At 37.5% G+C, this 57,671-nt stretch carries 56 protein-coding genes and 1 tRNA gene (1 of these 57 running past the window's edge); 41 read left to right on the top strand and 16 right to left on the bottom strand.

Annotation, left to right across the window (positions count from 1 at the left end; all coding sequences use genetic code 11):
- Positions 1-359 carry the 5' end (the start) of a 16S rRNA (adenine(1518)-N(6)/adenine(1519)-N(6))-dimethyltransferase RsmA gene (rsmA, locus tag PHY84_RS07355; RefSeq protein ID WP_299858731.1) on the bottom strand. The gene continues 448 nt to the left of window position 1, outside the view, so only the first 359 of its 807 coding nucleotides appear in the window; its start codon is at positions 357-359; its stop codon lies beyond the left edge, outside the window.
- Between the two features lie 186 nt (positions 360-545).
- Here rsmA and hisF point away from each other — a divergent pair, with 186 nt between their 5' ends.
- The 3 genes from hisF to rlmN are packed head-to-tail and all read left to right on the top strand — an operon-like array spanning position 546 to position 2,913.
- Complete coding sequence (gene hisF, locus PHY84_RS07350) at positions 546-1,307, top strand: imidazole glycerol phosphate synthase subunit HisF (RefSeq protein ID WP_299858730.1); 762 nt, start codon at positions 546-548, stop codon at positions 1,305-1,307.
- Positions 1,304-1,846, top strand: coding sequence for a purine-nucleoside phosphorylase (locus tag PHY84_RS07345; protein ID WP_299858729.1), 543 nt, complete (start codon positions 1,304-1,306; stop codon positions 1,844-1,846). The genes hisF and PHY84_RS07345 overlap by 4 nt, the downstream gene beginning before the upstream one ends.
- Positions 1,843-2,913 (top strand): 23S rRNA (adenine(2503)-C(2))-methyltransferase RlmN, encoded by a 1,071-nt coding sequence (gene rlmN / locus PHY84_RS07340; protein ID WP_299858728.1) that lies wholly within the window; start codon positions 1,843-1,845, stop codon positions 2,911-2,913. Before PHY84_RS07345 ends, rlmN begins: the two co-directional genes overlap by 4 nt.
- 506 nt (positions 2,914-3,419) lie before the next feature.
- On the opposite strand, the gene PHY84_RS07335 is transcribed toward rlmN, so the two are convergent.
- Positions 3,420-4,322: an RluA family pseudouridine synthase gene (locus PHY84_RS07335; protein ID WP_299858727.1), complete on the bottom strand. Its 903-nt coding sequence runs from the start codon at positions 4,320-4,322 to the stop codon at positions 3,420-3,422.
- Between the two features lie 93 nt (positions 4,323-4,415).
- Between PHY84_RS07335 and purB the strand changes: the two genes are divergently transcribed.
- From purB to trxC, 5 genes are all read left to right on the top strand, one after another.
- Positions 4,416-5,744, top strand: coding sequence for an adenylosuccinate lyase (gene purB, locus PHY84_RS07330; protein WP_299858725.1), 1,329 nt, complete (start codon positions 4,416-4,418; stop codon positions 5,742-5,744).
- 61 nt (positions 5,745-5,805) lie between these two features.
- Positions 5,806-8,172, top strand: coding sequence for a ribonucleoside-diphosphate reductase subunit alpha (locus PHY84_RS07325; protein ID WP_299858724.1), 2,367 nt, complete (start codon positions 5,806-5,808; stop codon positions 8,170-8,172).
- Entirely contained in the window at positions 8,173-8,538 is a 366-nt protein-coding gene (locus PHY84_RS07320) for a hypothetical protein (protein WP_299858723.1), read from the top strand. It abuts the gene before it with no gap.
- Positions 8,539-8,672: 134 nt separating this feature from the next.
- A complete protein-coding gene (locus PHY84_RS07315) occupies positions 8,673-10,058 on the top strand; it encodes a Do family serine endopeptidase (RefSeq protein WP_299858722.1) in 1,386 nt (461 codons plus the stop codon).
- An 18-nt stretch (positions 10,059-10,076) separates the two neighbouring features.
- Entirely contained in the window at positions 10,077-10,499 is a 423-nt protein-coding gene (gene trxC / locus PHY84_RS07310) for a thioredoxin TrxC (RefSeq protein WP_299858721.1), read from the top strand.
- Here trxC and PHY84_RS07305 read toward each other — a convergent pair whose 3' ends face one another.
- From PHY84_RS07305 to ruvC, 4 genes are all read right to left on the bottom strand, one after another.
- Positions 10,500-10,811 (bottom strand): pyrimidine/purine nucleoside phosphorylase, encoded by a 312-nt coding sequence (locus tag PHY84_RS07305; protein WP_299858720.1) that lies wholly within the window; start codon positions 10,809-10,811, stop codon positions 10,500-10,502.
- Positions 10,812-10,955: 144 nt separating this feature from the next.
- Positions 10,956-11,921, bottom strand: a complete 966-nt coding sequence (locus tag PHY84_RS07300; RefSeq protein ID WP_299858719.1) for a PAS domain-containing protein — start codon at positions 11,919-11,921, stop codon at positions 10,956-10,958.
- An 88-nt stretch (positions 11,922-12,009) separates the two neighbouring features.
- Positions 12,010-13,332, bottom strand: coding sequence for an ATP-binding protein (locus PHY84_RS07295; protein ID WP_299858718.1), 1,323 nt, complete (start codon positions 13,330-13,332; stop codon positions 12,010-12,012).
- Between the two features lie 146 nt (positions 13,333-13,478).
- Complete coding sequence (gene ruvC / locus PHY84_RS07290; RefSeq protein ID WP_299858717.1) at positions 13,479-13,958, bottom strand: crossover junction endodeoxyribonuclease RuvC; 480 nt, start codon at positions 13,956-13,958, stop codon at positions 13,479-13,481.
- A gap of 100 nt (positions 13,959-14,058) precedes the next feature.
- Here ruvC and dnaA point away from each other — a divergent pair, with 100 nt between their 5' ends.
- The 5 genes from dnaA to queF all read left to right on the top strand — a co-directional run bounded on the left by dnaA (position 14,059) and on the right by queF (position 20,920).
- On the top strand, positions 14,059-15,369 hold the full coding sequence (gene dnaA, locus PHY84_RS07285; protein ID WP_299858716.1) for a chromosomal replication initiator protein DnaA: 1,311 nt from the start codon (positions 14,059-14,061) through the stop codon (positions 15,367-15,369).
- Positions 15,370-15,535: 166 nt separating this feature from the next.
- On the top strand, positions 15,536-16,603 hold the full coding sequence (gene dnaN / locus PHY84_RS07280) for a DNA polymerase III subunit beta (RefSeq protein WP_299858714.1): 1,068 nt from the start codon (positions 15,536-15,538) through the stop codon (positions 16,601-16,603).
- Positions 16,604-16,814: 211 nt separating this feature from the next.
- On the top strand, positions 16,815-19,124 hold the full coding sequence (gene gyrB / locus PHY84_RS07275; protein ID WP_299858713.1) for a DNA topoisomerase (ATP-hydrolyzing) subunit B: 2,310 nt from the start codon (positions 16,815-16,817) through the stop codon (positions 19,122-19,124).
- Between the two features lie 63 nt (positions 19,125-19,187).
- A complete protein-coding gene (locus PHY84_RS07270) occupies positions 19,188-20,540 on the top strand; it encodes a GGDEF domain-containing protein (protein ID WP_299858712.1) in 1,353 nt (450 codons plus the stop codon).
- A gap of 2 nt (positions 20,541-20,542) precedes the next feature.
- Complete coding sequence (gene queF / locus PHY84_RS07265) at positions 20,543-20,920, top strand: preQ(1) synthase (RefSeq protein ID WP_299858710.1); 378 nt, start codon at positions 20,543-20,545, stop codon at positions 20,918-20,920.
- Here queF and PHY84_RS07260 read toward each other — a convergent pair.
- On the bottom strand, positions 20,909-22,138 hold the full coding sequence (locus PHY84_RS07260; protein ID WP_299858709.1) for a CCA tRNA nucleotidyltransferase: 1,230 nt from the start codon (positions 22,136-22,138) through the stop codon (positions 20,909-20,911). The two genes, queF and PHY84_RS07260, sit on opposite strands and share 12 nt — an antisense overlap.
- Before the next feature lie 124 nt (positions 22,139-22,262).
- Between PHY84_RS07260 and typA the strand changes: the two genes are divergently transcribed.
- Both typA and PHY84_RS07250 read left to right on the top strand, forming a co-directional pair.
- Positions 22,263-24,062, top strand: a complete 1,800-nt coding sequence (typA, locus tag PHY84_RS07255) for a translational GTPase TypA (protein WP_299858708.1) — start codon at positions 22,263-22,265, stop codon at positions 24,060-24,062.
- Positions 24,063-24,174: 112 nt separating this feature from the next.
- Positions 24,175-24,414, top strand: coding sequence for a hypothetical protein (locus tag PHY84_RS07250; RefSeq protein ID WP_299858707.1), 240 nt, complete (start codon positions 24,175-24,177; stop codon positions 24,412-24,414).
- 13 nt (positions 24,415-24,427) lie between these two features.
- Here PHY84_RS07250 and PHY84_RS07245 read toward each other — a convergent pair whose 3' ends face one another.
- Positions 24,428-25,318, bottom strand: a complete 891-nt coding sequence (locus PHY84_RS07245) for a bifunctional methionine sulfoxide reductase B/A protein (RefSeq protein WP_299858775.1) — start codon at positions 25,316-25,318, stop codon at positions 24,428-24,430.
- Positions 25,319-25,505: 187 nt separating this feature from the next.
- On the opposite strand from PHY84_RS07245, the gene PHY84_RS07240 reads away from it, so the two are divergent.
- Genes PHY84_RS07240 through PHY84_RS07230 form a run of 3 tightly spaced genes read left to right on the top strand, consistent with a single transcriptional unit; the run spans position 25,506 to position 27,886 of the window.
- Positions 25,506-26,528, top strand: coding sequence for a ribonucleotide-diphosphate reductase subunit beta (locus PHY84_RS07240; RefSeq protein ID WP_299858706.1), 1,023 nt, complete (start codon positions 25,506-25,508; stop codon positions 26,526-26,528).
- Positions 26,515-27,255: a carbon-nitrogen hydrolase family protein gene (locus PHY84_RS07235; protein WP_299858705.1), complete on the top strand. Its 741-nt coding sequence runs from the start codon at positions 26,515-26,517 to the stop codon at positions 27,253-27,255. The genes PHY84_RS07240 and PHY84_RS07235 overlap by 14 nt, the downstream gene beginning before the upstream one ends.
- Complete coding sequence (locus PHY84_RS07230; protein WP_299858704.1) at positions 27,239-27,886, top strand: protein-L-isoaspartate(D-aspartate) O-methyltransferase; 648 nt, start codon at positions 27,239-27,241, stop codon at positions 27,884-27,886. The genes PHY84_RS07235 and PHY84_RS07230 overlap by 17 nt, the downstream gene beginning before the upstream one ends.
- Positions 27,887-27,888: 2 nt before the next feature.
- Here PHY84_RS07230 and PHY84_RS07225 read toward each other — a convergent pair whose 3' ends face one another.
- Positions 27,889-28,560 (bottom strand): hypothetical protein, encoded by a 672-nt coding sequence (locus PHY84_RS07225; RefSeq protein WP_299858703.1) that lies wholly within the window; start codon positions 28,558-28,560, stop codon positions 27,889-27,891.
- Between the two features lie 122 nt (positions 28,561-28,682).
- Between PHY84_RS07225 and PHY84_RS07220 the strand changes: the two genes are divergently transcribed.
- From PHY84_RS07220 to PHY84_RS07205, 4 genes are read left to right on the top strand one after another with little or no spacing between them, the layout of a single operon-like run.
- On the top strand, positions 28,683-29,516 hold the full coding sequence (locus PHY84_RS07220) for an FAD-dependent thymidylate synthase (protein WP_299858702.1): 834 nt from the start codon (positions 28,683-28,685) through the stop codon (positions 29,514-29,516).
- Positions 29,517-29,519: 3 nt separating this feature from the next.
- A complete protein-coding gene (locus tag PHY84_RS07215) occupies positions 29,520-29,747 on the top strand; it encodes a hypothetical protein (protein ID WP_299858701.1) in 228 nt (75 codons plus the stop codon).
- Positions 29,744-30,298: an alkylphosphonate utilization protein gene (locus PHY84_RS07210; protein ID WP_299858700.1), complete on the top strand. Its 555-nt coding sequence runs from the start codon at positions 29,744-29,746 to the stop codon at positions 30,296-30,298. Before PHY84_RS07215 ends, PHY84_RS07210 begins: the two co-directional genes overlap by 4 nt.
- Positions 30,298-31,392, top strand: a complete 1,095-nt coding sequence (locus PHY84_RS07205; protein ID WP_299858699.1) for a deoxyguanosinetriphosphate triphosphohydrolase — start codon at positions 30,298-30,300, stop codon at positions 31,390-31,392. The genes PHY84_RS07210 and PHY84_RS07205 overlap by 1 nt, the downstream gene beginning before the upstream one ends.
- Before the next feature lie 34 nt (positions 31,393-31,426).
- Here the strand turns inward: PHY84_RS07205 and rpsU are convergent, their stop codons facing one another.
- A complete protein-coding gene (gene rpsU / locus PHY84_RS07200; protein ID WP_299858698.1) occupies positions 31,427-31,639 on the bottom strand; it encodes a 30S ribosomal protein S21 in 213 nt (70 codons plus the stop codon).
- A gap of 423 nt (positions 31,640-32,062) precedes the next feature.
- On the opposite strand from rpsU, the gene dnaG reads away from it, so the two are divergent.
- Positions 32,063-33,715, top strand: a complete 1,653-nt coding sequence (gene dnaG / locus PHY84_RS07195) for a DNA primase (RefSeq protein ID WP_299858697.1) — start codon at positions 32,063-32,065, stop codon at positions 33,713-33,715.
- Here the strand turns inward: dnaG and PHY84_RS07190 are convergent.
- The gene (locus PHY84_RS07190; RefSeq protein ID WP_299858696.1) at positions 33,705-34,574 is read right to left on the bottom strand and encodes a hypothetical protein; all 870 of its coding nucleotides are present in this window, start codon (positions 34,572-34,574) and stop codon (positions 33,705-33,707) included. The two genes, dnaG and PHY84_RS07190, sit on opposite strands and share 11 nt — an antisense overlap.
- 167 nt (positions 34,575-34,741) lie before the next feature.
- Between PHY84_RS07190 and PHY84_RS07185 the strand changes: the two genes are divergently transcribed.
- The 4 genes from PHY84_RS07185 to PHY84_RS07170 are packed head-to-tail and all read left to right on the top strand — an operon-like array spanning position 34,742 to position 37,840.
- Complete coding sequence (locus tag PHY84_RS07185; protein ID WP_299858695.1) at positions 34,742-35,995, top strand: HipA domain-containing protein; 1,254 nt, start codon at positions 34,742-34,744, stop codon at positions 35,993-35,995.
- Positions 35,995-36,381, top strand: coding sequence for a helix-turn-helix transcriptional regulator (locus tag PHY84_RS07180; protein WP_299858694.1), 387 nt, complete (start codon positions 35,995-35,997; stop codon positions 36,379-36,381). The genes PHY84_RS07185 and PHY84_RS07180 overlap by 1 nt, the downstream gene beginning before the upstream one ends.
- 45 nt (positions 36,382-36,426) lie before the next feature.
- Entirely contained in the window at positions 36,427-37,407 is a 981-nt protein-coding gene (locus tag PHY84_RS07175; protein ID WP_299858693.1) for an argininosuccinate synthase domain-containing protein, read from the top strand.
- Between the two features lie 16 nt (positions 37,408-37,423).
- Complete coding sequence (locus PHY84_RS07170; RefSeq protein ID WP_299858692.1) at positions 37,424-37,840, top strand: hypothetical protein; 417 nt, start codon at positions 37,424-37,426, stop codon at positions 37,838-37,840.
- Here PHY84_RS07170 and PHY84_RS07165 read toward each other — a convergent pair.
- On the bottom strand, positions 37,827-38,066 hold the full coding sequence (locus PHY84_RS07165; protein ID WP_299858691.1) for a hypothetical protein: 240 nt from the start codon (positions 38,064-38,066) through the stop codon (positions 37,827-37,829). The two genes, PHY84_RS07170 and PHY84_RS07165, sit on opposite strands and share 14 nt — an antisense overlap.
- A 69-nt stretch (positions 38,067-38,135) precedes the next feature.
- Here PHY84_RS07165 and PHY84_RS07160 point away from each other — a divergent pair, with 69 nt between their 5' ends.
- The 14 genes from PHY84_RS07160 (at position 38,136) to PHY84_RS07095 (ending at position 54,901) form a co-directional block, all read left to right on the top strand.
- Complete coding sequence (locus PHY84_RS07160; protein ID WP_299858690.1) at positions 38,136-39,752, top strand: flagellar hook-length control protein FliK; 1,617 nt, start codon at positions 38,136-38,138, stop codon at positions 39,750-39,752.
- Between the two features lie 10 nt (positions 39,753-39,762).
- The gene (locus PHY84_RS07155; protein ID WP_299858689.1) at positions 39,763-40,428 is read left to right on the top strand and encodes a FlgD immunoglobulin-like domain containing protein; all 666 of its coding nucleotides are present in this window, start codon (positions 39,763-39,765) and stop codon (positions 40,426-40,428) included.
- Position 40,429: 1 nt separating this feature from the next.
- On the top strand, positions 40,430-41,725 hold the full coding sequence (locus tag PHY84_RS07150; protein ID WP_299858688.1) for a flagellar hook-basal body complex protein: 1,296 nt from the start codon (positions 40,430-40,432) through the stop codon (positions 41,723-41,725).
- A gap of 53 nt (positions 41,726-41,778) precedes the next feature.
- The gene (locus PHY84_RS07145; protein ID WP_299858687.1) at positions 41,779-44,583 is read left to right on the top strand and encodes a flagellar hook-basal body complex protein; all 2,805 of its coding nucleotides are present in this window, start codon (positions 41,779-41,781) and stop codon (positions 44,581-44,583) included.
- Between the two features lie 50 nt (positions 44,584-44,633).
- Positions 44,634-45,797, top strand: a complete 1,164-nt coding sequence (gene purT, locus PHY84_RS07140; RefSeq protein WP_299858686.1) for a formate-dependent phosphoribosylglycinamide formyltransferase — start codon at positions 44,634-44,636, stop codon at positions 45,795-45,797.
- Positions 45,798-46,742 (top strand): D-2-hydroxyacid dehydrogenase, encoded by a 945-nt coding sequence (locus tag PHY84_RS07135; RefSeq protein WP_299858685.1) that lies wholly within the window; start codon positions 45,798-45,800, stop codon positions 46,740-46,742.
- A gap of 62 nt (positions 46,743-46,804) precedes the next feature.
- Positions 46,805-47,134 (top strand): DedA family protein, encoded by a 330-nt coding sequence (locus tag PHY84_RS07130; RefSeq protein WP_299858684.1) that lies wholly within the window; start codon positions 46,805-46,807, stop codon positions 47,132-47,134.
- A 62-nt stretch (positions 47,135-47,196) separates the two neighbouring features.
- On the top strand, positions 47,197-49,758 hold the full coding sequence (locus tag PHY84_RS07125) for an ABC transporter substrate-binding protein (protein WP_299858774.1): 2,562 nt from the start codon (positions 47,197-47,199) through the stop codon (positions 49,756-49,758).
- Positions 49,748-51,352 carry an FAD-dependent oxidoreductase gene (locus PHY84_RS07120; protein WP_299858683.1) on the top strand — a complete coding sequence of 535 codons (1,605 nt, stop codon included), beginning with the start codon at positions 49,748-49,750 and terminating at the stop codon, positions 51,350-51,352. Before PHY84_RS07125 ends, PHY84_RS07120 begins: the two co-directional genes overlap by 11 nt.
- Positions 51,342-52,040 carry a 2Fe-2S iron-sulfur cluster-binding protein gene (locus tag PHY84_RS07115; RefSeq protein WP_299858682.1) on the top strand — a complete coding sequence of 233 codons (699 nt, stop codon included), beginning with the start codon at positions 51,342-51,344 and terminating at the stop codon, positions 52,038-52,040. The genes PHY84_RS07120 and PHY84_RS07115 overlap by 11 nt, the downstream gene beginning before the upstream one ends.
- 51 nt (positions 52,041-52,091) lie before the next feature.
- Positions 52,092-52,589: a YajQ family cyclic di-GMP-binding protein gene (locus PHY84_RS07110; RefSeq protein WP_299858681.1), complete on the top strand. Its 498-nt coding sequence runs from the start codon at positions 52,092-52,094 to the stop codon at positions 52,587-52,589.
- Between the two features lie 9 nt (positions 52,590-52,598).
- Entirely contained in the window at positions 52,599-53,261 is a 663-nt protein-coding gene (locus PHY84_RS07105; RefSeq protein WP_299858680.1) for a DNA-binding protein, read from the top strand.
- Positions 53,262-53,320: 59 nt separating this feature from the next.
- Positions 53,321-53,408, top strand: a tRNA-Ser gene (locus PHY84_RS07100).
- A gap of 254 nt (positions 53,409-53,662) precedes the next feature.
- Positions 53,663-54,901, top strand: a complete 1,239-nt coding sequence (locus PHY84_RS07095; RefSeq protein ID WP_299858679.1) for a tyrosine-type recombinase/integrase — start codon at positions 53,663-53,665, stop codon at positions 54,899-54,901.
- Here the strand turns inward: PHY84_RS07095 and PHY84_RS07090 are convergent.
- The 4 genes from PHY84_RS07090 to PHY84_RS07075 are packed head-to-tail and all read right to left on the bottom strand — an operon-like array spanning position 54,890 to position 57,387.
- Positions 54,890-56,371, bottom strand: a complete 1,482-nt coding sequence (locus tag PHY84_RS07090) for an FtsK/SpoIIIE domain-containing protein (protein ID WP_299858678.1) — start codon at positions 56,369-56,371, stop codon at positions 54,890-54,892. The genes PHY84_RS07095 and PHY84_RS07090 overlap by 12 nt on opposite strands.
- A complete protein-coding gene (locus PHY84_RS07085; RefSeq protein ID WP_299858677.1) occupies positions 56,364-56,693 on the bottom strand; it encodes a hypothetical protein in 330 nt (109 codons plus the stop codon). Before PHY84_RS07085 ends, PHY84_RS07090 begins: the two co-directional genes overlap by 8 nt.
- A gap of 2 nt (positions 56,694-56,695) precedes the next feature.
- On the bottom strand, positions 56,696-56,947 hold the full coding sequence (locus PHY84_RS07080) for a hypothetical protein (protein WP_299858676.1): 252 nt from the start codon (positions 56,945-56,947) through the stop codon (positions 56,696-56,698).
- A gap of 2 nt (positions 56,948-56,949) precedes the next feature.
- Positions 56,950-57,387, bottom strand: a complete 438-nt coding sequence (locus PHY84_RS07075; protein ID WP_299858675.1) for a hypothetical protein — start codon at positions 57,385-57,387, stop codon at positions 56,950-56,952.
- Positions 57,388-57,671: the final 284 nt, after the last annotated feature.

The raw sequence follows: 57,671 nt of genomic DNA, 5'->3' as shown, positions 1-57,671 counted from the left end.
AGGGCTTTTAGAATGATATTTGTCGCTATATAGTATGGCAAATTTGCCACTAAATCATACGACTCTTCTATAAGTTCACTCTTCCAAGCCGTTAAAACATCCCCGCAATTTATGCGAAGGCGGTTGGTTGCGATCTCTTTTTCAAACTTATTTTGCAACAGTTTACACAAATCGGTATCGACCTCAAAAGCTTCTACACTTTTGACATCTACTAAATATTTAGTTAAATCACCTAAGCCAGGTCCAATCTCTACGATTTTATGGTCGTTGTTGGGCATCGCTTCGACGATTTTTTGTAAAACAGTTTTGTCTTTTAAGAAATTCTGTCCAAATTTCTTTTTAGCTACAATTTTTTCCATTGAGGGCGATTATATTATAATTTTGCTTATGTTTAGTTAATACTGCTGTTTTTTTATCACAATAAGCAAAAATGTTTCATGTGAAACATTCAGCTTCTTTTAGAGGTCTATTTTGAAAGTTGCTGCCAAATACAACTATAAGTGATAAATAAGTATAATTTTACAATATTATCAAAGGCTTTTATTTTGAATAACTACTTTGCAAAAAGAATTATCCCGTGTCTTGATGTTAAAGACGGGCGTGTTGTCAAGGGTGTTAACTTTGTCGGTCTCAAAGATGCAGGCGACCCTGTAGAGGTTGCAAAAAGATACAACCAAGAAGGTGCGGATGAGATTACATTTCTCGACATCACTGCATCATGCGACAACCGTGATACGATTGTAGATATCGTTGCACAGGTTGCAAAAGAAGTTTTCATTCCCCTAACAGTCGGCGGCGGCATACGAAAACTTGAGGATATTTACAAACTTTTAAATGTCGGCTGCGACAAAGTAAGTGTAAATTCGGCAGCCGTCAAAAGACCTGAACTTATAGATGAAGGCGCAAAGAGATTTGGCTCACAGTGCATTGTCACGGCAATTGATGTTAAAAAAACCGGAGACAGATACCATGTTTATCTCAACGGCGGAAGAGTTGACACTGGACTCGATGCAGTGGAATGGGCAAAAGAGGCAGTCGATAGAGGAAGCGGTGAGATACTTTTAACATCCATGGATGCAGACGGTACAAAAGCAGGATTTGAGCTAACTATCACAGAACTCATCAGCCGAGCAGTCAATGTGCCCGTGATAGCAAGTGGTGGGGCAGGAACGATGGAACATATAAAAGAAGCATTTGAGCATGGTGCGGATGCTGCACTTGCGGCGAGTATATTTCACTACAAAGAGATAGATATCATGGATCTCAAGCACTATCTCCACGCAAATAATATTCCGGTTCGTCTATGATTATCTGTGCTGGGAACAATGAAACTTTTGATTTTGCCACACCTATGGGAGTAGGGTTGATAGAGACAACCGTAAATCTCACAAGAGCATGCCTTTTTGACAAACCAGAATTTTTACTTTTTGTAGGGAGTGCCGGAAGCTATGGTGAGCTGGGTATCTTTGACATCGCCGAATCAAAAACCGCATCAAATATCGAACTTGCTTTTTTGTCAGGCGACGCTTATACGCCACTGGACAATGTTATCTCAACTAACACAACTAACAAAAAAGATGTTATCGTCAATTCTTCCAACTATATCTCTACTAACGAAGAGCTAACAAAAAAGTTTTTGCGCCTAGGAATCGGCATCGAAAATATGGAATTTTTTGCAGTTTTAAAAGTAGCGCAAGAGTTTAACATACCAGCCGGTGGAGTTTTTTGTATAACAAACTACACTAACAAAAATGCGCATCAGGATTTTATACAAAATCATGAAAAAGCAAAACAACTGCTAAATGAACATGTAAAAAAACGAATAAAGGAGCTAACAAAAAAATGAAACCTTCCCTTTATCAATTTACCCTCAAAGAGTTACTAACAGAAGTAAAACCATCATTTCGAGCAAAACAGATTTACGGTTGGCTCTATCATAACTATGTAACATCATACGATGAGATGAAAAATCTGCCAAAAACATTGCGTGATGAACTAAGCGAGAAATTTGTTATAGACCCTTTGAAAATCGTAAAAAAAGAGGTCGCATCAGATGGAACCATAAAGTACCTTTTTGAACTACAAGACGCTAAAACCATCGAGACTGTTTGGCTAAAGATGAAAGAGGAGATAACGGATGAAGAGGGAAATGTTACGCAGGAAGCAAAATACACCATCTGTGTCTCCACGCAAGTCGGATGCAAAGTAGGGTGTGCCTTTTGTCTCACTGCCAAAGGCGGTTTTACAAGGGATTTGAGTGCGGCGGAGATTGTCGCTCAAGTTGTTGCGCTCAAACGAGACAATCACCACAAACATAACAGAATGATAAACATAGTCTATATGGGCATGGGCGAACCGCTTGACAATCTTGCAAACCTTGCAAAAGCGATAGAGATATTTCAGGAAGAAGAGGGACTGGCAATCTCCGGCAAAAGACAAACGGTCTCAACAAGCGGTTTAAGCACAAAGATAGACAAACTGGGAGAGATGGACTTGGGTGTCCACATCGCCATTTCGCTTCATGCGGTTGATGATGCGCTAAGAACAGAACTCATCCCTATGAACAAAGCACATAACATAGCCTCTATCATAGATGCCGTAAAACGCTTCCCGATTGATACAAGAAAAAGAGTTATGTTTGAATATCTCGTCATTAAAAACAAAAATGATGACTTAGGCTCCGCTAAAAAGCTTGTAAAGCTTCTCTCAGGCATCAAAGCAAAAGTAAATCTCATCTACTTCAATCCATATCCGGACACCCTTTATGAGAGACCGGAGAAAAAAGATATGGTTGCTTTTCAAGAATATCTTATCAGCCATGGGCTTTTATGCACCATCCGTGACTCTAAAGGCATAGATATAAGTGCGGCATGCGGTCAGCTAAAAGAGAAAACTGCGAGTGAAGATAAATGAGTTATGTAGAAGTTTTTCAGATTGTATTTCTGGTAATTGTTTTTGCTGTGGGTCTTGTCGGTTTTATAAAAGCTGCTAATTCCAAAGATGACGAAAGAGAGTAAACGACCAACACACCAGGGAGGTCGTCTATGAGTATAATTTTATCCTACTATAACTAATAAAGTTGTAAAAACTCTCAAAAAATTTCTTTTAAAAAACTCTCTTAAAAATAATTTATTCCATAAAAAATTTATCTTTTTTTTTCAAAATGTGTACAATTCACACATTGTTCTAATATGTGAACAAAAGCAAGTTTTATAAAAAATAAATTTGAAAATTCTTTCCCGATTTAAGAAAATATTTATATAAAAATATCCTGAATCGCATCTATTCACATAGATAGCAAAACACCTATTTTAGGGACTTTCAGAGCTTTTATGGTTTGATGTTAAAGAAATGATTGAATTTTCTCTAAAAGATACAAAAAGTTATTCACATCTATCTCGAATAAATTTAGGGTACCTCTAACCTTTCATACTTTCAAAACAAATCTGCTCAAAATCCACATTGCTTTTCATACTGTATTTTTTGCCGTAAAGCTCAAATTCCAACTCGTTTGCATGCAACAACAATCTTCTTGCACCGCTTAGCTTTACTCTCGTATCTCTCTCTAACTCTCTGTCTAAATACTTAACTATATTTTCCTCGCTTTGCCCATAAACCGGATCGCCGACTATTGGATGTTTCATGTGAAACATATGTACTCTTATCTGATGCTGTCTTCCTGTGTGTGGAGAGCACTCTACGAGCGTTGTATTTAAATGAGGAAAATACTTTAGCGGTTTTACAAATGTCAAAGACTCTTTACCGCTTGAATCAACTTTTACTACCATTCTCACAAGCGCACTCTTCTCATCATCATAGCGGAGCAAAGGAGCATCAATGCGAAGTTCTTCTTTTAACTCTCCGTGAACCATTGCGAGATACTTCTTTTTCATCTCTCTCTCTTGAAACATCATTTTGATGTCTATTTCACTCTTTTTGTCTCTTGCGCACAAAACCAGACCACTTGTCTCTTGGTCTATTCTATGTGCTATATTTGCTTCCATGCCAAACTGGGAGCGCAGCTCATCTATAAGAGAGTACTCTGTGTGTCTGTTTTGCGGATGGATAAGCATACCGCTTGGTTTGTCAAAAACTACAAAGTTTTCATGTACTTCATGCGGTGCCAAACCTTTTGAAACCGGCTCAAAACAGATATACTCAAACGTACCTTCCAAATACTCCGATGGCTTTGTGATAGGAACGCCATTTACAAGAACTCTTCCGATAGCTATATATCTTTGAATATCTCTTTGAGAAATCCCTAGCTCTCTTTTTAAAAAGACAAAAGCTCTCTCTTTTTCTTTTGCAAACATTTTTTTCATTACAAAGGGCAATTCTTAATCCTTCTATTATGGTTTTTTATGTAGAATTTGGAACTTTAATAACACAAATTTTACAATAATCAGGTTGAAGAAATGGTAGAAAGATACGCAAGAGAAGAGATGAGTTCAAAATGGACGATGCAGGCAAAATACCAAGCTTGGCTTGATGTAGAAAAAGCGGCTGTAAAAGCTTGGAACAAGTTGGGGCTTATACCTGATGAAGACGCAAGAAAGATAGTTGAAAATGCAGGTTTTGACATAAAAAGAATAGACGAGATAGAAGCTATCACTCGCCATGACCTTATAGCATTTACGACAAGCGTCTCCGAAACTCTGGGCGAAGAGAGCAGATGGTTTCACTATGGCATGACAAGTTCGGATACAGTTGACACGGCCGTTGCTCTTCAGATGAAAAGCTCATTAGAGTTAATCATAGAAGATGTAAAGATGGTTATGGAGTCTATCAAAAAAAGAGCTTACGAGCATAAGATGACTTTGATGGTAGGAAGAAGTCACGGGATACACGGAGAACCTATAACATTTGGTCTTGTGTTAGCTGTTTGGTACGATGAAATGGCTAGACATTTAGAAAATCTTGAACAAACACTTGATGTTATAAGTGTAGGACAAGTTAGCGGTGCAATGGGCAACTTTGCGCACGCTCCTCTTGAACTTGAAGAGCTTACATGTGAGTATCTCGGATTAAAACCCGCTCCTGCATCAAACCAGGTAATTCAAAGAGACAGATATGCAAGACTGGCTTCTGCGCTAGCTCTTCTTGCCAGTTCGATAGAAAAATTTGCCGTACAAGTTCGCCACTGGCAAAGAACGGAAGTTTATGAGTGCGAAGAGTATTTTGCAAAAGGGCAAAAAGGCTCATCCGCAATGCCGCATAAACGTAACCCTATACTAACGGAAAACATAACAGGTTTGGCAAGAATCATCAGAGCGTACTCTATACCTGCCATGGAAAATGTAGCACTTTGGCATGAGAGAGATATAAGCCACTCTTCAACGGAGAGATTTTGGCTTCCTGATAGTTTTATAACGAGCGACTTTATGTTACACCGCATGAACAGCGTTATAGCTAACCTCACTGTTTACCCTGAAAATATGATGAAAAATCTAAACCTGACAGGCGGACTTGTTTTTTCTCAAAGGGTTCTTTTGGAACTTCCGCTCAAAGGTGTCAGCCGTGAAGACGCTTACCGCATAGTGCAAAGAAATGCGATGAAGGTTTGGGAAGAGATACAACAAGGCAAACCGACTACAAACGAAAAAGGCGAAAGTTTATACTTAAACCACCTTTTAGCAGATGAAGAGTTACGAGCAAGTCTAAGCGAAGAGGCAATTCGTGAATGTTTCAATTATGATTACTATACTAAAAATGTAGATAAAATTTTTAATAGGGTTTTTAAATAAAAATGACAAAATTCTGCTAATATTTCTTTAATAAAAAATAGTAAATTTTTAGGAAGCAAACATGATAACAATTATAAAAAGAAACGGCAGAACTGAAAAACTTGACATTACGAAGATTCAAAAATATACTTCTGCTGCCGTTGCAGGTCTTAGCAACGTCTCTCAAAGCGAGCTGGAAGTTGATGCACAGATTCATTTTCGCGATGGCATTACCTCAAGAGAGATACAGCAGACACTAATCAAAACAGCAGTGGACAAGATAGACATAGATGCTCCAAACTGGACATTTGTCGCTTCACGACTCTTTTTATTTAACCTTTATCATGAAGTAAACGGCTTTACAGGCTACTCATCACTGAGAAGCTATTTTGAAAAGGGCGAGAAAGAGGGAAGGCTTCTTTTGGGTCTAAAGGAGATGTACAACCTTGAAGAGCTTGAGAAACATATCAAACCAGAACGCGATATGCTCTTTAACTATCTTGGCGTAAAAACACTTTACGATAGATACCTTATCAAAGATAGAAACTCTAGCCCCATAGAGCTGCCTCAGCATATGTTTATGGCAATTGCTATGTTTTTAGCGCAAAGGGAAGAGAAAAAAGAGGAGTGGGCCATCAAGTTTTATAACATGATTTCAACATTTGAAGTTATGTTAGCAACCCCAACTCTAAGCAATGCAAGAACAACAAGACATCAGCTAAGCTCGTGCTACATAGGTTCAACTCCCGACAACATAGAAGGGATTTTTGATTCTTACTCAGAGATGGCACTTCTCTCAAAATTCGGCGGAGGCATAGGTTGGGATTGGACAAATGTCCGCTCCATGGGTTCGTACATCGACGGACATAAAAATGCGGCAGGCGGAACTATCCCGTTTTTAAAAATCACTAACGATATAGCTGTTGCAGTTGACCAGCTTGGGACACGCAAAGGTGCTATCGCTGTTTACATGGAGCCGTGGCACATCGATATAAACGACTTTTTGGATTTGAAGAAAAACTCTGGCGAAGAACGCCGCCGTGCACATGACCTCTTCCCTGCACTTTGGCTAAACGACCTCTTTATGCAAAGAGTTGAAGAGGATGGTATCTGGACGCTTTTTGACCCTTACGATACAAAAGAGCTGACGACGCTTTACGGCGAAGAGTTCAACAAAAGATACATAGAACTGGAAAATAACCAAAATATCATCAAAGAGAAGATAAAAGCTAAAAACCTCTGGAAAAAGATACTAACATCCTACTTTGAGAGCGGCAGTCCGTTTTTATGCTTCAAAGACAATGCAAACCGTGCCAACCCTAACAATCATACGGGTGTTATAAGAAGTTCCAACCTTTGTACGGAAATCTTCCAAAACACAAACCCTAACCACTACAAAGTCAAGTTTATTTTTGCAAACGGCGAGAGTGTTAGTTATGAAGAAGATGAGATTATCAAAGTAGATAGCGGACTGCAAAAACCTGCTAAAAAAGTAACGGCTCTGGATTCGTTAGACGGCAGAGAGATTTATGTGGTTGAAAAAGAGAAAGTAAACGGCGATACCGCAGTTTGCAACCTCGCCTCAGTGAACCTCTCCCGCATCAACACAAAAGAGGATATCGACAGAATCGTTCCAATCGCTATCCGCGCCTTGGACAATGTTATCGACCTAAATTTCTACCCGCTGGAAAAAGTAAAACGCACTAACATGAAAACAAGAGCGATAGGTCTTGGTGTTATGGGCGAAGCGCAGATGCTGGCACAAAAAGGAATCACTTGGGGAAGTCAAGAACACTTTGACAAAATAGACGAAATTATGGAAGCAGTTAGTTTTAATGCAATCTCTTCATCTTCAGATATTGCACTTGAAAAAGGAGTTTACCCGGAGTTTGAAGGCTCTAAATGGAGCAAAGGTGTTATGCCTATGGACCATGCCAATGCAGAGGTTAAAAATCTCATCGATCGCGGCGGACTTTTCGCTTCTGCTTATGAGTGGGAAGCTCTGAGAGCAAAAGTTAAAAAACAAGGCATGAGAAACGGTTATCTGATGGCTATAGCACCGACTAGCTCCATCTCAATTTTAACAGGAACAACTCAAGCGATTGAGCCTGTATTTAAAAGAAAATGGTTTGAAGAGAACCTCTCGGGACTTATCCCTGTTGTTGTTCCTGAACTCTCTCCTGAGACTTGGGCGTACTACACATCCGCTTACGAACTCAACCAAACAGTTCTCATTAAAGCAGCGGCAATCCGCCAAAAATGGATAGATCAGGGACAAAGCCTTAACATTTTTATCACTCTGGACAAAGCAAGCGGCAAATACCTAAATGAGATATACACGCTGGCATGGAAGCTTGGTCTTAAGTCCACCTACTATCTTCGTTCACAATCGCCTCAAATGGCAAGCGATGTAGAAGACAGAAGCATGGAATGTGTCGGTTGCCAATAAATGAAACCGCTCTCAAAAAATGATATAAACAGCTTTCTAAAGAGATTTGGCAGTTTTATAGATGCAGAGCTTAGGTCTATAGAGATTCTGGCTCCTACCGCCATTAAAATTACTTTTACCGCACAAGATGCGGCAAGAGGATTTGACTGGATAATTATCGAGCTTGAATTTAAGGGCGTAAGCGATGCAAAAGTTGTTGAGAACTCAAAATTGCCACACATTGATATGAGCAATGGCATAACACTTCTTTTTATGGACAATACTTTTACTTTTGCGCTAGGAGCTTACAACACTCCCTTAGCTGCTACAAACTCTATCTGCTACATCAAAGCAACCTCGCTAAAATACAAAGAAGGCTCATTTTAGGGCACCTCTAACTAAAACGTTCGCTCTGAGCTTGTCGAAGAGCCAGTGGTTCGACAAGCTCACCATGAATGAAAAGTAGAAAATCTATTAACCTTTTAGTTATAACATTTTGTTACAAAATACGAGGAGTTTTCATGAAAAAAGTTATTCTGCTTTCACTGCTAGCATTTGCACTTGTTTATGCAAAAGAGGGTGTAGAGTTCAAATATGCACCACAATCGGTAGAGCGTGAGCATCCCACAAGCCAAAATCGCATACTCTCTTATAACAATGTTTTAGAAAATGTTAGAACGAGCATAGTCAATATTTCTATTAAAAAAAAGGTAAACAGTGCGGGACTAAGCGCAAACCCTTTTTATAACGACCCGTTTTTTAGGGAATTTTTTAAAGGGTATGGACAAGTTCCGCAAGAGCGGATTGAGCAGTCTCTTGGTTCAGGCGTTATCATCTCGCAAAACGGCTACATTATAACAAACAACCATGTTATAGATGGGGCGGATGAGATTATCATCACTATTGCGGGAGATAAAAAAGAGTACGAAGCAAAACTTATCGGCAAGGATGAGAAGAGTGATTTGGCAGTTGTCAAGATTGAGGCAAAAAACCTCAATGCAGCAACTTTTTTCAACTCCGACAAAGTAAAAGTGGGCGATGTGGTTTTTGCACTCGGCAACCCTTTTGGGGTTGGAGAGACCATAACACAGGGAATCGTCTCGGCAACAGGCAGAAATGGCGTTGGAATTGTAGAGTATGAAGACTTTATCCAGACAGACGCTTCCATAAACCCTGGTAATTCCGGCGGTGCGCTCATCAACTCGGCAGGACATCTCATTGGAATCAACTCCGCTATCATCTCAAAATCAGGCGGCAATGTCGGCATTGGTTTTGCCATCCCCGCAAACATGGTTACAACGATTGCAACAAGCCTTATTGACAGCGGCAAATACACTCGTGCCTATCTTGGAGTAAACATAGCCGATGTCGATAACGACATGAGCAGTTTTTATGATAACAACTATGGTGCACTTATCACAAGCGTTGAAGAGAACTCTCCGGCGGCAAAAGCAGGACTTAAAAGAGGAGATTTAATCATCGAGGTTGAGGGCAAAAAAGTCTCAAGCGCAAGCGAACTTAAAAACACCATAGGCTCTTACGCTCCGTCCAAAACCGTCAATCTCAAATATTTAAGAGATAAAAAGATAAATACTCTTGGCATAAAACTCGGAACATCCGAAAATAAAACAGCCGACGGTTCTTACGAATACAAAGGCATGAAACTCTCAGAGATAAGCACCGCAGAGAGACAACAGCTCGGTATCAAAACAAACGGCGTACTCGTTACCACAGTCGATGAGAAAAGCGAAGCTCATAAGATAGGTATAAGAAAAAATGATATTATTATCCAAGTGGAAAACAGCGAAATCACTTCATTGGAAGATTTTAAACGCCTAAGTGCATCCAAAGAGAAAAAGAGACTGTTTATCTACAGAAGAGGCTCTATCTATGCCGTTGTTTTATAAAAATTTGGAGGATAAAAAATGAGAGTAGTATGTCCTCATTGTAAAAGCGTCAACAATGTTCCGCAAAAAGAGTCCTATACAAAAGCCAACTGCGGCAAGTGCAAAAATTCACTTTTAGAGACCAAACCGGTCGAGTTAACAACTGTTAACTTTGACGAATTCGTCGTAAATAGCGATATTCCGGTAGTGGTTGACTTCTGGGCACCGTGGTGCGGTCCATGCCGTATGATGGCTCCAAACTTTGAAAAAAGTGCAAAAAACTTTCCGCTAAAAGCACTTTTTGTAAAAGTAAACACAGAAAATGAACAGCAACTAGGCGGAAGGTTTGGTATAAGAAGTATTCCGACGATTATAGTCTTTAAAGGCGGTAGAGAGGTTCACAGAGTTTCAGGCGCACTAGATGAGCAAAGCCTAAACAGACTAGTTATGCAGTTTGCATAACTAGTTTATATACGAACAGCAGTAATCTGTAACTGTTTTTATTTTTAAATCAAACGATGAGTTTGCAGGTACGCTAAATGTCTCTGGTGTATGAAGTGTTTTCCACTCTTCATTTGGAAGTCTGATGTCAAGCTCTCCGCTCATAATCTCCATGATTTCAGCAGCATCCGTCCCAAAAGTATAATCCCCCGGCATCATGATTCCGAGAGTTTTTTTTGAACCGTCTGCAAACTCAACCGTTCTGCTTGTTACTTTTCCATCGTAGTAGATATTTGCTTTTTTCACTACACTAACATTTTCAAATTTTGACACTTTGTCTCCTTAATTTTATTTCATAAAATGAAGGAACCCCTTCATCTATTTGGCACGATATCGTGAGTAATCACGATATCTACGCTAGCCGCTATGGCACTAAAGCTAGCCTCTTACGAGGCAGAATTTTTTGGCAATTATACACTATTCCCAGTCAAGCAGTCTTCTTTGACCCTCTAACTGTCTTATATGTGTGACATCTTGAGAAACTTCTATAACACCTTTGTAGTTACCCTCATCATCTCTGATAGCAAAATAGCGTATGTGAATAAACTTGCCCTTGAATGTTATCCAGAATTCAGCCTCATCTTTGCGACCTGCTCTAAACTCGCGTAAAATCATCAAAACTTGATCTACGGACTTTGGAGGATGGCAAAATTTAACCTCACGCCCGATAATCCCCGCACTTCTTGGAAATACTCTCTCATCCCCGCGGTTATAGAAGATAACGATATCATTCTCATCGACATAAGTAATATCAACAGGCATAAACTTCAAAAGCCAGTTAATCTGCTCTGGGAGCATATAGCCCTCATCAAGCTTAATTCTGCCATCGAGTGAAAAGGGAAGTTTTCTCTTCTGCTTATCTTGAGACGGATGGATGTATTCGCCCTCAATATGCGGAGGATACGCCGCAGGAGCCTTATCAAACATCCAGCCTATCTCCTCATCGCCTGAACGCATCTCTTTCCAATCCTCTTCATCCAACATATTCATAGCATTTGGCAGAAGTCTCCCCTCTTCAACCTGCATAATATGTTCAAGAGAGCCAAAAACTCTCTGCAGTTGCTGCATAAGCGCAGGCATATTTTTTTCTTCAACTAAAGACCTAGCAGTTTTTATCTCTGCTCTTATATCATCGTGAAAAGCCCACATATTTTGGCTTGGACTTGTCCAACCGTACTTTTCCAGATACGGAAAAAGTTGGTTCTCTTTTCTTGCAAAGTGTTTCTCTACAAGACAAAGTTTTTTGAACTTATCTTCAAACTCTTCAAAATTGTCAACTATGTTGATACTGCTGATACTTGCTATCAAACCTCTCATCAACATATTTTCTTCCAGATAGACCTTCACAGGATGTCCATCAGGCAAATTTAAGTACGGATTCATAATTTTCCTTAACATTTTAATGAAGAGATTATACTATCTTTGGCTTTTTTGCTATTTGATATAAAACAAGAGAAATTGTTGGCATAAATTATTTTTGAGCTTCAAATTCCTCTTTGGTTATAACTAAAAAAGAGCGTCTTCTTTCATCTTTGAGATGGATTGATTTATTTATCAGTTGCTGCTCTACCTTTTTTTTATCAACTTTATTTCGCCATTTACACTCTATGAAACAGATGTTTTCATCATCAAACGCTACTAGGTCGATCTCCTCTTTGTTACTCCACCATCGCCCGATTTTTGTAGGTATAAACTCTAAATATTTTAACGGCTCAAGCAATATCTCTTCGTGTATAACATCTTCAAATGCAAAAGATACGAATCTATCGTTAAAATTTAATTTTATCTCTTGCAAAACCTGCTCGGTTTGATTTATTTCAAGATAGTTATAGTTTTTATAAACATAGTAAAACCAAAAATTTAGAAACTTATCTTTGATTTTATACCTTCCAAGTTTACTTTTAAGCGGATTAGACTCGGTAACGGGTACCTCTTTTTCTAAGATGTCAAGCTCAATGAGTTTGCCCAAATATTTTGGCAAATAAGATGAGTGCAGTTTCAAATCTTTTGCGATGTCTCCTACTTTTGTATTGCCTTTTGATATGCTCTCTAAAATTGCAAAGTAGCTTCCTGCATCACTTATTTCTTGTTTTAGCAAAAAATTGCCCTCACTGTAAAGATAAGAATTTTTATCCAAAATATTATCAACTATATTTTGTTCAAAACTTTTATTTTTTTCATACATTTGAAGATATTTCGGGATAGTTCCAAATGAAGCGTATATCTCCATAAGCTCTGTTTTTTTCATACCTGGTAAAAACTCCCTTAAGTACCTAAACTTTATAGCCTTTAAATGAATGTTTGTTGTTCTTCTGCCATAAAGCGGAGCGTTATAGGCTAAAACTTCAGAGTGCATCATAGAAAAAACAGAGCCACATAAAATGAGATGTATATTTGATTTAGAGAGGTGCATATCCCATGATTTTTGCAAAACAGAGGAGAAGCTTTTGTCAAGATAGCATAGATTTTGATACTCGTCTATTGCAATAATAAGTTTTTTTTCTAACTTAAGTGTAGATATAAACTCAAAAACTTCTTCAAAATTTTTAAATGACAGGTTACTGGCATAAGGCAATGCAGAGAGTTTTAAAATCTCTTTTACAAACTTTTCAAGCTGCCCGTCAAGGTTGGATTCAGTCGCATAAAAGTAGAAATGTGGCTTATTTTGGATGTATTGACCAATGAGAGCCGTCTTGCCAACTCTTCTTCTGCCGTAAATAACACTAAATGAAGCATTTTTTTTAGAATATTCGTTTTCTAGCGCTTGAAGCTCATCTTTTCTGTTTATAAACATTATGATAGCCTTTATTATGATGTATGTCATAATAATATATATATGTTTAAATTACTTTTAATTTTAAAATATAGGCTTATAAAAAAATCTTAGATACGCTCTGTTTGAGATTTAATAGCGTTGATTAGGAGTTCGTTTGACAGGAGTTATTGCAGCTTTAGTCTAACTCTCTGAGAGTGCGTTATTGCAACGGCGATAGCGTCTGTTATGTCTAGCGGTTTTATCTCTTTTTTTATATTTAAAAGCCTCTTTGCCATAAATGCTACCTGCTCTTTTGTCGCTTTTCCGTTTCCTGTTAGTGCTTGTTTTACTTGAAGTGCGGTGTACTCATTAAACTGCCCGAATTGCTGAAGAAGCATAAGCATTATTGCTCCACGGAATTGAGCGAGTTTTATGGTTGTTTTTGGGTTATGTGCATAAAAAATATCTTCCATTGCGACTTCGTCTATCTTGTGATTTTTAAATATACTCTCAAAAGCCTCAACCATCTGCGGGATTTGAAACTGTAGCTCTTCGGCTTTAATCTTTATAAGCCCCGCTTCGATGAGTGCTATTTTTCCATTCTCAAAAGAGATAAGAGCATAGCCCATTTTTCTTGTTCCCGGATCTATTCCTAAGATTATCATTCATCTACTTTCACATGTAATATACGAGCTATTCACATAGTTTTAACTTTGTTTATGGGAATTATAGCTACTATTCACATAAATATATAAAAGGCTTTTTGTGAATATCGGAGAAAAAATTTTACTTCTGCTTAAAGAAGAGATATCTGAAATAGAGTACAACAGATATATCAAACACCTCATCTTTGATACAAAAAAATCGACAAATGATACGGCTATCTTTTATGCACCAAACAACCTTGTTCTAAACTGGATTAAAAATAAGTATGCCTCAAAAATCAAACACCTTTTTGAAGTTCATCACTCACTTCATCTTAATGTAAATATTACACTTAAAAATCAAGTAGAAGACAAAAAAGCAGAGGTAAAAAAAGAGCAAAAACCCCAACAACACTCGCTCCTTAACCCATCTCATACATTTGAAAACTTTATGGTCGGCGGTTCAAACCAGTTTGCATACGCAACCATAAAGAGTGTTAGCGAAAAACCGGGTATTTTGTATAATCCCGTTTTTATATATGGCGGTGTGGGTCTTGGAAAAACGCACCTTATGCAAGCAGCAGGAAATGTTTTACAAAATCAGGGAAAAATCGTCGTTTATACGACTGTTGAGCAGTTTTTAAATGATTTTATCCGTCATGTAAGAAACAAAACTATGGAGAGATTTCAAGAAAAGTACCGTAAATGCGATGTTTTACTCATTGATGATATACAGTTTTTAAGCAACAAAGAGGGGATTCAAGAGGAGTTTTTTCACACCTTTGAAGCGCTTAAAGGTGTTGGCAAACAGATTATTTTAACAGCAGATAAACATCCAAAAAAGATAGCAGGACTTGAAAAAAGACTTCAAAGCCGTTTTGAACATGGGCTTGTCGCAGATATTCAGCCGCCTGAGCTAGAAACTAAAATAGCAATTATTGAAAATAAGTGTAAGATAAATAAAGTCACACTTACAAAAGATATTATTCACTATATCGCAACCGTTATTGAGAGCAATGTCCGTGAAATTGAAGGTATTCTCTCTAAGCTTCATGCATATTCACAGCTTATGCATGTTGACATAGACTTACAATTTACAAAAAATGTACTTAAAGACCAACTTCAAGAAAACAGAGCAAATCTGACTCTTGATATTATTACCCAAAATGTCGCAAAAGACTTAAACATAAAACCAAGTGAAATTCGCTCAAAAGGCAGAAGTAAAAACCTAGTTTATGCGAGAAGAATAGCCATATATCTCTGCCGCGAACTAACACAAAATACTATGCCGCAGCTCGCTCAGTACTTTGGAATGCAAGACCATACAGCCATAAGCCATACGCTTAAAAAAATAAACGAACTTATACAAAATGATGAAGATTTTAAAGTTAAAATAGAGGAATTAACGAACAAAATTACGTCATCTTCTTAAAAAAGTAAAAAAAAGATATAATTGCTTAAGTGAACAAATGTGAAAGCAATTATGTCTGTTCATCACATTTAAGCAACCTGTAAAATTGGGCTTATACGGTGATATTCACATTATCACTTGCTCCTACTACTAATACTAAAAATTATAATAATAAATAGGATAAAAAATGAGAGTTACAATCCAAAAATCCATCATTGAAAATATTTTAGTTCACATACAGCCTTTTTTAGAAAAAAAAGATACTTCCCAAATTACATCTCATGTTCTTATAAATGCTTCTGATAATAAACTTATCATAAAAGCAACAGATTATGAAATAGGACTTATAGCCTCTACAGACAAAATAAATATTTTTGAAAATGGAAGCATTACTGCCAATGGTAAAAAATTACTGGACATTATAAGAATTCTAAAAGACGGTGAAATCAATTTAGAAGTTAAAAATGAACTCTTATATATATCTCAAGCTCACTCTAAATTTAAGCTTCCTACTTTTTCATACAACGAGTTTCCTGCATTTCCTGTTTATGAGGGAAAACCACGTATTCTCATTGATTCACACTCTCTTATTGACTCTTTAAGAAAAATTACTCCGTCCATCGATACCAATAATCCTAAGTTTGAACTCAACGGTGCGCTTATAGATATTAAAGAGAACAGTATTAATTTCGCTTCAACAGACACAAGAAGATTAGCTGTTGTAAATATAGAAAACCAAAGTAGTTCAGAACTTTCCATAATAGTTCCAAAAAAAGCAATTATCGAGATTCAAAAGCTTTTCTTTGACAATATAGAGCTTTACTATGATGAAAATAATTTAATTATCCATTCGCATCAATATACTTTTTTTACAAAACTAATCAATGGAAAGTTTCCTGAATATTCAAGAATAATCCCTAAAGAAGTGGCAAATACACTAATTCTCCCAAAAGCAATTATGATAGAATCTATAAAGCAAATTACTACTATCTCCTCTGATGTAAAAATTACTTTTATGAACGACGCTATTATTTTTGAATCTTTAAGTGATGATAACATTGAAGCCAAGACTGAAATAAAATACAAAACAAACTTCTCATCCCCTTTTGTTATTGCCATAAATAGCAAATATCTCTTAGATTTTTTAAATGTTATAAACAATTCGGAATTTACGATTGGACTCAATGAGAGCAATTTGCCATTTGTTTTACGTGATGATAATTTTAAAACGGTAGTTATGCCAATAGTTATCTAAAACCTTTTTAAAAAAGTTTAGATTGCTCCGTTTTTCTAAATAAAAAACGGAGCAATCTAAAAACCTCTATCCCCTCTTCAGAGCCTATAAAACTTCCTTTTAGAATAAATTAGATAGAATGGCTTAAAATAAGTAATAGACGACAAATAATCTCATAGCTATGAAATTATTTGTCGTCTATTACTTAAGTAAAAGTTATATGGAGTTATAAATGGAAAATTACGGCGCTAGCAATATTAAAGTCCTTAAAGGATTAGAAGCAGTTCGTAAAAGACCTGGTATGTATATAGGTGATACGGGTCACAGAGGTTTGCATCATCTAGTTTATGAGGTTGTCGATAACTCTATTGATGAGGCTATGACCGGACACTGTAATACAATTCAAGTAACACTTACAAAAGACGGAACATGTAAAGTATCTGATAACGGACGCGGTATTCCTACAGATATGCACCCGACAGAGGGTATAAGTGCTGCTACCGTTGTTTTAACAGTTCTTCATGCCGGTGGCAAGTTTGATAAAGATACTTATAAAGTTTCCGGTGGTCTTCATGGTGTCGGTGTATCTGTTGTAAATGCACTTTCATCTGATTTGAAAATGACAATTCAGAGAAATGGAGAGATTTATGAGCAGGAGTTTAAAAAAGGGATTCCTCAAGAAGTTTTAAAAGTAATAGGAACAACAAAAAAAACAGGAACTACTATCGAGTTTGCTCCCGATCCAAGTATATTTACTGAAACTATTACATTTGAGTATGAGTACTTAGCTAAAAGATTTAAAGAGTTAGCATATCTTAATCCTTTTATTACTATTAAATTTTTAGATGAGAGAACAAATACAAAAGAGGAGTACCACTTTGAGGGTGGAATCGCTCAATATGTAAATGACTTAAACAAAAAGCAAGAAGTCGCAAAAGTCTTTGAATTTAGCTCAAAAGTAGAAGATATAGAGTTTGATATAGCACTTATGTATAACGATACTTATGATGAGAAGGTTTACTCATTTGTAAATAACATCCGTACTCCAAACGGCGGAACACATGAAGCCGGTTTTAGAGCCGGTCTTACTCGTGTTATTTCAAACTATAACACACAAAACGGTGCGGCAAAAGAAAAAGACGTAAAAATAAGCGGGGAAGATACAAGTGAAGGTCTTATCGCTGTTGTTTCTGTTCGTGTACCTGAACCTCAATTTGAGGGACAAACAAAAGGCAAACTTGGAAATACTTATGTAAGACCGCTGGTTCAAAAATCTACTTATGAACTGTTAAGTAAGTATTTTGAAGAAAATCCTATAGAGGCAAAAGCAATAGTCGCAAAGTCTCTTATGGCAGCACGCGGTCGTGAAGCCGCTAAAAAAGCAAGAGAGCTTACTCGTAGAAAAGACTCTATGAGTGTCGGAACACTTCCAGGAAAACTTGCAGATTGTCAAAGCAAAGATGCTTCTATTTGTGAACTTTATCTGGTGGAAGGTGACTCGGCAGGCGGCTCGGCAAAAATGGGTCGTGACAGAGTTTTCCAAGCGATTTTACCGCTTAAAGGTAAAATTTTAAATGTTGAAAAAGCAAGACTTGACAAGATTTTAAAATCTGAAGAGATTACTAATATGATTACGGCTATGGGCTGCGGTATCGGCGATGAGTATAACGAGGAGAAACTTCGTTACCATAAGATTATTATTATGACCGATGCCGATGTTGACGGAAGCCATATCCAAACTCTTTTACTTACGTTTTTCTTCCGCCATTTTAGAAGCGTTATAGAAAACGGTTATCTCTATTTGGCACAGCCGCCTCTTTATCGTTATAAAAAAGGCAAAAAAGAGATATATTTTAAAGATGACCGTGCTATGAATGATTTTCTTATCGAAAATGGTATCGAATCTTTAGAAGAGCAGAGTGTCGGACACAATGATTTGGTTTCATACTTTAAAATGGTTGACCATTACAGAGGTTCGCTTGAAGCTTTAGAGAGAAGATATGCACTTGTAGATTTGATTCGCCACTTTATAGAAAATCCTGACCTGATAGGTCTTGATATAAAAGAGATGTATGAAAAAGTTGAAGAGTTTTTGATTCAAAACGGAAACAATATTTTAACAAAAACTATTTCGCAAGATTCTATTCACCTTTTTGTTCAAACAAAGGGCGGAATGGAAGAGTTACTTATCAATGATGACTTATTTGCTGCACCTCATTTTAACGAAGCAAGTTTTGTTTATAGAAAAATCAAAGAATGGAATTTAGATTTTAAAGAAGATATTTTAGCAGTTCTTGAAAATATCATTGATTTTGCAAAAAAAGGTGCTTATATCCAACGCTATAAAGGTCTTGGAGAGATGAATCCCGAGCAACTTTGGGAGACAACTATGACTCCTGAAAACAGAGTTCTACTTCAAGTAACGATTGATGATGCAGAAGTTGCAAGTGATACTTTTACTTTGTTCATGGGTGATGAAGTTGAGCCTCGCCGTAACTATATAGAGACACATGCAAAAGATGTTAAACACTTAGATGTTTAAAAAACAGTAATGCTTCTTCCGCAAACTAAAGAGAGAGAGTACCGCTTTAGACTAGCTCTAAGGATGGTGCTTCCTATTTTTGCTCTTGTTTTAGCACTTATTTTACATACATTTTATACAAGCCAAAAAACTATCAGTACATCTTTTTATATTGAAGCTGTTTTGGTACTGCTTTTTAGTATCTACTTTATTTTTTATCTTATTTATAAAGGTTTTGATACAAAAATAACAGATAACATTTCAAAAACTTTTACAAGGGAGTATATTTATAATTATTTAAAAGAAGAGATTAAAAATAGCAGAGAATACACGCTTTTACTTATAAGCGTTGACAATCTATATGAGATAAATAAACGCTATGGTATTAAATATGGAGATAAAGTACTTTTTGAAGTAGTTTTATGGATAGCTGAGTATTTAAAAACTAAAGAGATTATTAATTTTCCGATTGGTCGTATTAAAGGCGGTGATTTTATTATTGGATTTAGCGGAGATAAAGAACAGTATAAAACTATTATAGAATTAATGTGTCTTAAAAGTGAAGAGTTTAAAGTAGATGATATTGAGATACAAATTTCCGCAGCTCTCAATGATATAAGATTTTCAAAAAATATTGATTATCTTATAGAAAATCTTTTTGAACTTCAAAACAGTAATAAAAATTCAAAGTATCTCACACCGATACAAGAGATTATAGATCCAAGTGATTTAGAATATTTTGTCATTCAAGCAATCAAAAAAAGAGATATAACATTTTTTATACAAGAAGTTTTTGAAGATGAAAAAGCTACATTAAAAGAGTGTTTTATCAAACTAAATACGACTGAACAAAAAATATTGCATCAAAAAGATTATATGAAAATTTTGGATAAATTAAGACTGATGCATGAATATGATATTATCGTTTTAGAAGAGGTTATAGAAATTTGTAAAAAATCAAAAGATGAAAAATTTGCTCTCTCTATTGCACCTACCTCAATTAGAAATCCGGTTGTTTTAACAAAAATCAAGGAGTTGTTTCAAAAAAATGAGTGTGTTAAAGGCAGAATAATTCTGCTTTTTAGTGAAAATGAATATTTTCCAAAAATAGAAAAATTTAACAGTTACCTAAAGCAATTAAAAGAACTTGGAATTACAATTGCAGTTGATAGATTAGGCTCTATACATACATCGTTTTTGTATTTAAGAGATTTAGATATAGATATGGTACGTTTTGACTCTTTTTATAGTAAAAAAATGGATAAAAACAGATATAAAAATATTCTTAGCGGTTTTAATACAATGGCACATGAAAAAGGTATGAAAACTTGGGCGAAAATGATTGAAGATGAAGAGAGCAGAGAGTTATTTAAAGATGTAGGAGTTAATTATTTGCAAGGCAGATTTTTAGCACCACTAGAAAAAATTAAGGAGTGATGATGAAATACGGTGAAAAAATTATTAATGAGTTTGATGTGGAAAAGGATTTGGAGATTTGGCCGAACCAATATAAAAGAGACTATCTTATAAAGATGACTCTTCCTGAGTTTTCTTGTTTGTGTCCAAGAAGCGGTTATCCCGACTTTGCAACAATATATCTTGAATATACGCCCGATGAATGGGTAGTTGAGCTAAAAGCTATAAAACTTTATATAAACTCTTTTAGAGACAGACATATATCGCATGAAAACGGTGCAAATGAAATTTATGAAGTTTTAGAGAGAAAACTAAAACCAAAATATATGAAAATCGTAGCAGACTATAACCCACGAGGAAATGTTCATACTGTTATAGAGATAGATAGTTCAAAGCTTTAAATACTCTTTTAGCCAAATCGAAGCCTCGTCATGGTTTTTAAATTTGCCGTGCATTTGAGCTTCATAGGCATCGTTTAAAATCTGAGAAAAGTTTGCTGATGGATGAAGTTCAAGTTTTAGGATATCTCTGCCCATTAAAAGTGGTGGGAGTTTTTTGTCTATAATGCCTAACTCTTTTGCTCTTTTATAGATATCTTCACATTTTTTGACCATTTCTGAATTACCCTTTAGAGTATAAATAGAACTGCTTAAAATCAAAAGCTCTCCAATATTTGTTAGTACAGCAAGCTTATAGAGTGCGTAATCGTCATTTAAATCATTTAATTTTTTATGAGTTTCAATAAGTGCTACAACTCTTTGAAAAAGTTTTTTTTCATTTGTAAGTTTTGTAAGAAACAGTTCTGTCTCTTTTTGCTTAAAGTTATAACAGAGTGCAGCTAACATTAAAACAAGATTTGTTTGTTTGTTTGTTGTTAGTTTTTTGGCAACTATATCTGTAATAAACATATTTTCCGTAAAAAAATCAAACCCGAACTCCTTTAAGAGTTTAAACCCCCTTGATGGTTTTTGCGACTTTAGCAGAAGTTTTTTTATCTCTTCAAATACTCTCTCTTTTGGCAGTTCATCAAGTAAATGTTTAGAAACCATATCCTTGCATGTAAGATATAAGTTATATTCGATTTGAAAATTAAATCTGGCACAAAACTGGGCAGCACGCAGAACCCTTAGAGGGTCTTGCCCAAAACTATCCAGATTAACAGCCCGAAGAATTCTGTTTTTTAAATCTTCTTTGCCGTTAAATGGGTCAACTATTTTTTTTTCTATAATGTCATAGCCAATTGCATTGATGGTAAAATCTCTTCTTGAAGCAGCAGTTTTGAAATCCAAATTTGAATCTATCTCTACGTCAAATCCACGGTGTCCGGATTTTATTTTATTATCTTTTCTTGGTAGAGAAAAATCTAAATCATATCCTTTAAACACTATTTTGCAAACACCAAAACTCTTTCCAACGCTGTTTACATCTCCAAATTTTTGCAAAATTTTTTCAACTTTAGCTAAAGATGAGACTCCGTAGAGTTCGATATCAATATCTTTTGATTTCTTATTAAGAAGCTTATCTCTGATATAACCACCCACTAAAATAGGCTTAATACCGCTTTTTTTCAATGTGTCAAAGATGATATCAATCTCTATAGGATAGTCTATAATTTCCATTTTTTTTATCTTTTTTTGCGTCTTGCTTTTATTATATCATTGCTTTTACGTTTTTATAACATTATTTTAGATAAAATCGCAAAAAATTTTAAATTGGTCATTTGTACCAAATAAAGGATGCCTTGTGCAGAAAATCAGAAATATCGCAGTTATTGCCCACGTTGACCACGGAAAAACTACACTTGTTGATGGTTTGTTAGAACAATCAGGGACGTTTGGCGCTCACGAACAGCATGAAGAAAGAGCGATGGACAGCAACGCTTTGGAAAAAGAGCGTGGTATTACGATTTTGTCTAAAAATACGGCAATTCGTTATAAAGACCATAAAATAAATATCATTGATACTCCAGGCCACGCCGATTTTGGTGGAGAAGTTGAGCGTGTTTTAAAGATGGTTGACGGTGTTTTGGTTCTTGTTGATGCGTATGAGGGCGTTATGCCACAAACAAAATTTGTTGTTAAAAAGATGCTTGCTCTAGGTAAAAAACCAATCGTTGTTATCAACAAAATTGACAAACCTTCAGCAGAGCCTGATCGCGTTGTAGATGAGATGTTTGACCTCTTTGCTGCAATGGATGCAACGGAAGATCAACTTGATTTCCCGGTTATTTATGCTGCTGCGCGTGATGGTATCGCAAAGCTCGATATGGCTGACCCGGACGGAAATTTTGAGTGTATTTTTGAGACTATTTTGGACAAAATCCCGGAACCTGAGGGTGATAGAGAAAACCACACACAGGCGCAAGTTTTCACACTTGACTATGATAACTATGTAGGAAAAATCGGTATCAGCCGTATTTTTAATGGTGTTATCAAAAAAGGCGATAATGTTATGCTTGCAAAGGCTGACGGCGAACTTGTAAAAGGTAAAATATCTAAACTTATCGGTTTTCACGGACTTAACCGTATGGAAATTGGGGAGGCGGAAGCCGGTGATATCGTTGCATTTGCCGGACTTGAAACTGTAGATGTCGGAGATACTATTTGTGATCCTGCAAACCCGATGCCGCTTGACCCGATGCATATCGAAGAGCCGACTTTGACGGTTGTTTTCTCCGTAAATGACTCTCCGCTTGCAGGTCAAGAGGGTAAACACGTTACTTCAAACAAGCTCAAAGACAGACTAGAAGCTGAGATGACAACAAACGTTGCTATGAAGCTTGAAGTTGTAGGCGAGGGTAAATTTAAAGTTTCAGGTCGTGGCGAGTTACAAATCACGATTTTAGCTGAAAATATGAGACGTGAAGGTTATGAGTTTGGTGTCAGCCGTCCGGAAGTTATCGTTAGAGAAATCGAAGGTGTAAAATGTGAACCGTTTGAGCACCTTGTTATCGACGTTCCTGAAGAGTTAAGCGGTACGGTAATTGAGCGTCTTGGAAAAAGAAAAGCTGAGATGAAGTCAATGGTTCCGATGGGACAAGGCTTCCAGAGAATTGAATTTGAGATTCCTGCACGTGCTCTTATCGGATTCCGTGGACAGTTCTTGACGGACACTAAGGGTGAGGGTATCATGAACCACTCTTTCTTAGAATTCCGCCCATACAGCGGCACAGTTGAGTCAAGAAGCTATGGCGCGCTTATCTCTATGGAAAACGGCGATACACTGGCATATTCACTATTTAACATCCAAGACCGCGGTGTTCTTTTCCTTGGACCACAAACAAAAGTTTATGAGGGTATGATTGTCGGTGAACACTCACGCTCAAATGACTTGGTCGTTAACCCAATCAAAGGAAAAGCACAGTCAAACGTTCGCTCAAGCGGTGCAGATGAGGCGATTAAGCTTATCCCTCATCGTGAAATGTCACTAGAGCGTGCGCTAGAGTGGATTGAAGATGATGAGCTTTTGGAAATTACACCAAAAAATATCCGTATTCGCAAAAAGTTTTTAACAGAGAGCGAAAGAAAAAGAAACAGCCGCTAATAAATCTATATTTATGCCCTTTATGGGCATAAAAAACTCCATTTTTTCACAAAAATATTCACTTCTTTTTGCTATGCTATTCTTTTATAAAACTTTTTTCAAGGATAAAAAAATGGATGGGTATATGTATCCGCTCTCTTTGGCAGTAGTGGCTTTAATGGCTTTTACTTTTTATCAAAATAATAGTTTTAAGATGATGTTATTGATGTTGGGAATAGGTGTCTATATTATCTACTCCCATGAGACAGGCTATACGGCAACTGACTATAAAAATGAGGTTATCGAATCAATAGACAAGTCTGCAAAAGAGTTTGTAAAGCCTATGGAAAAACCGGCATTTCAAGGGAAATAGCTAAAAGAGTCATTTAGAATCTTTTAACGTAAGAGTGGCAGTATGGTCTGCTTCCCTTTTTGTCGTAGTAATTTTGGTGGCCCTCATCAGCTGGGTAAAACTCTGACTTTTCTATGATTTTTGTTGCGACTTTATAGCCATTTGTTTCGAGCTTGCTAATAAGTTTGCTAATAATTTTTTTCTCTTCTTCGCTATTGACAAAAATTGCAGAGAGGTACTGTTTGCCGATGTCTGGACCTTGACCGTTAGTTTGGGTTGGGTCGTGAATCTCAAAAAATGCTTTTGCAAGTTCTTCATAAGATATTTTGTTTTTATCGTAAATGACCTCTACTGTTTCAAGATGTCCCGTGTCCAAACGGATAACCTCATAGTAACTCGGATTTTTTACATGCCCGCCCATAAAACCGGATACGACCTCTTTGACGCCGCTAAGTTTTTGTAAAAAATACTCAACACCCCAAAAACAGCCGCCCGCAAAGTATGCGTAAGAGAGATTTTCATCTTTAATATCAGATTTTTTAATCAGATTTAGAGAGATGGAATTTACACAGTGTCTTGTGTTTTTTGAGGTAAAACCCTCTCCCTCAAAAACATGCCCTAAGTGTGAACCACAGTTTGCACATACAATCTCAACTCTTCTTCCGTCACTATCAGGAACTCTTTTAATAGCCCCATCTATGGCATCATCAAAGCTTGGCCATCCTGAGTGAGAATCAAATTTTGTGCTTGAATCAAAAAGAGGGGTGCCGCAGAGTTTGCATGTATAGATGCCTCTTGATTTTTCATCTGTATATTTTCCGACGAACGGATGTTCGGTTCCTTTATGAAGAAGCACACGCTTCTCTTCCTCGGTAAGTTGTTTGATTTTTTCTTCTAACGATTGTAATTTTGATGCTTCTATCATGGTTGTTATAAGTATGAAAATAAGAGTAAATTTCATACTTTCTCCTTGTTCGTATTTTGCACAATTATAAGAGAAATCAATATATGAAAAGATAGAGCATTTGAATTAGACAAATTTGTAAAGTATATTTAAAGACGGATTTTTATAGAAAAAGATATAATCCTATACTAAAATTTTAGGAGAAAAAATGAACAGAAAAAAAATATATAATCCTGAATCAAATGAAAATGTAAACGACAGAAGAATTTTTGGCGGTAATCCTACAGGCATTTTTGAACTCAACGATATCAAATACCAGTGGGCTTATAATCTTTGGGAGATGATGCTTAACAATACATGGTTTCCAAAAGAGGTTGATATGACACGTGACGTGAGCGACTACAAACAGATAACCGATGTGGAAAAAGCGGCTTATGATAAAGCGCTCTCACAGCTTATTTTTATGGATTCTCTTCAAACAAACAACCTTATAGACAACATCAACCCTTATGTGACATCCCCTGAAATCAACTTAATCTTAGTGCGTCAGTCTTTTGAAGAGGCGCTCCACTCACAAAGTTATGCGGTCATGGTTGACAGTATCTCTGCAAACTCTAAAGAGATTTACGACCTTTGGAGACGTGACATGATGCTAAAAGGTAAAAATGATGCAATCGCAAGAGTTTATGAAGAGCTATCTAAAAACCCGACAGAACATAACTTTGTCAAAGCATGTTTCGCAAATCAGATTTTAGAGGGCATATACTTTTACAGCGGTTTTGCTTATATCTATACACTTGCTAGAAGCGGCAAGATGCTAGGCTCCGCACAGATGATACGTTTTATCCAAAGAGATGAAGTGACACACTTGGTGCTTTTTCAGAACCTTATAAATTCGCTTAGAAAAGAGAGACCCGACCTATTTACGGAGCAGCTTAAAGCTGAGGTAATAGAGATGTTCAAAGAAGCAGTGGCACTTGAAGTGGCGTGGGGAAAATATATAACCGGCGGACAGATTTTGGGGCTTACAGATGCCATCATAGAGCAGTATATCCAGTACCTAGCCGATGACAGACTTGCATCAGTTGGGTTTGCCAAGCTTTACAATGTCACAAACCCTATCAAATGGGTGGATGATTTTTCAAAATTCAACGACCAAAAAACAAACTTTTTTGAGGGAACGGTTGCAAACTACTCAAAGGGAAGTTTGACTTTTGATGATGACTTCTAAGATAAGCGAATACAAGCTCTGTTCACTTCTTTTTGATACAACAAAAGATTATCACGCAAATCTCAAAATTCTCTTAGAACTTATAGAGAGCAGAGAAGAAAAGTCCCTCATAGTGGCTCCGGAAGTATGTTTAACGGGCTTTGATTATGAAAATTATGAAGAGGCTGTGGCATTTTCTCATCCGGCGAATGAAGCACTCAAAACTGCATCGCATGGGAAGATAATAGTTCTTACCATGCTAGAGAAAAGAGATGGCGAAGTTTTTAATTTTGCCAAGATTTTTCATAACGGCGAAGTTGTTTTTGAGAGAGCAAAAGCAAAACTTTTTCGCTTTGGCGAGGAGCATAAGTACATGTCTGAGGGAAGCGGTGATGAGGTGCAGATTGTCACGGTCGATGGCATAAAGATAGGTGTTCTTATCTGTTTTGAACTTCGCTTTAAAGAGTTTTGGCAGAGGCTTGAGGGGTGTGATGTTATCGCTGTTCCGTCGTGGTGGGGAGTTTTGCGAACAGAGCATTTCAGGGTGCTGACAGAGGCGCTTGCGGTGATGAATCAGTGTTATGTCGTTGCAAGTGATTCGCAAAATGCGGAGTGTACAAAATTAAGCGGTATAATCAGACCTCATGGAGAAGCAGAACGTAACGGGGCAAAAGCCTCTTTGGAAGTTTGTTACGATAGAAAAGAGATAGTGGCAATGAGAAGATATATGGATGTCGGCATTGGATAAAATAACCGCTATAAAAACTACAAAATTGGCAGAGGAATGCCATAAAAAATTTCCTCTTGCTCAGAGTGTGAAAGATGCTATTGCCAAAACAAACAGAGAGGAGTTTGTTCCTGCCGGTTTTAGACACAATGCCTATAAGCTTGATGCACTTCCTATGGGGTCGTCACAGTGGATTAGCTCCCCGCTTACCGTTGCCAAGATGACACAATATTTGGAGCCGAAAAAAGAGGATAAAGTTTTGGAGATAGGGTGCGGAAGCGGTTATCAGGCGGCAGTTTTGTCACATCTTTTTCGCGGTGTTTTTACCATCGAGAGGATTGAGCCGCTTATCCTTGAAGCAAAACAGCGTTTTAGAAAACTTGGCATAAACAATATCCACACAAAGCTTGATGATGGGCAAAGCGGATGGGCGCAATATGCACCGTTTGAGCGTATCCTTTTTTCTGCAACAGCCAAAGAGATACCGCAAAAGATTTTTGATCAGCTTAGTGACGGCGGCATTTTGGTTGCTCCGATGCAGAACGGCTCAAAGCAGATAATCGTTCGTTTTAGAAAAAAAGGACAATCTATACAAAAAGAGGAGCTTGAGGGATGCGATTTTGTCCCCATTTTAGATGGAATACAGAAATAACGCTAAAGAAGCTCAAGTTCTGCTTTGATTTTATAGCTTAATGGTTTAAGTTCGTTGATTTTGCTGAAATTTGCTTTTGAGTATGCAGCTGTTATTTCTTTAAAATAGAGTTTATAGTTCTCAAGATAGCCCAGTAAAAAACTCTCTGCTTCATCATCAAGATATAGTTCCGTTATGGTTACAATAATTTCGCTCAACATATTGTCAAATTTTTTTTCAAGTGTAGGATTTGGCTTTTTTACAAAACTGTTTTTAATGCTGCTTAATTCTCTCCAGCCAGAAGAGAGCGCATAGAGACCTACGCTTGATATCTTTTTATTAAAAGCGTCGAGATTAGCAATACTGTTTTCATAGTGGCTTTTGAGTTTAGGCGCTTCTTTTTGAAGGTTTAGAGCGATTATATCGACAATAGCTGCATAATTTTGAAGATTTGCCGTAAGCTCCTGTTTTTTTTCTTGTGCTATTTTAAGGTTTTGTATCTTCTTTGTTATAGATGATACACTTGCTTTATGTGAGGGTATTTTGTCGTAATCTCCTCTCCAGATAATAGAGTTCGTATCATTGACGTTTTGTCTGAACTCCTCGATTAAAACTCCGCTTTTGTTCTCCTCTTTGGTAAATATAGAGGCGTTTAGAAGCAGAGACAGAGTAAAGATGCAGAGTAAAATTTTCATTTTTTTCTCCATAATTTTTTTTGCAATAGTAGATTTGATTTATTACGCCATTATTACAGAATCTTTGAATACATCAAGCATTTTCATTGTAAAATATGTCTAGTATAAGTGAGGGTGGTTGTATGGAAGAGATGTATGGCATAAAATATTCAAAACCTGAAGTAGTCTTGATGCAAGATACGGGCATAGGTGTGGCGGAAGCGGCAGCTAGAACTTGCTATGATTCATTTGAAAATAGTGAAAATGAGGCGATTAGGTTCATGGAACATGCTCTTTTGGATGAAGAAGCATGTAAAAAAATCAATGCCATAGAGGAGTCAAATCTCCTGCATGATTTGGCTTGGACGCATTTTCACCACTCGATTTTAGAACATGCAAATTTGAGTTTTCTGATAAGAGGAACTAGCAGAGGTGTTCTTCAAGAGCATGCACGCCATCGCATACAAGCCATAAGCGTCAGAAGTACGCGCTATACGATGAGTTCGGTTATAAATGCTTTTGTAGCTTCACAAACAACAGGGGATAAAGAGTTTTTTATCCAAAAAGTGCTTGGTTTTGATATGTTTGTAACATGTGATGAGGCTTACAACAGAATCGAAATAGGAGCGATGTACGATAAATTGTGTTTTCAGGCACAGATGATTACAGATTTTTATGAGATTGCGGTTGCAAAAAGTTCACTTGTTTTTTTAGAGCAGCACAAGGGTAATGCGCAAGCACTTTATGATGCGCTTGAGAGCGGAAAAAAGAAGCGAAATGTCGGCGATGCGTTTAAGCACATCATAAGTGATAATGTTAAAGTTGATATGGTGGTGACGTTTAATCTTAGAAGTTTGAAGAACTATTTCACACTTCGAAACAGCGGTGCGGCGTACTTTCAGATAAGATGGCTGGCTCAAGAGATGATGCGAAAAACACCATCAAAATATTTAGATTTGATAATCAAAAAAGGATAATATATGTGGAAGTATATTTTAGCGTCAAGTTTGTTGTTTAGCGGATGTTCTTACTTTGAGTTCAATGTTGCGATGTGTGAAAATATCGGTTCAAATGATGATCCTGCAAAAATAGAACAGTGCAGAAACTATAAGGAAGAGGAGGCGCAAAAAGCCTTTGATAACAAAAAGAAGAGTTCATCTGCACTTCCTGAGGATGCGATAGAATTTAAAAAAGAGGAGAAAAAATGAGTATTGAAAAAGAGTTGATTGCCAGAAGCGGCGGTAAATGTGAGCTTTGCGGCAGCAGTGAGGGTTTAAGTGTTTTTGAGATTGCACCATCGGACGGGAGTGCACAAAAGTCTATCTATCTTTGTGCAACATGCAAAGAGCAGGTAGAAAATCCCGACAAAATGGATGAGACACATTTTAACTGCCTAAACGAGAGTATGTGGAGTGAAGTTTCTGCTGTTTTAGTAATGTCCTACAGGCTTTTAAAGAGCCTTGGAAGAGAAGATTTGGTTGACATGATGTACATGGAAGAGGAGGTAAAAGCTTGGGCAGATGCCACTAGCGGCACTTCAAGCGGGGTTGTCGTTAAAGATGCAAACGGCGTTACCTTAAATGCGGGCGACAGTGTTGTTATCCTTAAAGATTTGGAAGTTAAAGGCGCAGGTTTTACCGCAAAAAGAGGTACAACGGTACGCAATATAACAATCCCGCAAGATGTCGAGGGACACATAGAGGGCAGAGTTAATGGAACAAAAATCTACCTCAAAACCGAATTTTTAAAAAAAGCATAATGAAGCCTGATTATAGATTTTACAGCATTGATGATGATTTTAGAAATCCCTATGCGAGAGACCGTGACAGAATCATTCACTCGGGGAGTTTTCGAAAACTGGAGTATAAGACACAGGTTTTTTTAAATCAGGAGGGCGACTTTTTTCGTACTCGCCTTACCCACTCCATAGAAGTTTCGCAAATCGCCCGCTCTATCACTTCACATTTGGGTTTGAACGAATCACTTGCGGAAGCTATTGCACTTGCGCATGATTTGGGGCATACCCCGTTTGGACATATAGGCGGCGATACGCTTGATGAGTGTTTGAGAGAAGATGGACACGGCAACGGATTTGATCACAATTTCCAAAGTTTCCGTGTCGTCTCTCGCCTAGAGAAAAGATACAACGGTTTTGACGGGCTTAATCTTACATTTGCCACGCTTGAGGGGATTTTAAAACACTCCTATCCTTATAAAAAGAGTTTTTTGCCACCTTGCATCGATGAGCAATTTCATCTTGAGACGCATCCGAGCATTGAGGCGATGGTAGTGGATCGTGCCGATGAGATAGCTTATATCACGCATGATATAGATGACGGGGTGAACTCCGGACTTATCCGTTTTGAGGATTTGAGGGAGAGTGCGCTAATCAAGGAGATTTTACAAAAGGTTAAAAACGAGGGCATAAGAGAGGAAGAGGATGAGATGTTTCGCTACCGCTTTGTCTCTCACCTTATCAACCATCTTGTTTACTCACTTATAGAGTACTCAAAAGACAAAATTGACAACACCAAAATTTACGCCGCTTCTCTTGATAGCAAGAGTGAGCTGCCTATAGGTTTTGATTCAAAACTTGAGACAGAGATAAAAAAACTCAAAAAACTCCTTTTTGCAAAACTCTATCAGCATAAAGATATTATGACAAAGATGTTTGCCGGAAAACAGGCGATTAAGGGGCTTTACAGCGGTTTGACGGAAGAGCCCAAAATGTTGCCGAAATTTTACTACAAACAGCTGGAATCAAAAAAGAAGCATAGGGTTATCGCTGATTATATCGCTTCAATGAGCGACAGATACGCCTTGTCGTTTTATAATGAGATGTATGGAAGATAAATGAGAAGATATATAAGCCCGAAGGCTTATATAATTAGAGGCGTGATTCGTAACGTCTTAGCATATAAAGACGTTTAAGCATTTTCTTGCGAGAAGCAATTAAGAATTTCTTACGCTTTTCAGTTTTCGTTTCGTGGAAACGACGAGCACGAGCTTCAGTAACGATTAAGTTACGGTCAGTCTGCTTCTTGAAACGGCGGTAAGATGCGTCAAAATTATCATCGCTGCGAAGATAGATACCTGGCATATCACATCACCCACTTTCTTTAAGATTTGAAAGCGAATTTTAGCATAAATAACTTTATTTAAAATTTTATTCTCAAATTTTAGAAATTTCCTTCTAAAATTGATATAAATCAATGAGAATAATTTTTAAATCAGATAAAATTTCTCCGATTTAAAAATTTAGAGCGTAATGCGTTCTTACCAAGGAAAACAGAATGAAAACAATCATTTTGACAATCACAATATTGTTAGGTGCCCTCCAAGCTGACAACGTAGTTCACTACGACACTCAAGAAACACAAACACCGATTAGCAAACCTAATCACCCGACTACAGATATTCACTAATATCTGGACTTTTATTTCTCCTTCTAAAATAGGTTTTTTACCGTTAACCTATTTTAGTACAATTTCCTTTTAACTATCACTTCTGTATAATCCCTTCTATGATAAACCAAGATTCCATTGAAGCTCTCAAAGCACGCCTTGATATTGTTGATGTTGTAGGCTCTTATCTTGAACTGAAAAAATCAGGCGCAAACTACAAAGCGCCGTGCCCGTTTCACGAGGAGAAGAGCGCCTCTTTTGTTGTCAGTCCCTCAAAGCAGATATATCATTGTTTTGGCTGTGGGGCGGGAGGCGATAGCATCAAGTTTGTAATGGAGCATGAAAAACTAAGCTATCCGGAAGCTTTGGAAAAACTTGCCTCTGTCTATAACTTCTCTCTTTCATACAGCGATGTTAAAAAAAACAAACCTCACTCGGGGATTATGCAAAAGATAGATGCGTGGTACCACTCTTTGCTTGTCAAAAATCAACAGGCTCTCTCTTATATCAAAGAACGCGGTATCTATGAGAGCAGTTTGGAAAAGTTTGGTGTAGGGTACGCGCCCGATTCTAATGCCACTATAAACTACATAAACTCTCAGTTTTTAAATATGAACGAAGCCATAGAGATGGGCATTGTCGGGTATGAGGGGAAGAGAGTTTTTGCGAGATTTATAGAGCGCATCACATTTCCGATTCATTCGCCAAATGGTACAATAGTCGGTTTTGGCGGCAGAACCATAACGGGACATCAGGCAAAATATATAAACTCACCTGAGACGCCATACTTTAACAAATCAAGGCTTCTTTACGCCTACCATCATGCAAAAACAACCATCCATAAGATAAAAGAGATAATCATCACAGAGGGGTATCTTGATGTTATCATGCTTCATCAGGCTGGCTTTACCAGCGCCGTGGCGACCTTGGGGACTGCACTTACTCCTGAGCACCTTCCCCTTTTGCGCAAAGGCGAGCCAAAAATCATCATGGCTTATGACGGCGACAGAGCTGGGCGTACGGCTGCACTCAAAGCGTCAAAACTTCTTAGTGTCAGCGGATTTAATGGCGGTGTTGTTATCTTCTCTGACGGGCAAGACCCTGCCGATATGGTCAAAAAAGGGGCTGTTGAAGAGCTATCTGCCATGTTTCGCAAACCTCGTCCGTTTATAGAGTTTGTTTTGGATGAGATTTTGTCGTTTTACAATCTTTTAGACCCAAAGGCAAAAGAGAGTGCACTGCAAGAAGCAACCGGATACTTAAAAACTCTCTCGCCGCTGCTTCAGGAGGAGTACAAATCCTATCTTGCGTCACGCTTAGGACTAAGTCCCTCTTTTGTCAAGATTGCAAGTACGGCAAATGTAAATCACAACAAAGCCCTCATAGACAAGAGCCGTCATAAAGATATGTGGGAGCTTGCCCTTATCAAGACGGTTTTGGAAAATCCTGCATTTATAGATCAGATTTTAGATGTTTTAGACCCGTCGCTTTTACAGTTTCACGCACAAGAGTTTGCTCTGGCACTCAAGGGTGAGGCGGCACATCCAGTACTTATGGCGATTTTGGTAGATGAACAAATTAAGCCGCTCCAAACGCAAGAGGCACTTAAAGCGGAACTGATTGCTTTTTTGATAAAACATTATGAGAGAGAGTATAAGAAAGTAAATGCGCAAACAGAGATGAACTTTGAACAAAAAGCTTTTTATATTCGCAAGGTGCGTGGCATAATCACACAGCTCAAGCGAGGAGTTCTCGTACCTTTTAAGAGTTAGGCTCTGAGTTTTCTTTTGGCTTTAACGCTTTTATAGATATCTTTCTTCCCTCTTTTTTTGGTGCTTCGGTGCTCTCTTTAGGTTTTCCGTCGTAGCGATGGTTTCTCTCGCCGCTTTTGCCGGAAAATTTTGCTTTGCCATTTTCGTCTTTGCCTAAGAATTTGTTTGGTTTTTTGTCGTATTTGGGTTTTTCACCCTCTTTTTTAGGTTTATCGTACTTTGGCTTGTCAAATGATTTGCTTTTAGACTTCTCGCCATCTTTTTTTGGTTTGCCATATTTTGGTTTTTCAAAAGATCTGTGCTCCGACTTTTCATCCTCTCTTTTTGGTCTATCTGACTTTTCAAAAGGTTTTTTGTCGCGCTTTGGCTTGTCGAATGGTTTTCGCTGAACCTTTTTTGCGTCACTTTTTGGCTTTAGAGACGGTTTTGGAGCTATTTTCATTTTTGGTTGTTCCGGATACTCAAAGCCTGTAACAACCTCTTGTCTGATAACTCTTCCAAGAAGTGTCTCTATGGGGTAGAGACTGTTTTGCTCACTTATATCAAGCATAGCAATTGCGCTATCTGTTGTTTTTGATAGCCTTGAGATGTAGATCTCTGCGCTTTGCGGTAGGTCATAGCTGATAAGCAGTTCACATTTTAGTTCAGGCAACCCCGCTAACTCCTCATCACTTAAAACAGTAACGTTTGGCTCTGTTATAGCCTCTTTTGTCAGAAGGCTGTTGTCGGAGAGTGCAATAACTATGCTTAAACCGCTGTTTTGAGAAAGCAACATATTAAGAAGAGCGAGTTTTTGCTCATTAGGACAAGGGTGGATACGGTGCTTGTTATGTTTGATAGTTATTTGATTGGTTGACATCTGAAGTCCTAAGAGGATATTTAGATGACATTGTATCTTACATTAGTTAAAGGGCACCTCTAAAGTTAACTTGTTGAAGCAATTAGATAGTTCACTTTATCATAAATATTTGTAGTTACATAGTGAAATTTGCTATAATTACAAATATTTATGTGTTAGGAGTGAATATGCAAAAAATTTCAATTTATATTTTTAATCATCATATAGCAGATATGTATCAAGAAGGAGATAGAGTATATCTTAAACTTGTAGATGATTTGTGCTATAAAGTAAGTCCTTTAATGTTAAGTTCTACTCAAAAAGAGATAGATACAACACATTTAGTACATCTTGAGAGAGTTGTAGGATTTATTAGTGATTCATTACCAGGGAATTTTGGTAATGAAATATTGAACAACTTCTTTTTACAAAACTCCAACAAATATCCAACTGTAAGTGATAAACTACTTTTTATGGGGAATAGGGGACTTGGAGCAATTACATATGAACCATCAATGGAAAAAGAAAATGGATTTATTGAAACGATAGAATTAAAATCTATGTTTGAAAAAGCTAAGGAGTTAAAAAAGGGGGGAGATTATCATTCATTGCAAGATGCTTTTTTGATAAGTGCTCACTCATTTGTAGGCGGTGCTAGAAGTAAAGCAGTAGGTGCAATAAATCTTGATACAAAAGAGGTATTTTTAGGTGATCGCACAAAACCACTAAAAGATGGATTTATACATGCAATTATCAAGTATGATGATACATCAAATGATGATGATGAAAATAAATCAACATATTCTAAAGTCGAGTATATTTATTATCGGCTTGCTAGAAAAAGTGGTATTGATATGGCAGATTGTTATTTGGTTCAAACTGATGATAAACACCATTTTGTGACTAAACGGTTTGATATAGAGCCAAGTGGAAAAAGATACCATGTTCATTCACTTGCAGGCTTACTTCACTTAGATTATAATATTCCAAGAATGATAGGGTATGAAGATTTACTTAGAACTGCTGTAAAATTAGGAGCATTAGGAAGTTTAAAACAACTTTTCTTGCAAATGCTTTTTAACTATATGTTTGTAAATCAAGATGATCATAGTAGAAACTTCTCTTTTATGTGTGATAGTGATTTTCGGTGGAGAGCCACACCCGCCTATGACTTAACATTTGCAAAAGGGGAAAAACAAACAGTAGAGCATCAACTATCATTATATGGCAAAGCTCTTTCACTTATTGATATTGATGATATTACTACACTAGCAACTGAATTTTCAATTGATTTAGAGTTTGTTGCAGCTTCTTTGCAAAATTTGAAAAACTTGCGAGACAATGAGTTGCCACAACTACTTAAAGATTATGGGGTTGTGCCATCAAAGCAAAAACAAATCATAGAACACACAAGCAAAAGAACACTACAAGGGGTACTGTAATGAGCAATGACCTTTTAAAAAAACTGCAAGCTTCGTCAGTAAAAGTAAAGAAAAAACTCAAAAATAAACTCAATCCAAATAGCGCTTTTGCTGCTCTTACAGATGAAGAGATAGCAATGGTCTTAGCACTTAGAGCAAAAGAACTAAGACTTTCTCAAAATAAAAAGCAGACCGACTTCGCAAAAGAAGCAAGCTTAAGTTCCCCAACAACATACTCTAACTATGAACAAAAGGGGAGTATCTCGATGATAAATTTTATTAAAGTGATGAGAACGTTTGGCAGGCTTGAAGAGCTTGAAAAACTATTACTGCCTACCACAAAAGAGAAGATTCAGAAGCTTGAAAAACAAAGAGTGAAACTTAATTTAAGCAGAAGAGATAAGTAGTGTATAATTCTATAAAATGAAATTATATATAGTACAAGGAAGAAGATGAAAGCAATCGCACTCTTTAGTGGCGGATTAGACTCGACTTTAGCATTAAAACTTATTATAGATCAGGGCATTGAAGTTTTGGCGGTCAATATCAACACAGGCTTTGGAAGCACCAAGGACAGATATGAACATATGCTCAATCTCTGCAAACAAGTCGGGGCAGAACTGAGAATTATAGACATTGAGAGCGAATTTTTACAAGATGTTCTTTTTGACCCAAAACATGGATACGGAAAAAACTTCAACCCGTGCATCGATTGTCATGCAAAGATGTTTGCGGTTGCAAAGAGAGTTATGGAAGCAGAGGGTGCATCTTTTCTCATCAGCGGCGAGGTTTTAGGGCAGCGTCCGATGAGCCAAAATAAAGAGGCTATGCAGACGGTACTTAATGAGAGCAACTGTAATGGACTTTTGTTGCGTCCTCTATCTGCTAAAGCTCTTGCACCGACAATCGCTGAGATAAACGGCTGGGTGGACAGAGAAAAGCTTGAGGGCATCGTGGGAAGAAGCCGTGATAGGCAGCTTGAGCTTGTAGAAGAGATAGGTCTTAAGGACTTTGAGAGTCCTGGGGGCGGATGTCTTTTGACGGATGAGAATTTTGCCAAAAAGATGTTTGACTTTATAAAGCATGATACTTTTGAGGTAAGAGATATCCCTGTAATGAAATATGGTCGCCATCTGAGACTTCCGGATGGGGCAAAGCTTGTTGTGGGAAGAAACAGAGATGAAAATGTGCATCTTCAAAATATCGTAAACGAGAAGTACTACCACATAAAGACGCTTGGACTTCCCGGACCTCATTCACTTCTTAGCAAAAGCGCAACAGAGGCTGACAAAGAGCTTGCGGCAAAAATCATCTTGACATATTGCAAAACAAAAGAAGATACGGCGTACAAGCTCTCTTTAGATGAAAAAGAGGAGATTGAAGCAACACCGTTTGCTTCAAGAGATGAGTTGAAACCTTATACAATTATGTAAAATTTGGAGGAAAGAGATGGCGGGAGTACATTTTGGATTTGATAATTTTAAAGAACTTTTGGATTTGACGGTAGGTTTGGCACAGAGGCTTGATGAAAACCGTGCAGAGAGTTTTACGCTTTTGTATTGTGATTTCTCAAATGTAGAGCAATCTGTTATTGATGCTTCTCTTAAGGAAATTTTGAGAAATTCTGATGCAATCGTAAATGATAAAGCGGATTATTTTTTTGTCCTTCCATATACAGACAAGTACGGTGCTCAAATCGTTAAAAAAATGTTTTCGGAGTTTTTTGCCCAAGAGCTTTACTCGCACATGGTTAGTTACCCAATTGACGGAGAAAATACACAATCGCTTGTGATTGAGCTAAGAGACGGTGTGAGCGTGCGATATCAAAATGATTTGAGATGTTTGGATGGTTTTAATCCCTACTAAACTCTTTAGACTTTTTATAAAATTCGATAGCATCCGCTATCGTCTGCTCTTTATATACCTTCTTGTCACACACTAATCTGCATTTTATCTTTATATTTTGAGAGGCTTGCAGATTGGCTTCACTCTTTTTTGTTTCATAAGCAGACATATCCATATTTTTTTTCGATGTCTCAAAGGGGCTTTGCGCCCACAACAATAACGGCAAAAAAAGAAGCAATGATTTCATAGACAAAATTATAGCTCAATTGGAATAGTAAATGCTAATAGTTCCAAAATCTTTGAAAAAGGAGAGGTTATGGTTTTGCTGGATATGAAAAATAGTAAGGCTTCATCTTCGTCTTTACCGTTCAATTTGTCGGCTTTAAGCGAAAAACCTTTAGTCTCGTTTGCTGATCTTTTAAAGGGTGTCGGCAACACAAAAGATATAAAAGCAGTTCAAAATGGCTCTTTGGTTTTGTCGCTTGATGAAAAGACAACTCTAAAAACAGAAAAAACTTCTTCAAAAACACAAATACTTGCTTCTCTTATGCAAAGCGAAGAGAAAAAAACTCCTAAAAACGGTGAAGAGTTTTTGGAGTTGAACCCTAAAGTAGTGGCAACGCTGGGTAAAGAGGAGATAAAAGAGCTTGTTCATAAAGCCAAAAACTACCTCAAATCAAAAATTCAAGAGAGTGACGGTTACAAAAAAGCCGAGATAAAAGAACTTCCGACAACACTTAGAGGACTTGTTGAGGTTGCTAAAAAATTTGATATTGACATAGCTAAGATAACATTTGAAGAGGTGCGCTCCAGTGCTAAAGATATCTCGCAAACGCTTGTGCAAGATGATATAGAAACAAAAATACCAAAAGAGACGCTGCAAGAGAAAAAAGAGCCCAAAGCAGAGACTCCAAAAGCTAAAGAAGAAGTTTTAGTAAAACAAGAGTTGAAAGCCGAACTTGCCCAAGAGAGAGAAGAGTTTAAATCTGAGATACCAAAAGAGACGGTGCAGGAGAAAAAAGAGCTTAAAATAGAAGTGCCAAAAGAGATGGTACACGAGAAGCGAAAGAGTGTAACCCCACAGAGTGAAGTTGCTGTTCAAACAGAAGCGCGAAGCTATGAAAAATTGAGAGAGATGCCCCAAGAGCTTAAAGAAGTGCCTCTTTTTAAGGCTCAAGCCGCACTTCAACACACTTCAACGGAGCAGATTGTACAAGCCAAGGTTGGCAACGTAGTACAAAAAACAGAGCAAAAAGTACAAAAAGAGAGAGCAGAGGATACACTCTCGCTTCTTCTTCGCGGTGAAAAACCATCTAGCGAAAATGTATCGCTAACGGCAGATTTTTCTGTCGCTACCGCTAAGGTAGTTGCCCCAAGTGCGTCTAATGATAACAAAAACTTAGAGCAGCTTTTGAATGGAGAGTCGTTTGCATCACAGCAAAATGAAACGCAGTCCGCAAAGTCAGAGTCTATAGCGACAAATAAAGCCGATAGTCTTGAAGTAAAGATAAATGAAGCAAAACAGATGATTAAGTACCTCTCAAATGATGTCAAAAGCGCCATCGATGACTACCGCTCTCCTTTTACAAGGGTTAAGGTGCAGCTCAATCCGCAAAACCTCGGAGAAGTTGATTTGACGGTGGTGCAAAGAGGCAAAAATCTGCATGTGAACATCAGCTCCAACAACACAGCTATCCAAACACTCTCTATGAACATCAACGAACTAAGAGTACAGCTAAATAACAATGGAATAAATAATGCTACATTTAATTTCAGCAGCGGTTCACAGAGTGGCGATGCAAGTACAAACGCAGGGCAACAGCAACGACAAAATGAGCAAAAGGCGCATCAAGAGTATAACTACTTTGAAAATGAAGATGCGCACGAAGAGATACTAAGCTCTTTAGAGATTATAGTTCCAAGATATATATAAGGGGTTAATTATGGCAATTACATCAACAGGTTTAAATGCGGCTACAAATGCAGAGTATGTTGCAGCAACTGCAACGAAAGATAAATCAGTTTTAGGCAAAGATGACTTTATGACGCTTCTTTTGGTGGAGCTTCAAAACCAAGACCCGACAGAGCCTATGGACAGCGAGAAGATTTTGACGCAAACATCACAGCTTGCTACGCTTGAAGCAACCGATAATACCAATAAAGCACTCTCAGATTTAGCTGCCGCACTCGGTACTACACAGCAGTTTAGTACTATTGCCGCAATCGGCAAAACAGCAGACCTTGGAAGCAATGCAATTGTGCTTGATGAGGGTGCTGATACCACATTTGAGATGTACTTTCCGGATAATGTCAGCAAGGGAACTATTGAGATAACAGATGTTAACGGCAATGTTCTTAAAACTCTTGATGTCGGGACAAATCCTAAGGGTGTTTATCAGTTTACATGGGATGGAACAAATACAGCCGGAAATGCGCTTGACAGCGGTATCTACTATGCTTCGGCAAAATATACAAATTCAGACGGTGACAGCCTAACGACACGTATGGGCGCTTACCCGATAGAATCTGTTAAATTTGACAGCGGCAAGACATATGTAAAACTTGGCTCATCGTATGTTGAGCTTAGTGAGGTAAAAGAGGTTTACTAAGATGATTCAGGGATTTTATACGGGTATTAGCGGTATCCAAACCCATCAGTACGGGATTGATGTCGTTGCAGACAACCTCTCCAATATCTCCACGAACGGTTTTCGTGCCTATGTGGCAGAGTTTAGTTCTCTTTTTGAAAATAGTGAAAGCACGGCACTCTCATCGTCCGTAGATGGCACTATAGGTGTGGGTTCGAGAGTTCATGCAGTGAGTATGGATGAGTCTGTAGGAACGCTTGCATTAACTCAAAGAAGTACTGATTTGGCTATTTTAGGGGATGGGTGGTTTGGTATCCAAGGGGAGCAAGAGCCTATATACACTCGTGATGGCAGTTTTGTCTTTGATGTAAACAGAGACCTTGTGACCAATGACGGCTACTATGTACTTGGAACAATGGGTAATAATATTGCAGACGGCGTGCTTACAGAGGCGTTGGTGGAGGTACCGCTTGGTGACGTAAATGCGCAGCAAAAACTCCGTTTTCCTCAAGAACTTACCTTCCCTATAGTTCCGACAACAGAAGTTGATTTTTTTGGTAACATCGGTGTAGAAGATGCTATAAAAGTTGTCAGTGCAGAGGCAATAGATGCAGAGGGCAACAGAAACACTGTCCGTTTAGAGTTTAGCAAAGCAGACCCGCAAGTACTTCCCGGAAGCCAGTGGGATATCAAAGCAACAGCACAAAGCAGAGAACAAGAAGCTATTTATGATGCTGAAGCAAATGAAACAGTCTATCTTCCGGCTGAAGTTTACGATACGCAGTTTGGTTCTGTCTCTTTTGATGCATCAGGGGCGCTTTTATCAACTACGCTAGGGAGTATTAACAACAATGGTACAAGTGTTGCGCTCAATCTTGGCAGTATGTATGAGGGCATAATCTCTTTTGATAGCACTTTTAGTGCTTCAAGCCAGTCTAACGGTAAAGAGGGCGGAGATCTTGTAGGGTACGATATCAACCAAAATGGTCAGATAATTGCAACATTCTCTAACGGTGAACAGAGCAGTATAGGAACCGTAGCCGTATTTCACTTTGCAAACAACAAAGGGCTTGATCGTATAAGCGGTACAAGATTTATGGAGTCCTCCAACAGCGGCGAACCTCTGTTTTATAAAGATGCCAATGGTCAAAATATCTTAGGAACTGCTCTTGCCAACTTCCGCATCGAGGGTTCCAATGTTGAGATGGCAGCGGGTCTTACAGAGCTTATCGTGTTGCAAAGATCTTATGATGCAAATGCAAAATCAATTACAACGGCAGATGAAATGCTCCAAAAAGCACTCAATATGAGCGCATAAAAATTGGAACGCTAAATGCTAACTACTCTTACTTTTAATCAAAAGGATTTTAGATGTTAAAATCACTCTATTCAGGTGTCTCAGGACTTCAGGCACATCAAATCGCAATGGACGTCGAATCAAATAACATAGCAAATGTCAACACCTCGGGTTTTAAATACTCTCGTGCAAACTTTTCAGACCTTTTAGCGCAAACAAAAGCCATAGCAACAGCTCCGCAAGGAGAACTTGGCGGTAAAAATCCTGTTCAAGTCGGGCTTGGCTCAACGGTAAGTTCAACGACACGTATCTTCTCGCAAGGTTCTGTACAAAACTCTGATAAGAACACGGACGTGGCTATTCAAGGAGACGGGTTTTTTATCGTCTCTCCCGATGGCGGTAATACTTACAAATATACACGTGCGGGGGACTTTAAGTTTGACGCAGGCGGAAACTTTGTTGACAATAACGGTTTTATCGTGCAAGGATGGCTGAGAGATTCTATAACAGGTAAAGTGGACTCTACCGCGCCTATTACAAACATCAATATACCTCCGGGGCTTACAACGCCTGCACAGCCTACACAAAATGTAGTTATTAAAGCCAATCTTAACTCCGGTCCGCTTGTAGATGCATTTTCGCCTGCGTACTCAGTGCCATCGGGAGAGCCAAACAGTATCACAAATCCCGGGCAAGGAGATGCGTTTGATGCAAACGGCAACTCTATAGAAGCTGATAGCATGGGCGTTATGTTCAACGACAGCGGAGAGGCATTCAGTCTTCAGGCAGGACAAGGTATCTGGGCATCTTTTCAAAACTCTGAAGTTGTAGCTGCCGGACAGGTAGGTGCTTCGACTTATGCTATAGGCACGGTAACAAGCGATGATAATCTAACAAATGCTTCTATAGATGTCACAGTTGACGGAGTAAATATTGTCCTTAATGATACCGCAACGGCAGATGTACATACGGCAGATGAAAACGGTGCGAGATATGCTGCCGCTATCAATAACGCTCTTGATGCAGCCGGAAAAAGCGGTTTAGCGGCTACGTATGATAATGTGACAGGTGAACTCTATATTACCAATACAAATTCTACTCCAATAGCCATGACGGTTGCAACGGCGGGTGCAAGCGGACTTGCTGCTACGCCGGTTATAGGCGGCAATCAACTTGCTCTTACCTTTACACTAGACAATGGCGATGTAAAAACCATTACAACAAGCGGCGGAACGGGACGAGAGAGTGCATCGCAAAATGCCGTGCGTTATGTATCTGCTATTAATGCGCAAACACCGACTACGGGAATCTTGGCTACTTATGACACTACAACAGGCAGAATCACGCTTATCAATTCAAACAGCAACGAACTTTCATCACACAATATCCGCCTTACTGCCGTTGGCGGTGATGACAACAGCGGATTTATAGCTGCAACGGATATTACCGCGTTTAGATACCAGTATGACCCGGCAGGTGCGAGCGCGGCGGTAGGTGCCGATAAAACATTTTCAACGATTGCGGACTTGCGTTATGCTATGGAGCAAGAAGCGCGTACGACGATAGTAGTTACCCCGACAACAACAACGCCTGCTACGGTAATTGACTCGACTAACGGTACTTCTAACTCTATTACGGTTGAGATAGACGGTGTTTCTATGGTCATTCCTGACAATAACATTGCATTAAGTCCGGCTTTTAATTCAGCTGATGACAATGGGGCTTACTATGCATCATATATTAATGCAAACTCCGGCAGAACAGATGTTGTTGCGGTTTATGATACTGCTAGCAACGCATTGATTATGCAAAATTACAATACGACTGCTTCTTTAACTTTTGAAGTTACGGCAACAAACGGTGATGGAACAGTTGCAGTTTCTGCAGCAGAAACTATAGTTGCCGCAACAGATGATGTTGTTCTCAATAATATTCAACTCTCTGTCAATGAACAGGGTAAATTTGAACTAAAAAATCCCGGCGGTTCGGCAGGAGATTATGATATCAACCTTGCTATTACAGGCATGAATTCAAGTAGTATTCTTGGCGGCGGTATTACGGAAAATACACGTTTTACCAGAAGCATGGAAGCGCTCAATGCAACACTTCAAGCGGGAAGTACCGGAACGGCTTTTTCACAAAGTTTCAATGCCGCTACACACTCGGCAAGTATCGATATCTTTGATTCTTTAGGCTCAAAACATACCCTTAGAACCGAGTATAGAAAAACTGCGGTTGATGCTTCTACGGGAAGTACTTGGAGCATGCGTGTAAGCGTACCCGAGCCTGCGGTTATCGATACTGTTTTGCCTTATAACGAGAAAGACGGATTTGTACGTTTCAACAATGACGGTTCTTTAGCAACATATAATCCGCCGAATATCTCTTTTACGGCAAATAACGGTTCAGCTCCAAACCAGCAGGTCTCTCTTGAACTTGGAACTGCAAACCAGTTTGACGGGATGACCAGTTTTGATAGCAAATCTTCTACATCGGGAATCAGCCAAGATGGATTTACGGGCGGGGATTTGGTCGGTATCAGAATTGACCAAAGCGGTACTTTGGTTGGTTCATTTAGCAATGGTCGCTCTTTTGGTTTGGCACAAATCGGTATGGCTAAGTTTACAAACAACGAAGGTTTGGCGGCAGAGGGCAGCAATGTTTACGTGCAAACCGCCAACTCTGGAGACCCAATCATAGGAACGGCGGCAACGGCTGGACGTGGATTTATGCAGGCTTCAGCGCTTGAGGCATCCAACGTTGACCTCTCGCTCTCGCTTACACAGCTTATCATCATCCAAAGAGGGTATCAGGCAAACGGTAAGACTATTACCACTTCAGATACACTTCTTGAGACGCTTATCGGACTCAAACGATAGTTTTTAATTCTACTTTGCTATAATTCCTTCATATCAATGAAGGAATTATCATGCGTTTTTCTGCTCCATTAAAATCAAATTCAAAAAAAATCATGCTTCTGGGTTCCGGCGAACTAGGCAAAGAGGTTGCTATTGAAGCTCAAAGACTTGGTCTTGAAGTTGTCGCAGTTGACAGATACCAAAATGCTCCGGCACACCATGTAGCCCACCGCTCTTACGTCGTCAATATGCAAGACAAAGATGCGGTTTTAGAGATTATCCACCGTGAAAAACCCGATTATATACTTCCTGAGATTGAGGCTATCAGCATCGATGCGCTTTTTGCAGCGGAAGATAAAGGGTATAACGTTATACCAAATGCTAACGCTGTTAGTAAAACCATGAACCGTAAAAATATCCGTACTTTTGCCGCTGAGGTGTTGGAGCTTAAAACCGGTGCGTATGAATTTGTTACTACTAAAGAGGGGCTAAGGGATGCGGCGCAGCGTCTGGGCTTTCCGTGTGTTATAAAACCTGTTATGAGTTCATCGGGACATGGTCAGAGCGTGGCACGAAGCATAGATGACATTGAAGCTTCATGGGAGATGGCAAAAGAGGCACGCGGTGATGCAAGCGAGCTTATAGTTGAGGCATTTATAGACTTTGACTATGAGATTACGATGCTTACGGCTAGAAACGGCAAAGAGACGGTTTTTTGCGAACCAATCGGACATGAACAGCGTGATGGAGACTATGTATTTTCGTGGCAGCCGATGCAGATGAGTGAGGCGGCAAAACAAAAGGCGCAAGAGATAGCTAAGGCTATCACTGATGGTCTTGGCGGTCGCGGTCTCTTTGGGGTGGAGCTTTTTGTAAAAGGTGATGAGGTCTATTTCTCAGAGGTCTCTCCCCGCCCGCATGATACGGGAATGGTAACGCTTATCACACAGTCTCAAAGTGAGTTTGCCCTTCACTTGCGCGCAGTTCTCGGTCTTCCGCTTGGATTTACTTTTTACGGCGAGGGAGCAAGTGCGGCGTTTAAGTCGGAGGTTCATAACTACGCACCTGTGGTTGAGGTAGATGAATCACTTTTTAGTGATACCTCTTATGTGCGTGTTTTTGGCAAGCCCGAAGCACACAAAGGCAGACGCCTTGCGGTCGCACTTGTTTTTGACAAAGCAGACAAAGCGCTTGAGAGAGCAAGAGAGCTTATCACAAAAGTAAGAGACAGCTAAGTGAAAATCGTTCTGCTTGATGCGCTTACGTTTGGCGATACCGATTTAAGCGCTTTTGAGGCGTTTGGAGAGGTGGAGGTGTTTCAAACAACTTCACCGCAGCAGACAAAGGAGCGCATAACTAACGCCGATGTTATAGTAACAAACAAGGTTGTTATCGACGATACGCTTATGGCAGGGGCATCAAAACTCAAACTTATCTGTGTTGCGGCGACAGGGACAAACAACATTGACTTAAAAGCGGCGCATAAAAGAGGCATAGAGGTCAAAAATGTCTCAGGTTATTCCACTCATTCGGTTGTGCAACACACTTTTTCAATGCTCTTTTATCTTATCGGTCACTCCGGATATTATGATAGCTATGTCAAAAACGGCTCCTACTCAAAAAGTCCCATCTTTACCGATGTTTCACGCTCATTTTTTGAGATAGAGGGTAAACGATGGGGTATTATAGGTTTGGGTGAGATAGGGCGCAGTGTGGCGAAGGTGGCAGAGGCGTTTGGTGCAGAGGTGTGCTACACGTCAACAAGCGGACAAAACAGCACACAAGAGTATATGCGCCTAGAGCTTGATACTTTGCTAAAAACAAGCGACATCATCTCTATCCACGCACCGCTAAATGAAAAAACACGCAATCTTTTAGGATATGAACAACTGCTCATTTGCAAAGACGGAGCGGTAGTTCTCAACCTTGGGCGAGGCGGGATTGTCGATGAGGAGGCGGTTGCACGCATTATCGATACAAAAGAAATTTTGGTAGGACTTGATGTTTTGGCGCAAGAGCCTATGCGAGAAAACCATCCGCTGCTTCGTGTCAAAAACCATGAAAATCTCTATATCACTCCCCATATCGCTTGGACAAGTGTTGAGGCAAGAGAGAAACTCATTGAAGGCGTGGTACATAATATCCAAACCTTTTTGGAGCATGACGCATCGCAGAAGTAACTCTTTTTTTATGGGCTTTTCTGGCTGCAACCATTTTTCCCTTTAGCTCTGAAGTTGCTTTTGTGGCATCCCTTGAGAGCGGCATGCCTTTACAAGAGGCACTATTTTTTGCTTCAAGCGGCAATACTCTTGCCATTATTGTCAACTATTTTTTGGGCTATCTGCTCTATGAAAAAACCAAAACAAAACTTCTATCTTCCAAAGTCGGTGCACTCTCTTACACGTACGGACACAGATACGGCTATCTCGCACTTCTGCTCTCGCCGCTTCCTCTCATAGGTGACCCGCTTACGCTTGTGGCGGGAGTTGTCAGGCTTAGGTTTGTTTGGTTTGTGCTTATCGCAGGAACTCTAAGAGTTGCCAGATACTACGCACTAGCTCTTGTGGTGTAATACCAAATCCAACTAACTTTATTTTAAGTGCATAAAGTTAGTTGGATTTGTATAATCAAGCCATGAGATATGTAACGCTTTTTTTTCTTTTTATCACTGCTTTATTTGCTCATGAAAAGCTTGAGAAAGTATCATTGCAGCTTCAGTGGTTAGACCAGTTCCAATTTGCAGGCTACTATATGGCAAAAGAGAAGGGTTTTTACGAAGATGCGGGTTTTGATGTAGAGATAAAAAAATATGGCAATGATGTGGATGCCGTGAAAGATGTTTTAAGCGGTAAAACTACTTACGGCATAGGGCGCTCAAGCCTTATCTTGTACTTTGCGCAAGGCAAAGAGATTTCGCTTCTTAGTGCAGTGTCTCAATCCTCTCCCATAACACTCATCGCTCTTGAATCATCTGGGATAAAAAGTATCAAAGATTTTGAGCATAAAAAGATTATGATGACCGAAGATGCCATTGGGAGTGCATCAGTTTATGCGATGATAAAATCTGCACAAGTAGATGAGAAGAGTATAGATTTTCAAAAACATACATTTAACCTAGAGCAGCTTATCAACAAAGAGGTTGATTTATATGCCGGCTATAGCTCAAATGAGCCTTTTTTATTGCAAGAAAGAAATGTATCTTACCGCTGTTTTTCACCTAGAGAGAGTGGGTTTGATTTTTACAGCGACATCCTTTTTACCTCGCAAAAAGAGGCAAACGAGCATCCGCAAAGGGTAGCAAGATTTCAAGAGGCATCTTTGAGAGGATGGAAGTATGCTTTTGAAAATATAGATGAAACAGTAGAGATTATCTACAAAAAGTATAATGCCCTGCAAAAGAGTAAAGAGGCACTTCATTTTGAGGCAGAGGAGTTGAAGAAACTTGCTTTTGTCGGCGATATACCTCTTGGCATGCTAGAGATAACAAAGATGAAGAGGATTTTGGATATCTATAGGGTGATGGGGCTTGTGGCATCGGATGTGGATATTCAAAAGGCTCTTTTTAAATCAAGCAGAGTAGTGGTTACTCCTCAAGAGATAAGTTACCTGGAAGAGAAAAAAGAGATTCGCATCTGTGTACCAAATCTTTTAGCACCGCTTGCTTTTGAGGAAAACGGTAAGCTAAGAGGGATTGGGGATGAGCTTTTAAAAGAGCTGCAAAAACATATCAATACTACTTTTCGTCCGGTTTTTGCAAAAAGCTGGAAAGAATGTCTAACAAACTTTAAAGAGGGCAAATGCGATGTAATGCCTATAGCAACAGAGTCTATGTGCAATAACTTTTTGCATGTAACCTCGACCTATCACTATGAACCGCTTGTTGTAGTAACACACAACACGCAAAACTATATAGTAGATATGCAAAGTGTTATGGAGAAAAACTTTGCAGCGACAAAAGATAATCCATTTGTGCATGAGCTCCAAAGAAGATACCCTAAGTTGCGTGTTTCATATGTCAATTCGCTTAATGAGGGGTTTGCCGGTGTTGAGGATGGAAAATACTTTGGATATATCGATACTTTTATAACAACTGCCTATGCTTTTAAAAATACTTCCAACGGGCATTTGAAGATTGCAGGACAGTTTGAAGAAAAGGTAGGGATGCGCTTTGGAGTTGCCAGAGACGAGGCGTTGCTTTATACTATCTTTGAAAAAGGTGCACAAGAGATAGAGAAAATGGGTATCGATAAGATGATTAATCGTTGGATTACCATCAACTATGTAAAAAGTACCTCATTTGCCTATATAAAAGAAGTTTTGGGCGTGGCTATACTGCTCTTTTTTGTCTTTTGGTACAGACAGCATCTTTTAGATAAAAAGAACAAGGAGCTAGAAGCACTCAAAGAGGATTTGCAGCGAAGAGTGCAAGAGGCGGTGCAAGAGATGCAGCAAAAGGACAGCTACCTGCTGCACAAATCTCGACTGGCACAAATGGGCGAGATGATAAGTATGGTTGCGCACCAATGGAGACAGCCTCTTAGTTCCATAGCCGCACTTCAAATCTCTCTTTTGATGGCGATAGAGCTTGAAGAATATGACTTAAGCGACGCCAAAGAGAGGGATAAGTTTGTAGCACTTTTAGAAGAGAAGCTCAAAAAGATAGGAGCGCAAACACAGGAGCTTAGTGCGATTATCTCTGATTTTAGCGATTTTTACAGACCAAGCAAGCTTCAAGAAGAGGTTCATCTCAATACGCTACTTCTCAAAGCATCCAACCTTTTAGAGGATACTCTTTTGTCCGAAAATGTGAAGTTGCATCTGGAGCTTGAGTCGCAATCAACACTCAAACTTTTTCAAAATGAGTTTCTCCAAGCACTTCTTAACATCATAAATAATGCTAGAGAGCAGTTAAATGAGAAGCGTATCAAAGATGGCGTGATAGTGATAAAAAGTTACGACAAAGAGGATGTTTGCGTGGTTGAGATAAGTGATAATGCTCTTGGAATTGATGAGAAAATCAGAGAGAAGATTTTTGACCCGTATTTTTCTACAAAGTTCGATAAAAATGGCACCGGACTTGGGCTTTATATGGTAAAGAACATTGTAGAGCAATATCATAAAGGCAAAATTTATGCCCAAAATACATTGGATGGTGCGAAATTTACCATAGAGATAGGCAGGCAAAATGAAAAATAGTGTTATCGTAGTAGGAGCAGGCGGAGCGGGGCTTGTCGCCGCACTTAGCGCACATGAAAGAGGGGCAAAGGTAACGGTGATTACCAAAGAGTACCCCACAAGAAGCCAAACATGCATGGCGCAAGGGGGCATCAATGCCGCTTTGGGCAATGCAGGGGAAGACAGCGTTGAAGCACATATTCAAAACACGCTCAAATCGGCGCACGGTATGGCAAAAGAGAGTGCGGTGGAGTTTTTGTGCCAAAGCGCACCGGAGGTGCTTGCATGGCTTGATGGCATAGGCGTACCTTTTAGCAGAACCAAAGATGGCAAAATCGCACAGCGAAAACTCGGAGGCGCATCCGCCGCCAGAGCTTGTTATGCACAAGACTATACAGGGTTGAAAATACTTCACACGCTTTATGACAGATGTGTGGCAGTGGGGATAGAGTTTTTAAACGAGCGTTATCTTTTGGATTTGTTAACACACAGTGATGCTAACAAAACATACGTTAGCGGTGTTTTGGTTTTAAACAAAAGAAGCGGCGAAGCAGAAGTGCATGAAGCCCAAAGCGTTATCCTTGCAACGGGCGGATACAGCAGAGTTTTTCATAACCACTCCACAAATTCCGTTGCATCAAGCGGAGACGGAGTAGCGGCGGCATTTAGAGCGGGGGCGGTGCTGAGTGACTTGGAGTTCATACAGTTTCATCCTACAGCGATGAAAAACTCCTCCATTCTTATCTCAGAGAGTGCCAGAGGCGCAGGCGGGTATCTGCTCAACTCAAAAGGGGAGCGTTTTACAAACGAACTGGCACCACGTGATGAGGTCGCACGTGCCATCCATAAAGAGATGCTTAAAGGCGAGAGCGTCTTTTTGGACATCCGACATTTGGGCAAAGAGTTCATAGAGCATGAACTGCCGCAAGAGGCAAAACTTGCAAAACTTTACGAGGGTGTTGACCCCATCCGTGAACTCATCCCCATCAAACCCTCAGCGCACTACACCATGGGCGGTATCTTGGTGGATGCAGATGCACAAACAAACATAGCGGGACTTTTTGCAGTTGGAGAGTGTGCAAACCAGAGAGTTCATGGCGCAAACAGACTTGGCGGCAATTCGCTTTTAGAAGTCGTTGTTTTTGGAAAAAAAGCAGGGGAGAGTGCGGTACGTCATATAAAAGAGTCATTGCCGCTTGTAAGCGCATTGAGCAAAAAAGAGTTTTGGGAAGCGAAAATCAAAGAGATAAAAAACTACACAAACGAGATAAATTTTTACCAAGCACACCAAGAACTAGGCGAGATTTTTTACAAAAATGTAGGTATTTTGCGAGAAGAGAACTCTATGCAAGAGGCAGTCGCAAAAGTAAAAGAGATGCGAAGCACACTCTCGAAAATGGGCGTTAGCGATAAAGCAAAAGAGTATAACACAAACCTAACGGAGTTTTTGGAGTTTGCAAACATGTTAGAGCTTGGTGAGCTGATTTTGCTTTGTGCCATTGAGAGAAAAGAGAGCAGAGGGGCGCATTTTAGAGCAGATGCACCGCAAAGCGAAGCGAGATTTGAGGCAAACTCTCTTATAGGCAGGGATATGGCGGTGCGTTATGAAAATTAGCATAAAGAGAAAAGATGGGTTTGTCTCTTACGAGGCAGAGGGAAGAACGCTTTTAGAAGCGCTTAACCGGCTAAAAGCAAATGTGGATGCAACACTGGCGTATAGCAGCGGATGCAGAAGCAGTGTGTGCGGAAGCTGTGCGGTGCGGGTTAACGGTAAAGAGGTTTTGGCATGCGCCCATCAACTTCAAAACGGCGATGTGGTAGAGCCTCTGCACAATGTCCCAATCCTGCGTGATTTGGTAGTTTCTATGGATAAAGCATACGCCATGAATGCAAAAGCAAAAGCGTATCAAAGCTCTTTTGTGAAAGAAGTAGTGCTTAGCGTGGAAGATGAGCAGAGAAACGCTCTTCAAAGTGACTGCATTCTTTGTGGTTCATGCTATAGCACATGTCCTGTTTATGCAGTGAATGAGGAGTTTTTAGGACCGTTTGCATTAACAAGAGTTTTGCGTTATGTGAGTGACAAAAGAGAGCAAAATCCAAAAGAGAAGATAGAGACCATCCAGGCAAACGGTGTTTGGGACTGCACCCTTTGCAACGCATGCACACTCGTCTGCCCGCAAGGTATCTCAAGCAAAGCAGATATCGAAAAACTAAGGGCAAGAAGTGCTATGCTGGGCTATACGGACCCAAGTTTTGCCAATTTTGGGGGCGGTTTTGGGTTTGACGGAAGTCCACAGTTTTAACTAACATCGTTTTATGTTATAATCTAGGACTATTTTATAAAAGGTTTAAAAATGGCAAAAGAGTACTCATTTGATATAAGCGCAAAGATTGATATGCAGAGTTTTAAAAATGCGATAAATTCGGTGGATAAAGAGGTTGCGAACCGTTATGATTTTAAGGGTACGACCTATGAAATTGACTTTAAAGAGAAAGAGAAACAGCTGGTGTTAGTCGCATCAAGCGATAACAAACTAGATGCACTCAAAGATATCGTTATAACAAAACTCCTCAAACAAAATCTCTCTTCCAAGGTTTTAGAGGAAGTCAGAGTTGAAAATGCAAGCGGCAACACAAGAAAAGCGACATACAAAGTGGTGGACTACATAGAGTCCAAAGAGGCAAAAAAGATAGTCGCCGAGATAAAAAATCTCAAACTCAAAGTAACCGCACAGATAGAGGGCGACTCTATCAGAGTAAAAGGAGCAAAGATAGATGATTTGCAAAAAGTTATCGCAACTATCCGCTCCATGGAGTGGGAAGCACCGCTCGTTTTTGAAAATATGAGATAGGGAGCAGCTATGTCAAAGGTAACCATCCATGATGCAGCACAGCTTCTAGGGGTCTCCAAAGAGGCGATTCACAACCGTATAAGAAGAGGCTCTCTGCAAAGTGTAGTCGAAGATGGTGTTAAACTTGTTATCATTGAGAAAGAGGAAAGCGTGCAGCCTTTGACAAAAAAAACAACCGCACAAAAAAATCTCCATCAAACTCCTGAGCGCTACTATAAGTTTTTAGAAGAGCAAAACGAAAAGCTTCAGCAAAAAGTAGAAACACTGGAAAAAGAGACAAGAAGCCTAAGAGACCAAAAAGAGCAGATGCTCATAGAAGAGCGTTTAAAAATTGAACGTATCTACAAAGAAAAAGATGAACAGCTCAAAAATATCATCAATGCCATCTCCACAAAACTTATGCTTCACACCCCGCAAGAGATGATTGAGGGCGAGATAGCGCAAGAAGAGGCACAAGAAACCGTAACCCAAGAGGAAAGAAGACTTGTCTCTGTAAACAAATATCTTAAAAGCAGAGATTTTCCAAAAAAAGAGCGTAACAGAATCAAAGAGAAGTTTGAGCGCACCGCAAAAGATGATGCAAGAATCATAACCATAGGCAAAAAATACTACATAGACTTGCAAAAATACGATTATAGCGACTTAATACCAAACTCAGCAATAGTTAGTTGAGTTTGGTATTAATGTAGGTCTCCTTAAGCCTTGAGAATGTACAATTGCATTCCCACAAAGGACAGTTGGGAGAGTGGTTTAATCTAGTCGCCTGGAACGCGGCCGTAGCGAAAGCTACCGAGGGTTCAAATCCCTCACTGTCCACCAGCAACACTCAAACACCCCTATTTTATGGACTTTCAAAGCTTCAATATTTTAAAAAAGATAAAAAATACAATAAATTTAAAAAGTGGGCAACTTTTAAGGATAATTTAAGACACATAATTTTAAGAGAAAATACTTATTATTTATGTATTAAAATAAAAAATAAAGTTGTAAGATATAGTTTAAAAACAAAAGATGTTGAATTTGCTAAATATTTAAGAAACTTGATATTAAAAAAATTAAAAGGCTATTTGAAAATGACACAAGAAGAACTTAAAAAAAGTTTTAGAGATGAATTTAATGAAGATAATAAAAACACTACTATTAGCAATATGTTAAATAATAAGTATTCTATAAGTTATACAATAGATGTTAAACCAGATCCAAATGATCCTAATCAAACTGAGGAAATGGCAGAAAAGATAGCTAAACAACTAGCAAGTAAATATAATTTATTTAATAATCAAATAGCAACAATCCCGGAAAAAAAAGATGATGATAAAAAGATAAATTATAACAACATAGAAAATTATTTTAATAAATATTTAGACCATAAAATAAATATAGAAAAAAGGAGTATATCTAGTAAAAAATCTTATATATCTAGTTTTTATTATTTAAAATTTTTTAGCAATAATGAAACTATTTATAATTTTGCTTTCTTTAAACAATTTCAAAAAAATCTAATGATAATACCTTCAAACATGAGCAAATTTAAAAAGTTTGAAAAGTTAAAAATAGATGAAATTGAAAAAATCTATAAGATAGAAAATTTTGAAACTTTAAGCAATAAAACCATAAATAACCACCTAGTAAATATAAGTAATTTTTTTGATGACCTTGTTTATAATGAAATTATAGAAACCAACCATGTTAAAAAAGTTAAAAAATTAGAGGAAGAGGAAAGTGAAAAAATAGCATATAGTAAAGATGATTTAATCAAAATCTTTAATAGTGATATAGAACAAGAACTTAAACAATTTTGTAAAGTTGCTTTATATACAGGGGCAAGAATTGGAGAAATAGCAAACATAAAAAAAGATGATATAGACTTTAAAGAAAATATTATTAAGATAAATGGAACTAAAACTAAAAATGCTAATAGAATAATGCCAATAAGTCCACATATTTTAAATATTTTAAAAGATAGAATAAAAATTAATAAAGGACAATTCTTATTTTTTCAAGATAATAATGTAGATAGAATAGGCAAAATTTTAAATAGGAGACTTAATAAAATCATTATTGAAGATGTGAAATCATTTCACTCTTTTAGAAAGAATTTTTCACAAGAAATTCTTAAAACCAATGCAGAAGAACACACAAGAAAGTATTTAATGGGGCATAGTCTAAACAAAGATATAACACATAAAATTTATAATCAAAATCAAATGAATATGAATAAACTTTTTGAATGTATCAACTCAATAATTTTTAATGAAATAGAAAAAAATTATAATAATAATATTTTAGATTTACCTAATTTAAGTTTTTAAATTAGGAAATAAATCATCTTTTGTTAAATCATTTAGCTTATATTCTTTTAAAATTATATTTATATATTTGTTAATTTCATTTTCAAAATCTACATCTATTTTAGTTTTAGGTAATTGTATATAATTTATAAAATCATCAGGCACATATAAAGATCTACAATGATAATAAAGGTTTTCATTTTTAATAACAACTTCCCCAACACCAAAAGTTTTAGGATTGATACCCCTTTCTTCTAATGGTTCTTTATCAATCACACTATGGATTCCTTCATCACTTTCGGTTTTGTGGAGTATTCTAAAAATAGTATTAGTTTTAATACTATTGCTTATACCACTTCCAATAGTTGTAAAAATTTGAGTAGCAAAAAATAATTTAAACCCTTGACTTCTACCAGTTCTAAATAAACTTTCTATTATTTCTTTTGTTCTATTATGTTGTTCTTTTTCTACTTTATCAAATGGGGTATAGTCCATAATTTCAGCAATTTCATCAAAGAAAACATATATAAAATTAGTTTTAAATTTCTTTAAACCTTTATCTTTTAAATATTGTTGCCTTGCTTTGTTTATAATATCTAGTTTCACTAATTTTTTATAAAGTTCAAATCTTGATGTTGTATAAGTATTTATTTTATTAGTTTTATATTTTTGTTCTAATCTATTATATGGTTCACTTTCTACACCACCTTTAAAATCTATAAAATTAAGTTCATAAACATTATTAAAATTATAAAAAATACTAAATAGAATATGATTTAAACTATTAGACTTACCACCCCCACTAGTTCCTAATAAAGCAAAACTATGGGGCAAATCTTTAAAATCTATATAAATAGGTTCAATATTTTTAATTAAACCACCTTCAAAACCTAAAAATAATTTATCTTTTTTTAAATAATCTTGTATTTTGTAATCTTTTAATTGTTCAATGGTTGGAATTTTATTTTTATAAATTATCTTAATGCTTGTTTTATCTACCCTAGATATTTCACAACTACCTTTATTATTTCTTTGTAAAATGTTTTCAAATTGTTTAGTAAATTTTTCATAGTCCATTATAGCACTTGGTAAAATTTTATATATAACACCATTTTTTAACTTTTTATATAAATAATAATCTTCTAGTCCAAAATTAGCTAGTTTTCTTTGTTCTAATTTAGCATTAAAAACATTATAAACATACAAAACCACAAAAATTAAAGACAATATAAAATATTTATAATCTACAATTAAGTATTTTAAAAGACCATAAGAATCACTAAAATAATAAACATTCTTAAAATAAGTTATATAATTATTTATAATGTTTCCAATATCAAAAGAAAAATGCTTATAATTAAAAATTGCTACACTTATTAAATAAGTTATTATGATTATAAAAATATTCATCATCACAAAATAAGATGAATTAAGATTGCCAAACTTATCAAAGCTCCCAAATTCATAAAATTTATTATTAGCATTATTCATTTTTCAAACCTTTCAAATATTTATATTCTATCTTGTTTATTTCATCATAAAATTTAGTTTCAAATCTTGATATTTTTAATAATAATATAGTGCTTTTTTTGTCCATTTTTAAGCTTATAATTTCTTTTTCTTTTTCTAAATTAAATAATAATTCATATAATTCTTTTAAGCAATTTTCTATAAATTCTTTTATATTTTTTCTAATATGTTTAATTTGATAATCTACTAAATTATCTTTAATATTTTCATTTTTATAATCTAGTATGTTATTTAATTCTAACATTTCATACTCAAGCATTTTTTTTAATTGTTCTTTTTTCATTTTTAGCACTCCTTTATTTTGTATAATTTATCTTTATTTTTTAAAAATCTATATATAGAATATTGTTTACTTTCAATGATTCCAAAATCTAAAAAATAGAAATAATAATAAAAATTTGTTATATTGTTTTTATATTCTTTTAAATATTCAACATCATCTAAAACTTTAAAATTATTAAAATCTTTTGACATTATTATTATTTTTTTATTTTGCCAATTTCTTAAAAGCATTTCTATTATTTTAGTTTTAATCATTTTTAACACCAAATACAATTAGACCAAGGATCTATTTCTTTTAAATCTATAATATATTTTTTAATGTCTTTAAATATTTCTTCTTTTGTTCTATATTCTAAATTTTCAAATATTTCTATAAGTTCATTTTTTTCAAATTTAGCAATAAAAGGCTTATTAAAAACAACATCAACACCAGTATTATTTGGAGTTAAAAAAAATTCATCATCTTTAAAATTTATATAAATATTTTCACTTTTTAAACCAATTTCTAAAAGTTTATTAGCTTCTTTTAGTTCTTTTTTTATCTTATATAAATATTTTAATATCACATATTTTTTTATATTTTCTTTATAAAATTCACTTATATTTTTATAATCATCTTTAACCAATTTTTTAAAAAGGTTAAAGTAATTTATTTCTTTTTCATTGTTTAAATAAAAAGTTGATCCTAGTTTCATTTAGCACCTTCCTTAATTATATAGGTATTTATATAATTAGTTATGTTTTTAAGTTGTTCATTCATTTCTTTAATTAGTTGTTCTTTATGTTCATTTTCACACTTATAAAAATAATCTAAATTATGTTTATAACCTTTAAAGTAATAATCTATTTTTTCATGAGCCACTTGCAAATTCAATCCCCACCAAGTAGCTAATTTTTCATTGTAGCTATTTTTTACTTTAAAAAAATCATTCTCATTTTGCTTTCGCGTTGTTTTGCTCTAATTAACTCAATTTTCTTA

This window comes from Sulfurimonas sp. (genome assembly GCF_028694605.1).
In the GTDB taxonomy this organism is placed as follows: domain Bacteria; phylum Campylobacterota; class Campylobacteria; order Campylobacterales; family Sulfurimonadaceae; genus Sulfurimonas.
This window is presented reverse-complemented; position numbering and strand designations above follow the sequence as displayed.

Bases quoted from the DNA above. Each gene is read 5' to 3' on its own strand.
- PHY84_RS07090 (WP_299858678.1), bottom strand. From the start codon at position 56,371: ATGAATAATGCTAATAATAAATTTTATGAATTTGGGAGCTTTGATAAG.
- PHY84_RS07270 (WP_299858712.1), top strand. From the start codon at position 19,188: ATGGTGCTTCCTATTTTTGCTCTTGTTTTAGCACTTATTTTACATACA.
- PHY84_RS07260 (WP_299858709.1), bottom strand. From the start codon at position 22,138: ATGGAAATTATAGACTATCCTATAGAGATTGATATCATCTTTGACACA.
- PHY84_RS07325 (WP_299858724.1), top strand. From the start codon at position 5,806: ATGATAACAATTATAAAAAGAAACGGCAGAACTGAAAAACTTGACATT.
- PHY84_RS07315 (WP_299858722.1), top strand. From the start codon at position 8,673: ATGAAAAAAGTTATTCTGCTTTCACTGCTAGCATTTGCACTTGTTTAT.
- PHY84_RS07300 (WP_299858719.1), bottom strand. From the start codon at position 11,921: ATGAATCCGTACTTAAATTTGCCTGATGGACATCCTGTGAAGGTCTAT.
- PHY84_RS07120 (WP_299858683.1), top strand. From the start codon at position 49,748: ATGAAAAATAGTGTTATCGTAGTAGGAGCAGGCGGAGCGGGGCTTGTC.
- PHY84_RS07185 (WP_299858695.1), top strand. From the start codon at position 34,742: ATGCAAAAAATTTCAATTTATATTTTTAATCATCATATAGCAGATATG.
- PHY84_RS07155 (WP_299858689.1), top strand. From the start codon at position 39,763: ATGGCAATTACATCAACAGGTTTAAATGCGGCTACAAATGCAGAGTAT.
- PHY84_RS07320 (WP_299858723.1), top strand. From the start codon at position 8,173: ATGAAACCGCTCTCAAAAAATGATATAAACAGCTTTCTAAAGAGATTT.
- PHY84_RS07205 (WP_299858699.1), top strand. From the start codon at position 30,298: ATGAAGCCTGATTATAGATTTTACAGCATTGATGATGATTTTAGAAAT.
- queF (WP_299858710.1), top strand. From the start codon at position 20,543: ATGAAATACGGTGAAAAAATTATTAATGAGTTTGATGTGGAAAAGGAT.
- PHY84_RS07335 (WP_299858727.1), bottom strand. From the start codon at position 4,322: ATGAAAAAAATGTTTGCAAAAGAAAAAGAGAGAGCTTTTGTCTTTTTA.
- PHY84_RS07080 (WP_299858676.1), bottom strand. From the start codon at position 56,947: ATGATTAAAACTAAAATAATAGAAATGCTTTTAAGAAATTGGCAAAAT.
- PHY84_RS07165 (WP_299858691.1), bottom strand. From the start codon at position 38,066: ATGAAATCATTGCTTCTTTTTTTGCCGTTATTGTTGTGGGCGCAAAGC.
- PHY84_RS07295 (WP_299858718.1), bottom strand. From the start codon at position 13,332: ATGTTTATAAACAGAAAAGATGAGCTTCAAGCGCTAGAAAACGAATAT.
- dnaG (WP_299858697.1), top strand. From the start codon at position 32,063: ATGATAAACCAAGATTCCATTGAAGCTCTCAAAGCACGCCTTGATATT.
- PHY84_RS07250 (WP_299858707.1), top strand. From the start codon at position 24,175: ATGGATGGGTATATGTATCCGCTCTCTTTGGCAGTAGTGGCTTTAATG.
- PHY84_RS07085 (WP_299858677.1), bottom strand. From the start codon at position 56,693: ATGAAAAAAGAACAATTAAAAAAAATGCTTGAGTATGAAATGTTAGAA.
- PHY84_RS07180 (WP_299858694.1), top strand. From the start codon at position 35,995: ATGAGCAATGACCTTTTAAAAAAACTGCAAGCTTCGTCAGTAAAAGTA.
- PHY84_RS07175 (WP_299858693.1), top strand. From the start codon at position 36,427: ATGAAAGCAATCGCACTCTTTAGTGGCGGATTAGACTCGACTTTAGCA.
- PHY84_RS07125 (WP_299858774.1), top strand. From the start codon at position 47,197: ATGAGATATGTAACGCTTTTTTTTCTTTTTATCACTGCTTTATTTGCT.
- PHY84_RS07190 (WP_299858696.1), bottom strand. From the start codon at position 34,574: ATGTCAACCAATCAAATAACTATCAAACATAACAAGCACCGTATCCAC.
- PHY84_RS07110 (WP_299858681.1), top strand. From the start codon at position 52,092: ATGGCAAAAGAGTACTCATTTGATATAAGCGCAAAGATTGATATGCAG.
- PHY84_RS07210 (WP_299858700.1), top strand. From the start codon at position 29,744: ATGAGTATTGAAAAAGAGTTGATTGCCAGAAGCGGCGGTAAATGTGAG.
- PHY84_RS07105 (WP_299858680.1), top strand. From the start codon at position 52,599: ATGTCAAAGGTAACCATCCATGATGCAGCACAGCTTCTAGGGGTCTCC.
- PHY84_RS07170 (WP_299858692.1), top strand. From the start codon at position 37,424: ATGGCGGGAGTACATTTTGGATTTGATAATTTTAAAGAACTTTTGGAT.
- gyrB (WP_299858713.1), top strand. From the start codon at position 16,815: ATGGAAAATTACGGCGCTAGCAATATTAAAGTCCTTAAAGGATTAGAA.
- trxC (WP_299858721.1), top strand. From the start codon at position 10,077: ATGAGAGTAGTATGTCCTCATTGTAAAAGCGTCAACAATGTTCCGCAA.
- purT (WP_299858686.1), top strand. From the start codon at position 44,634: ATGCGTTTTTCTGCTCCATTAAAATCAAATTCAAAAAAAATCATGCTT.
- dnaN (WP_299858714.1), top strand. From the start codon at position 15,536: ATGAGAGTTACAATCCAAAAATCCATCATTGAAAATATTTTAGTTCAC.
- PHY84_RS07230 (WP_299858704.1), top strand. From the start codon at position 27,239: ATGTCGGCATTGGATAAAATAACCGCTATAAAAACTACAAAATTGGCA.
- PHY84_RS07160 (WP_299858690.1), top strand. From the start codon at position 38,136: ATGGTTTTGCTGGATATGAAAAATAGTAAGGCTTCATCTTCGTCTTTA.
- rpsU (WP_299858698.1), bottom strand. From the start codon at position 31,639: ATGCCAGGTATCTATCTTCGCAGCGATGATAATTTTGACGCATCTTAC.
- PHY84_RS07095 (WP_299858679.1), top strand. From the start codon at position 53,663: ATGACACAAGAAGAACTTAAAAAAAGTTTTAGAGATGAATTTAATGAA.
- PHY84_RS07345 (WP_299858729.1), top strand. From the start codon at position 1,304: ATGATTATCTGTGCTGGGAACAATGAAACTTTTGATTTTGCCACACCT.
- PHY84_RS07235 (WP_299858705.1), top strand. From the start codon at position 26,515: ATGATGACTTCTAAGATAAGCGAATACAAGCTCTGTTCACTTCTTTTT.
- PHY84_RS07220 (WP_299858702.1), top strand. From the start codon at position 28,683: ATGGAAGAGATGTATGGCATAAAATATTCAAAACCTGAAGTAGTCTTG.
- PHY84_RS07115 (WP_299858682.1), top strand. From the start codon at position 51,342: ATGAAAATTAGCATAAAGAGAAAAGATGGGTTTGTCTCTTACGAGGCA.
- ruvC (WP_299858717.1), bottom strand. From the start codon at position 13,958: ATGATAATCTTAGGAATAGATCCGGGAACAAGAAAAATGGGCTATGCT.
- PHY84_RS07075 (WP_299858675.1), bottom strand. From the start codon at position 57,387: ATGAAACTAGGATCAACTTTTTATTTAAACAATGAAAAAGAAATAAAT.
- purB (WP_299858725.1), top strand. From the start codon at position 4,416: ATGGTAGAAAGATACGCAAGAGAAGAGATGAGTTCAAAATGGACGATG.
- rlmN (WP_299858728.1), top strand. From the start codon at position 1,843: ATGAAACCTTCCCTTTATCAATTTACCCTCAAAGAGTTACTAACAGAA.
- PHY84_RS07225 (WP_299858703.1), bottom strand. From the start codon at position 28,560: ATGAAAATTTTACTCTGCATCTTTACTCTGTCTCTGCTTCTAAACGCC.
- PHY84_RS07215 (WP_299858701.1), top strand. From the start codon at position 29,520: ATGTGGAAGTATATTTTAGCGTCAAGTTTGTTGTTTAGCGGATGTTCT.
- PHY84_RS07240 (WP_299858706.1), top strand. From the start codon at position 25,506: ATGAACAGAAAAAAAATATATAATCCTGAATCAAATGAAAATGTAAAC.
- PHY84_RS07245 (WP_299858775.1), bottom strand. From the start codon at position 25,318: ATGATAGAAGCATCAAAATTACAATCGTTAGAAGAAAAAATCAAACAA.
- PHY84_RS07150 (WP_299858688.1), top strand. From the start codon at position 40,430: ATGATTCAGGGATTTTATACGGGTATTAGCGGTATCCAAACCCATCAG.
- PHY84_RS07145 (WP_299858687.1), top strand. From the start codon at position 41,779: ATGTTAAAATCACTCTATTCAGGTGTCTCAGGACTTCAGGCACATCAA.